The organism is Xanthomonas sontii, from assembly GCF_040529055.1.
Taxonomy (GTDB): domain Bacteria; phylum Pseudomonadota; class Gammaproteobacteria; order Xanthomonadales; family Xanthomonadaceae; genus Xanthomonas_A; species Xanthomonas_A sontii.
The window spans coordinates 3,251,891-3,307,507 of sequence record NZ_CP132342.1 but is presented as its reverse complement, the minus strand read 5'-3'; the positions used below and the strand labels follow the sequence as shown (position 1 = coordinate 3,307,507).

At 69.6% G+C, this 55,617-nt stretch carries 54 protein-coding genes and 1 riboswitch (2 of these 55 only partly in view); of the genes, 24 read left to right on the top strand and 30 right to left on the bottom strand.

From position 1 onward, the window contains the following. Both RAB70_RS13895 and RAB70_RS13890 read left to right on the top strand, forming a co-directional pair. Positions 1–276, top strand: the 3' portion of a protein-coding gene (locus tag RAB70_RS13895; protein WP_026143350.1) for a flagella protein. It extends 63 nt beyond the left edge of the window; the window shows 276 of its 339 coding nt (coding positions 64–339); its start codon lies beyond the left edge, outside the window; its stop codon occupies positions 274–276. A 124-nt stretch (positions 277–400) separates the two neighbouring features. Further along, the gene (locus tag RAB70_RS13890; RefSeq protein ID WP_153752804.1) at positions 401–1,585 is read left to right on the top strand and encodes an ATP-binding protein; all 1,185 of its coding nucleotides are present in this window, start codon (positions 401–403) and stop codon (positions 1,583–1,585) included. 161 nt (positions 1,586–1,746) lie between these two features. Here the strand turns inward: RAB70_RS13890 and RAB70_RS13885 are convergent, their stop codons facing one another. Together RAB70_RS13885 and RAB70_RS13880 are read right to left on the bottom strand one after the other, a co-directional pair. Further along, a complete protein-coding gene (locus tag RAB70_RS13885; protein WP_010341742.1) occupies positions 1,747–3,471 on the bottom strand; it encodes an EAL domain-containing protein in 1,725 nt (574 codons plus the stop codon). A 4-nt stretch (positions 3,472–3,475) separates the two neighbouring features. Continuing rightward, complete coding sequence (locus RAB70_RS13880) at positions 3,476–5,578, bottom strand: PAS domain S-box protein (protein WP_225851616.1); 2,103 nt, start codon at positions 5,576–5,578, stop codon at positions 3,476–3,478. A 163-nt stretch (positions 5,579–5,741) separates the two neighbouring features. Here RAB70_RS13880 and RAB70_RS13875 point away from each other — a divergent pair, with 163 nt between their 5' ends. From RAB70_RS13875 to RAB70_RS13865, 3 genes are all read left to right on the top strand, one after another. Then, positions 5,742–8,531 carry a bifunctional diguanylate cyclase/phosphodiesterase gene (locus tag RAB70_RS13875; protein WP_043090834.1) on the top strand — a complete coding sequence of 930 codons (2,790 nt, stop codon included), beginning with the start codon at positions 5,742–5,744 and terminating at the stop codon, positions 8,529–8,531. 522 nt (positions 8,532–9,053) lie between these two features. Further along, entirely contained in the window at positions 9,054–10,811 is a 1,758-nt protein-coding gene (locus tag RAB70_RS13870) for an ABC transporter permease subunit (protein WP_148828689.1), read from the top strand. Positions 10,812–10,827: 16 nt separating this feature from the next. Then, positions 10,828–12,147, top strand: coding sequence for an AAA-associated domain-containing protein (locus tag RAB70_RS13865; protein WP_010341738.1), 1,320 nt, complete (start codon positions 10,828–10,830; stop codon positions 12,145–12,147). A 635-nt stretch (positions 12,148–12,782) separates the two neighbouring features. On the opposite strand, the gene RAB70_RS13860 is transcribed toward RAB70_RS13865, so the two are convergent. The 6 genes from RAB70_RS13860 to RAB70_RS13835 form a co-directional block, all read right to left on the bottom strand. Next, positions 12,783–13,082 carry a hypothetical protein gene (locus RAB70_RS13860; protein WP_148828690.1) on the bottom strand — a complete coding sequence of 100 codons (300 nt, stop codon included), beginning with the start codon at positions 13,080–13,082 and terminating at the stop codon, positions 12,783–12,785. Positions 13,083–13,212: 130 nt separating this feature from the next. After that, the gene (locus RAB70_RS13855; protein WP_017908265.1) at positions 13,213–14,403 is read right to left on the bottom strand and encodes a methyl-accepting chemotaxis protein; all 1,191 of its coding nucleotides are present in this window, start codon (positions 14,401–14,403) and stop codon (positions 13,213–13,215) included. Between the two features lie 161 nt (positions 14,404–14,564). Beyond that, the gene (gene hflD, locus RAB70_RS13850) at positions 14,565–15,179 is read right to left on the bottom strand and encodes a high frequency lysogenization protein HflD (RefSeq protein WP_148828691.1); all 615 of its coding nucleotides are present in this window, start codon (positions 15,177–15,179) and stop codon (positions 14,565–14,567) included. Further along, on the bottom strand, positions 15,176–16,321 hold the full coding sequence (mnmA, locus tag RAB70_RS13845; RefSeq protein WP_148828692.1) for a tRNA 2-thiouridine(34) synthase MnmA: 1,146 nt from the start codon (positions 16,319–16,321) through the stop codon (positions 15,176–15,178). The genes hflD and mnmA overlap by 4 nt, the downstream gene beginning before the upstream one ends. Beyond that, positions 16,318–16,776, bottom strand: a complete 459-nt coding sequence (locus RAB70_RS13840) for an NUDIX hydrolase (RefSeq protein WP_017913926.1) — start codon at positions 16,774–16,776, stop codon at positions 16,318–16,320. The genes mnmA and RAB70_RS13840 overlap by 4 nt, the downstream gene beginning before the upstream one ends. Further along, on the bottom strand, positions 16,776–17,279 hold the full coding sequence (locus RAB70_RS13835) for a hypothetical protein (protein ID WP_017908261.1): 504 nt from the start codon (positions 17,277–17,279) through the stop codon (positions 16,776–16,778). Before RAB70_RS13835 ends, RAB70_RS13840 begins: the two co-directional genes overlap by 1 nt. Before the next feature lie 76 nt (positions 17,280–17,355). Between RAB70_RS13835 and clpS the strand changes: the two genes are divergently transcribed. Then, a complete protein-coding gene (gene clpS, locus RAB70_RS13830; RefSeq protein WP_010341728.1) occupies positions 17,356–17,676 on the top strand; it encodes an ATP-dependent Clp protease adapter ClpS in 321 nt (106 codons plus the stop codon). 123 nt (positions 17,677–17,799) lie between these two features. Then, complete coding sequence (gene clpA / locus RAB70_RS13825; RefSeq protein WP_017908259.1) at positions 17,800–20,082, top strand: ATP-dependent Clp protease ATP-binding subunit ClpA; 2,283 nt, start codon at positions 17,800–17,802, stop codon at positions 20,080–20,082. A gap of 134 nt (positions 20,083–20,216) precedes the next feature. Here clpA and infA read toward each other — a convergent pair whose 3' ends face one another. The 4 genes from infA to trxB all read right to left on the bottom strand — a co-directional run bounded on the left by infA (position 20,217) and on the right by trxB (position 23,495). Next, entirely contained in the window at positions 20,217–20,435 is a 219-nt protein-coding gene (infA, locus tag RAB70_RS13820) for a translation initiation factor IF-1 (RefSeq protein ID WP_004425677.1), read from the bottom strand. Positions 20,436–20,527: 92 nt separating this feature from the next. After that, complete coding sequence (gene aat, locus RAB70_RS13815) at positions 20,528–21,265, bottom strand: leucyl/phenylalanyl-tRNA--protein transferase (RefSeq protein ID WP_148828693.1); 738 nt, start codon at positions 21,263–21,265, stop codon at positions 20,528–20,530. A 22-nt stretch (positions 21,266–21,287) separates the two neighbouring features. Next, positions 21,288–22,412, bottom strand: coding sequence for a GNAT family N-acetyltransferase (locus RAB70_RS13810; RefSeq protein WP_148828694.1), 1,125 nt, complete (start codon positions 22,410–22,412; stop codon positions 21,288–21,290). A gap of 114 nt (positions 22,413–22,526) precedes the next feature. Beyond that, positions 22,527–23,495: a thioredoxin-disulfide reductase gene (gene trxB / locus RAB70_RS13805; RefSeq protein WP_010341722.1), complete on the bottom strand. Its 969-nt coding sequence runs from the start codon at positions 23,493–23,495 to the stop codon at positions 22,527–22,529. Positions 23,496–23,782: 287 nt separating this feature from the next. Here trxB and RAB70_RS13800 point away from each other — a divergent pair, with 287 nt between their 5' ends. The 3 genes from RAB70_RS13800 to lolA all read left to right on the top strand — a co-directional run bounded on the left by RAB70_RS13800 (position 23,783) and on the right by lolA (position 28,851). Continuing rightward, positions 23,783–26,140 (top strand): DNA translocase FtsK, encoded by a 2,358-nt coding sequence (locus RAB70_RS13800; RefSeq protein ID WP_017913921.1) that lies wholly within the window; start codon positions 23,783–23,785, stop codon positions 26,138–26,140. Between the two features lie 53 nt (positions 26,141–26,193). After that, complete coding sequence (locus RAB70_RS13795) at positions 26,194–28,140, top strand: DUF3857 and transglutaminase domain-containing protein (protein WP_192578929.1); 1,947 nt, start codon at positions 26,194–26,196, stop codon at positions 28,138–28,140. A gap of 84 nt (positions 28,141–28,224) precedes the next feature. Next, a complete protein-coding gene (gene lolA, locus RAB70_RS13790; RefSeq protein ID WP_148828695.1) occupies positions 28,225–28,851 on the top strand; it encodes an outer membrane lipoprotein chaperone LolA in 627 nt (208 codons plus the stop codon). A 51-nt stretch (positions 28,852–28,902) separates the two neighbouring features. Here lolA and dmeF read toward each other — a convergent pair whose 3' ends face one another. Beyond that, positions 28,903–30,000: a CDF family Co(II)/Ni(II) efflux transporter DmeF gene (gene dmeF / locus RAB70_RS13785; protein WP_148828696.1), complete on the bottom strand. Its 1,098-nt coding sequence runs from the start codon at positions 29,998–30,000 to the stop codon at positions 28,903–28,905. A gap of 356 nt (positions 30,001–30,356) precedes the next feature. Between dmeF and RAB70_RS13780 the strand changes: the two genes are divergently transcribed. From RAB70_RS13780 to RAB70_RS13755, 6 genes are all read left to right on the top strand, one after another. Next, positions 30,357–31,493, top strand: coding sequence for a hypothetical protein (locus RAB70_RS13780; protein ID WP_148828697.1), 1,137 nt, complete (start codon positions 30,357–30,359; stop codon positions 31,491–31,493). 351 nt (positions 31,494–31,844) lie between these two features. Continuing rightward, a complete protein-coding gene (locus RAB70_RS13775; RefSeq protein WP_148828698.1) occupies positions 31,845–33,215 on the top strand; it encodes a replication-associated recombination protein A in 1,371 nt (456 codons plus the stop codon). Positions 33,216–33,273: 58 nt separating this feature from the next. Continuing rightward, positions 33,274–33,344: riboswitch (Fluoride riboswitch) on the top strand. An 80-nt stretch (positions 33,345–33,424) separates the two neighbouring features. Further along, positions 33,425–34,765, top strand: coding sequence for a voltage-gated chloride channel family protein (locus RAB70_RS13770; protein ID WP_148828699.1), 1,341 nt, complete (start codon positions 33,425–33,427; stop codon positions 34,763–34,765). Next, positions 34,762–35,169, top strand: coding sequence for a hypothetical protein (locus RAB70_RS13765; protein WP_225851617.1), 408 nt, complete (start codon positions 34,762–34,764; stop codon positions 35,167–35,169). Before RAB70_RS13770 ends, RAB70_RS13765 begins: the two co-directional genes overlap by 4 nt. Further along, entirely contained in the window at positions 35,166–35,555 is a 390-nt protein-coding gene (crcB, locus tag RAB70_RS13760; RefSeq protein WP_019801484.1) for a fluoride efflux transporter CrcB, read from the top strand. The genes RAB70_RS13765 and crcB overlap by 4 nt, the downstream gene beginning before the upstream one ends. Then, positions 35,552–35,893: a DUF190 domain-containing protein gene (locus RAB70_RS13755; RefSeq protein WP_225851618.1), complete on the top strand. Its 342-nt coding sequence runs from the start codon at positions 35,552–35,554 to the stop codon at positions 35,891–35,893. Before crcB ends, RAB70_RS13755 begins: the two co-directional genes overlap by 4 nt. 41 nt (positions 35,894–35,934) lie before the next feature. On the opposite strand, the gene RAB70_RS13750 is transcribed toward RAB70_RS13755, so the two are convergent. From RAB70_RS13750 to RAB70_RS13740, 3 genes are read right to left on the bottom strand one after another with little or no spacing between them, the layout of a single operon-like run. Continuing rightward, positions 35,935–36,267, bottom strand: a complete 333-nt coding sequence (locus RAB70_RS13750; RefSeq protein ID WP_148828700.1) for a DUF3325 domain-containing protein — start codon at positions 36,265–36,267, stop codon at positions 35,935–35,937. Further along, positions 36,264–37,880, bottom strand: a complete 1,617-nt coding sequence (locus RAB70_RS13745) for a PepSY domain-containing protein (RefSeq protein ID WP_148828701.1) — start codon at positions 37,878–37,880, stop codon at positions 36,264–36,266. Before RAB70_RS13745 ends, RAB70_RS13750 begins: the two co-directional genes overlap by 4 nt. After that, a complete protein-coding gene (locus tag RAB70_RS13740; protein WP_148828702.1) occupies positions 37,877–38,215 on the bottom strand; it encodes a DUF3649 domain-containing protein in 339 nt (112 codons plus the stop codon). The genes RAB70_RS13745 and RAB70_RS13740 overlap by 4 nt, the downstream gene beginning before the upstream one ends. A 229-nt stretch (positions 38,216–38,444) precedes the next feature. Between RAB70_RS13740 and RAB70_RS13735 the strand changes: the two genes are divergently transcribed. Continuing rightward, positions 38,445–38,804, top strand: coding sequence for a response regulator (locus tag RAB70_RS13735; protein ID WP_148828703.1), 360 nt, complete (start codon positions 38,445–38,447; stop codon positions 38,802–38,804). Between the two features lie 37 nt (positions 38,805–38,841). Here the strand turns inward: RAB70_RS13735 and RAB70_RS13730 are convergent, their stop codons facing one another. The 14 genes from RAB70_RS13730 to RAB70_RS13665 form a co-directional block, all read right to left on the bottom strand. Continuing rightward, on the bottom strand, positions 38,842–39,492 hold the full coding sequence (locus tag RAB70_RS13730) for a tetratricopeptide repeat protein (protein WP_148828704.1): 651 nt from the start codon (positions 39,490–39,492) through the stop codon (positions 38,842–38,844). Continuing rightward, positions 39,489–39,959: a cytochrome c-type biogenesis protein gene (locus tag RAB70_RS13725; RefSeq protein WP_148828705.1), complete on the bottom strand. Its 471-nt coding sequence runs from the start codon at positions 39,957–39,959 to the stop codon at positions 39,489–39,491. The genes RAB70_RS13730 and RAB70_RS13725 overlap by 4 nt, the downstream gene beginning before the upstream one ends. Next, a complete protein-coding gene (locus tag RAB70_RS13720; RefSeq protein ID WP_148828706.1) occupies positions 39,956–40,498 on the bottom strand; it encodes a DsbE family thiol:disulfide interchange protein in 543 nt (180 codons plus the stop codon). Before RAB70_RS13720 ends, RAB70_RS13725 begins: the two co-directional genes overlap by 4 nt. Continuing rightward, positions 40,495–42,465, bottom strand: a complete 1,971-nt coding sequence (locus RAB70_RS13715) for a heme lyase CcmF/NrfE family subunit (protein ID WP_148828707.1) — start codon at positions 42,463–42,465, stop codon at positions 40,495–40,497. The genes RAB70_RS13720 and RAB70_RS13715 overlap by 4 nt, the downstream gene beginning before the upstream one ends. 37 nt (positions 42,466–42,502) lie before the next feature. After that, positions 42,503–42,982 (bottom strand): cytochrome c maturation protein CcmE, encoded by a 480-nt coding sequence (gene ccmE, locus RAB70_RS13710; protein ID WP_148828708.1) that lies wholly within the window; start codon positions 42,980–42,982, stop codon positions 42,503–42,505. Beyond that, positions 42,966–43,178, bottom strand: coding sequence for a heme exporter protein CcmD (ccmD, locus tag RAB70_RS13705; RefSeq protein ID WP_148828709.1), 213 nt, complete (start codon positions 43,176–43,178; stop codon positions 42,966–42,968). Before ccmD ends, ccmE begins: the two co-directional genes overlap by 17 nt. Then, complete coding sequence (locus RAB70_RS13700; protein ID WP_148828710.1) at positions 43,175–43,981, bottom strand: heme ABC transporter permease; 807 nt, start codon at positions 43,979–43,981, stop codon at positions 43,175–43,177. Before RAB70_RS13700 ends, ccmD begins: the two co-directional genes overlap by 4 nt. Before the next feature lie 10 nt (positions 43,982–43,991). Beyond that, a complete protein-coding gene (locus RAB70_RS13695; RefSeq protein ID WP_148828711.1) occupies positions 43,992–45,320 on the bottom strand; it encodes a S8 family serine peptidase in 1,329 nt (442 codons plus the stop codon). Then, on the bottom strand, positions 45,317–45,958 hold the full coding sequence (locus RAB70_RS13690; RefSeq protein WP_148828712.1) for a zf-HC2 domain-containing protein: 642 nt from the start codon (positions 45,956–45,958) through the stop codon (positions 45,317–45,319). The genes RAB70_RS13695 and RAB70_RS13690 overlap by 4 nt, the downstream gene beginning before the upstream one ends. Further along, on the bottom strand, positions 45,958–46,539 hold the full coding sequence (locus RAB70_RS13685) for an RNA polymerase sigma factor (RefSeq protein WP_148828713.1): 582 nt from the start codon (positions 46,537–46,539) through the stop codon (positions 45,958–45,960). Before RAB70_RS13685 ends, RAB70_RS13690 begins: the two co-directional genes overlap by 1 nt. Positions 46,540–46,602: 63 nt before the next feature. Further along, positions 46,603–47,394 carry a hypothetical protein gene (locus RAB70_RS13680; RefSeq protein ID WP_249042268.1) on the bottom strand — a complete coding sequence of 264 codons (792 nt, stop codon included), beginning with the start codon at positions 47,392–47,394 and terminating at the stop codon, positions 46,603–46,605. A gap of 94 nt (positions 47,395–47,488) precedes the next feature. Next, complete coding sequence (locus RAB70_RS13675) at positions 47,489–47,884, bottom strand: cytochrome c family protein (RefSeq protein ID WP_017913783.1); 396 nt, start codon at positions 47,882–47,884, stop codon at positions 47,489–47,491. A gap of 23 nt (positions 47,885–47,907) precedes the next feature. Then, positions 47,908–49,272, bottom strand: coding sequence for a cytochrome C (locus RAB70_RS13670; protein WP_148828714.1), 1,365 nt, complete (start codon positions 49,270–49,272; stop codon positions 47,908–47,910). A gap of 65 nt (positions 49,273–49,337) precedes the next feature. Continuing rightward, positions 49,338–49,850, bottom strand: a complete 513-nt coding sequence (locus RAB70_RS13665) for a cytochrome b (RefSeq protein WP_043092009.1) — start codon at positions 49,848–49,850, stop codon at positions 49,338–49,340. 276 nt (positions 49,851–50,126) lie between these two features. Here RAB70_RS13665 and RAB70_RS13660 point away from each other — a divergent pair, with 276 nt between their 5' ends. The 7 genes in view from RAB70_RS13660 to RAB70_RS13630 are tightly spaced (at most 5 nt apart) and all read left to right on the top strand, a layout consistent with a single transcriptional unit that may run on beyond the window. After that, the gene (locus tag RAB70_RS13660; protein WP_017909879.1) at positions 50,127–50,543 is read left to right on the top strand and encodes an FdtA/QdtA family cupin domain-containing protein; all 417 of its coding nucleotides are present in this window, start codon (positions 50,127–50,129) and stop codon (positions 50,541–50,543) included. A 4-nt stretch (positions 50,544–50,547) separates the two neighbouring features. Next, entirely contained in the window at positions 50,548–51,213 is a 666-nt protein-coding gene (locus RAB70_RS13655) for an acetyltransferase (protein WP_148828715.1), read from the top strand. A gap of 5 nt (positions 51,214–51,218) precedes the next feature. Next, on the top strand, positions 51,219–52,178 hold the full coding sequence (locus RAB70_RS13650) for a hypothetical protein (RefSeq protein WP_148828716.1): 960 nt from the start codon (positions 51,219–51,221) through the stop codon (positions 52,176–52,178). Then, the gene (locus RAB70_RS13645; protein ID WP_148828717.1) at positions 52,165–53,100 is read left to right on the top strand and encodes a GNAT family N-acetyltransferase; all 936 of its coding nucleotides are present in this window, start codon (positions 52,165–52,167) and stop codon (positions 53,098–53,100) included. The genes RAB70_RS13650 and RAB70_RS13645 overlap by 14 nt, the downstream gene beginning before the upstream one ends. Next, the gene (locus RAB70_RS13640) at positions 53,097–54,227 is read left to right on the top strand and encodes a DegT/DnrJ/EryC1/StrS aminotransferase family protein (protein WP_148828718.1); all 1,131 of its coding nucleotides are present in this window, start codon (positions 53,097–53,099) and stop codon (positions 54,225–54,227) included. Before RAB70_RS13645 ends, RAB70_RS13640 begins: the two co-directional genes overlap by 4 nt. Next, complete coding sequence (locus RAB70_RS13635) at positions 54,224–55,477, top strand: O-antigen translocase (RefSeq protein WP_148828719.1); 1,254 nt, start codon at positions 54,224–54,226, stop codon at positions 55,475–55,477. The genes RAB70_RS13640 and RAB70_RS13635 overlap by 4 nt, the downstream gene beginning before the upstream one ends. Continuing rightward, a protein-coding gene (locus RAB70_RS13630) for a glycosyltransferase (RefSeq protein WP_148828720.1) crosses the window boundary here: on the top strand, positions 55,477–55,617 show its 5' end (the start). The gene runs 801 nt beyond the window's last position; the window shows 141 of its 942 coding nt (coding positions 1–141); its start codon is at positions 55,477–55,479; its stop codon lies beyond the right edge, outside the window. The genes RAB70_RS13635 and RAB70_RS13630 overlap by 1 nt, the downstream gene beginning before the upstream one ends.

Sequence of the window (55,617 nt, the reverse complement as noted above, 5' to 3'; positions counted from 1 at the left end):
TTGGATCACAACGTGGAAGGCCTCATGCAGGCGACCAGCGCCAAGCTGGCGGCACTGCGCGCACTCGAGGCCGACGTGCCCGCCGGCGCCGAGGCCGAACTGCGGCTGCGTGAGCTGGCCGACGCCAATCGCGCCAACGGCGCGCTGCTGTCGCGGCGCCGACGCGAGGTCAACTGGGCGCTGCGCCACCTCGGCCGCAGCGAGAGCGCGTCGTCCTACGACGCCAACGGCGAGTCCAGCACGCCGCTCTCCCAGCGTCCGCTGGCGGTCGCCTAAGCCGCGGCGCAGTCCCACTGCGGGACGCGCATCCGCCGGCGGCAACGGCGTATATTGGGCATCCATCGATCGCCCGCCGCCTGTCGTGAATTTCGCCGAAATCAATCCCAACGCACCGCTCGTCCTGCCCGCACGCGAGAACCTGCTCGCCCTGAGCGAACTGCTGTACGAAGGCGTGGTGCTGTTCCGCGCCGACGGCCAGTTGCTGCTCGCCAACAGCGCCGCGCGCCGCCATCTCTCCTCCAGCGCCGACACCGGCGCATTGGCCTCGCATCTGGCGCAGTGGCTGCCGGGCGACGCGCTGTCGCAGGCGCGCAGCAGTGGCCGCTGGAGCGGCAGCCTGCCGACCGAACAGCACGTGGTGCTGGCGCACCTGTACTTCCACGCTGACGCGGACGGCGGCCATTACCTGATGCTGATCCAGGGCATCGAAGGCCAGCAGGACTACGAACAGGAACTGCAGCAACGCCACGCCGAACTGCGCCAGGCCTACCTGCGCCTCAACGGCGCACAGGAAAAGCTGCTGCAGTCGGAAAAGATGGCCTCGATCGGCCAGCTTGCCGCGGGCGTCGCCCACGAAATCAACAATCCCATCGGCTACGTCCATTCCAACCTGGGCAGCCTGCAGGAATACCTGCGCAGCCTGTTCACCCTGATCGAGGCCTACGAGCGCGCCCTGCGCGCACCGGATCCGAAGGCGCTGATCCCGGAAATCGACGACATCCGCAACCGCTTCGACATCGACTTCATCAGCCGCGACCTGCCGCAACTGATGGCCGAATCGCGCGAAGGCATCGAGCGGGTCACCCGCATCGTCCGCGACCTGAAGGACTTCTCCTATTCCGGCCGCGAGGAGTCGTGGAAGCTGGTGGACCTGCATTCGGGCCTGGAATCGACGATCAACATCATCTGGAACGAGCTCAAGTACAAGGTCACCCTGGAGCGCCACTACGGCAACCTGCCGCTGGTGGAGTGCCTGCCGTCCGAGCTCAACCAGGTGTACATGAACCTGCTGCTCAACGCCGGCCAGGCGATCGGCGAGCGCGGCACCATCGTGGTCAGCACCGGCCAGGACGGCGAGGAGGTGTGGATCGAGTTCAAGGACTCCGGCGCCGGCATTGCGGCGGACCTGCTGCAGCGCATCTTCGACCCGTTCTTCACCACCAAACCGGTCGGCAGCGGCACCGGCCTGGGCCTGTCGATCTCCTACGGCATCGTCAACAAGCACCACGGCCGCATCGATGTCAGCAGCGTCGTCGGCGAGGGCTCGACGTTCCGGATCGTGATTCCGGTTAGGCAGCCCAAGTAGCTGGGAATGGGGAATCGGGAATGGGGAGTAGGAAAAGCGGGAGCGCTGACGCTGTTCGCTTTCCGTGTCGCCGATGTCGCCATATTGACCTGACCTGAAAAAAGAAAAGCCGCAATGCGGCTTTTCCCATTCCCGATTCCCCGTTCCCGATTCCCGGCTTCTCAGGGCCCCGCATCCCGCCGCTGTTCGTCGTGCGTGCGGAAGGCCTGGCGGATGTGTTCGCGCAGTTCGTCGTCGTTCCACGGCTTGGTCAGGAAGCGGTAGATCGCGCCGCGGTTGATCGCGTCGGTGACGGTGGCCAGGTCGGTGTAGCCGGACAGGACCAGGCGGATGGTGTCGGGGTAGAGCATCTTCACCCGGCCCAGGAACTCGGTGCCGCTCATGTCGGACATGCGCTGGTCGGACAGGATCACCTGCACGTCGTTGGTGGCGAGCAGGTCGAAGGCGTCGCGGACGTTGCCGGCGGCGAGAATGCGGTAGCCGTCGCGGCGGAACAGGCGCACCAGCGAGCGCAGCACGTTCTCTTCGTCGTCGAGCAGCAGCAGGGTGCGGTCCGGGCGGGTCTCGGTGAACGATTCCGGGCGCAGGTAGCGCCGGCGCAGGGCCATGCCCGCCGCTTCGGCCGACATCGGTTCGCCGAACAGGTAGCCCTGGAAGATGTCGCAGTCGTTGCGGCGCAGGAAGCCCAGCTGCGCCTGCGATTCGACGCCGTTGGCGATCACCACCATGCCCAGCTGGTGGCCCATGGCGATGATCGCGCGGGCGATCGCCGCCTCGCGGTTGCCGGCCGGTGCGCTCTTGATGAAGCTGCGGTCGATCTTCAGCTTGTCCACCGGGTAGCGCACCAGCGCGCTGAGGCTGGAGTCGCCGGTGCCGAAGTTGTCCAGGCTCAGGCTGATGCCTTCGCGGCACAGGTTGGCCAGGGTCTCGTGGACGAAGTTGACGTTGTTGGTCAGTGCGCTTTCGTTGATCTCCAGCACCACCATCTGCGGCGGTACCCCGGCCGCCTGCAGCGCCGACATCACCTCGTTGAAGAAGGTCGGGCGCAGCAGCTGCAGGGTGGAGACGTTGACCGCGATGGTGAAGTCGTCGAAGCCCTGGTCGCGCCACAGCCGCGCCTGGCGCAGCGCGCCTTCCATCACCCAGGTGCCGATCTGCACGATCACGCCCAGGCGCTCGGCGGTGCGCATGAAGCGCTCCGGCACCAGGATGCCCAGGGTCGGCGACTGCCAGCGCAGCAGCGATTCCATGCCGACCACGCGGCCGTCGCGGGCGCTGACCATCGGCTGGTAGCGCAGGCGCAGCTCGCCGTTGGGAATGGCGTCGACGATCTGCCGCGAGATGATGCTCTCGCTGTGCGCGCTGGGCGGGCCGTCGGCGGCGTACAGGCGCACCAGGTTGCCGCCTTCGCGCGCGGCCTGGTAGACCGCGTCCTCGGCGAAGTCGAGCAGGGTCGACAACCGCGTGGAATGCTCCGGGCACAGGCTCACGCCGATCTTGCCGGTCATGAACAGGGTGTACGGCAGCACCGACAGCGGCAGCTCGATCTGCTGCCGGATCTCCTCGGCGAAGGCTTCAGGCGGCGGCACGTCGGCGGTGCGCGGTACCGCCATCACCAGTTCGTCGCTGCCGTGGCGCCACAGCAGGCCGCGGCCGCGCAGGTGCGCCTGCAGCCGGTGCGCGAGCAGCGCCAGCGCCTGGTCGCCGACCTCCGGGCTCATGTTCTCGTTGATCGAGGCGAAGTGGTCGATGTCGATGTGCAGCAGCATCACCCCCGGCCCGCCGGCGAGCGCCTCGGCGATCATGCCGGTCAGGGCGGGATGGCCCGCACCCAGGCGCGACGGCAGTTCGTCGTCCACGGGTACGGCGCTGGCGGGATTCCACATCGGCTCAGGTTCCAGGCGGGGGCGACGGTGGTGCCGCGGTGGTGTAGGGCAGGCACAGCGTCACCCTGGTGCCGGCGCCGGGCGCGGTGTCGATCTGCAGGGTACCGCCGGCGCTCTGCGCGCGCTCGCGCATCACGATCAGGCCCAGGCCGCGCGGCCCGGCCGGATCGAAACCGTCGCCATCGTCGACCACTTCCAGGCGCAGGCGCTGGCGTTCCTCGTCGCCGAGGGTCATCCGCACCTCGCCGGCGCTGGCATGGCGCAGCACGTTGGTCAGGCTCTCCTGGGCGATGCGGAAGCAGGCCTGTTCGACCTCGCCGCTGGGGCGCTCGGGCAGGGTGGCGATGTCCAGGTGCAGGCGCACCGGCGACGCGCGGAACAGCATGCCGGCCTGCCAGCGCAGCGCCGCTTCCAGGCCCAGCGCGTCCAGCTGCGGCGGCCGCAGCAGCGTGGAGAGGTTGCGCAGCTTGGTGATGCTGCTGTCGGCCAGGCTCACGATCTCGCTGAGATCCTCGCGGCGGCGCTCGGCGTCGGTCTCGTCCAGCGCCGCGTGCGCCGACAGCTTCATCGCGGTGATCGCCTGGCCGATATCGTCGTGCAGGTCGCGAGAGATCGCACGGCGCTCGTCTTCCTGCAACGAGAACAGGCGCCGCGCCATCGCCTGCAGTTCGCGGTTGCTCTGCGCCAGCGCGTCGCGCATGCGTTCCGGTTCGCTGAGGTCGCGCACGATCAGCAGCTTGCAGTCGCGGCCGCTGTAGCGGACGTTGCCGAACGACAGCCCGGCATGGAACAGCGAGCCGTCGCGGCGGCACATGCGTGCGGTGGCGCCGCGTTCGCCCTTGGCCCCGGCCGCGCCCATCCGTTGCCGTACCAACGCCAGGTCGGCGCTGTCGACCAGACCCTGCAGCGGCTCGCCGAGCAGGTTCTCGCCCTCGAAGCCGAACTGCCCGGCGCAGGCGGCGTTGGCGTACAGCACGTGTTCCTGGTGCAGGATCGCCACGCCGTCCGGCAGCACCCGCACCAGTTCGCGGAACTGCTCCTCGCGCTCGTGCAGCAGGCGCCGCGAGCGCTCGTGCTCGGTCACGTCCTGCAGGGTGCCGTGCACGCAGGCGCCGCCTGCGTCGTCGCTGGACGATTCGGCGCGCAGATGCAGCATGCGCGCCTGGCCGTCGGCGGCCAGCACCGGCAGCAGCATGTCCAGTTGCAGCGGCGCGCTGCCGCACAGGTCCTCGATCACCCGCTGGATGCGCGCCTGCGAGGCCACGTCGGGCGGGACCAGCAGCTCTTCCAGGCGGTGCTGGCGCGGCTGGTCCGGCACGCGCCGGCCGAGCATCCGGTAGACCTGCTCGGAGTAACTGCCCAGGCCGCTGGCCCGGTCCAGTTGCCAGGAGCCCAGCCGCGCGATCGACTGCGCCTCCTGCAGATGCTGCAGGGCCTGGTCGCGGCGGCGCTGCGCGTCGTACTCGGCGCTGCGGTCGCTGATCACCACCAGCCGCGCCTGCCGGCCGTGGTAGTCCAGGCTGGTACTGCGGGCCTCGGCCATGCACTGGCTACCGTCGCGCAGGCGCAGCGGCTCGGCCACCACGCAGGTCTTGGACGGGGTCTGCCGGATCGTCTCGATCACCTCGGCCAGGCGGGCGCTGGCGCTGGGCGGCCACAGTCGCGCCAATTCCAGTCCGACGAACTCGTCGTGCGACCAGCCGAAGAAGGCGACCGCGGTGGGGTTCACGTCGAGGATGCGCAGGCTTTCCAGGTCGTAGACCAGCATCGGGCTGGGATTGGCGTGGAACATCTGTCGGTAGCCGGCCTCCGACAGCGCCAGCCGGGTGTGCGCCTGCACGGCGGCCCGCACCAGCGGGCGCAGCAGGTAGTACAGGGCGATTGCGGTCAGGGTCAGGAACAGGGCGTCGTTGACCAGCTGCAGGACGATCAACGTGCGGGGATCGTCTACGAAATGCGCCAAAACCAGGTCGCTGCCGATCGACAGCGCCAGCCCCAGCAGCACGTACAGCAGCACCACTCTCCAGATGCCACGGTCCAGGCGCTGCGCCAGGCGCATGCCGGAGGTCGCCTGATGGGGCAGGGAGCTGTCGCGTTGTGGTTGCATGCCCCGGCAGCCTGCTGCGGTGGTCCGTGTCCGGCGGACATCTTAGCCGCTGACGGCCGCCGCGGCCCATGGTCGGGCGGTGCGGGCGCTCAATTAATGCCGCCGGGTGCCGTTATCACCTTCGACCGCTGGCCTTCAGGGCGGCGAAACGGAGCATCTCGGCGTGGATCAAGGCGTCATCGCAAGCTTGCTGCAGCACCCGCTCACCTCGGCGCTCGTCCTGTTGGACGCCGATGGCAGGCCGCTGGCGGCGAACCGGGCAGCGCAGGCACTGGAGCTGCCGCGCACCGTGGAGGCGTACGCCGAGTTGTTGCGTGCGGCCCGCGAGCGCCTGTTCGGCGGCGAGACCATGCTGGCCTGCGCCTTGCCCGGCACTGCCGGGCGACGCCTGGACGGCTGGCTGCGCGCGGTGCGCGACGACAGCGGCGGCCTGCTGGCCTACACCCTCAGCGTGCCCGAACCGGTCGGCAGCGATGGCGCCACCCGCTGGGAGATCGCCCTGGACAGCGCCGAGCACGGGCTGTGGGACTGGGACATCCCCAGCGACACCATCTTCCGCTCCGAGCGCTGGAAGCGGATGCTCGGCTACGCCGGCGATGCCCCGGCCGACGGCCTGAACGCGTTGCTGCCGCTGGTCCACGGCGACGACCAGGAGCGCCTGCGCCAGGCGATCCGCGCGCATTTCGAGGGCCGCACCGAAACCTATATGTGCGAGTTCCGCCTGCGCCGGCAGGACGGGCAGTGGCACTGGATCCTGGACCGCGGCCGCATCGTCGCACGCACCGCCGACGGCAGCCCGCTGCGCATGATCGGCACGCACACCGACATCCACGAGCAGAAGCTGCTCGAGCAGCGCCTGCGCGACCAGCAGACCCTGCTGCGCGAGGCGCAGCGCATGACCCGCATGGGCAGCTGGTCCTGGGATCCGCTGCGCGACCGGGTGTGGTGCTCGCGCGAATTCCTGCGCGTCACCGGGCTGGACGAACAGCAGGCGCCGAGCAGCCGCGGATGGCTGCGCCTGCTCAGCCGCGATTCGATGGCGCAGCTGATCTCGGTCTGGCGGCGCATGGCCCGCGAGGCCAAGCCGGCCAACTTCGAGGTCGAGCTGGTGTGTGGCAGCGAGTCGCCGCTGCACCTGCGGGTGTGGGCGCAGCCGCAGGTGGAGGCCGACGGCCGCATCCAGCGCGTGCTCGGCCAGGTGCAGAACATCACCGAGCAGCGCCAGACCGACGCCCTGATCCGCTGGCGCACCGAACTGCTCAACCGCGTCTCGGCGCTGGGCAAGATAGGCGGCTGCGAGATCGAGGTCGGCACCCGGCGCATGCAGTGGACCGAGGAGTGCTACCGCATCCATGGCCTGCGCAAGGAGGCCATCGATCTGGATCACGCGCTGGCCTTGTACACCCAGGACTCGCGCGATGCGTTCGAGTCGGCGCTGGTGCGCATCACCGAGGGCGGCCTGCCGGAGCAACTGGACCTGTGCTTCCACCGCCCGTCCGGGCAGCGCATCTGGGTGCAGGTGCTGATCGAGCTGGACGAACGCGACGGCCTGCCGCCGCGCTTCGTGGTGCTGTTCCGCGACATCACCCGCGAACGCGAGGCCAGCGAGCGCATCGAGCTGCTGGCCCATTACGACCTGCTGACCGGCCTGCCGAACCGGCAGCTGCTGCGCGAGCAGGCCGAGAAGGCGATGCACGAGGCGGTGGAGCGCGGCACCACGCTGGCGATGCTGTTCGTCGACCTGGACGGCTTCAAGAGCATCAACGATTCCTTCGGCCACGCCACCGGCGACGCGCTGCTGAAGCTGGCGGCCACCCGCATGCATCAGCAACTGCGCACCAGCGACCTGTTCGGCCGTTTCAGCGGCGACGAGTTCCTGGTGGTGCTGCGCGACCTGGCCGAGCCGGGCGATGCCGGGCACGTGGCGCGCAAGCTGATCGCGGCGCTGGCCGAGCCGCTGCACAGCGGCGAGAACGTGATCAAGATCGGCGCCAGCATCGGCATCGCGCTGATGGAGGAGGGGCGCCAGGACTTCGACGGCCTGCTGCGCGCCGCCGACGCGGCGATGTACGCGGCCAAGGAGTCCGGACGCAACACCTGCCATTACTACAGCCAGGACGTGCTGCTGCGCGCGCAGCGGCGCCTGGAGATCGAGCATGCGCTGCATGGCGCGCTGGATCGCGAGGAGTTCTCGCTGGTGTACCAGCCGCTGGTGCACGCGGCGGGCGAGCGCGCGCCGGCGGTGGAAGCGCTGTTGCGCTGGCACCGCCCCGGCCACGGCCATTGCAACCCGGCCGAGTTCATTCCGATCGCCGAGGAATGCGGCGAGATCGTGCGCCTGGGCGACTGGGTGATCGGCGAAGCCTGCCGCCAGGCCGCGGCCTGGGATGCGGCGGGGCTGAGCTTCGACCGGGTCTCGGTGAACGTCTCGGCGATGCAGTTGCGCGACCGCGGCTTCGCCGAGCGGGTGATCGAGCTGTGCCAGCGCAATGGCTGGTCGCCGAAGCGGCTGGAACTGGAACTGACCGAGTCGGCGCTGATCCGCGACAGCGAATCGCTGCGCCGCTGCTTCGAACTGTTCGAGCAGGAAGGCGTGCTGCTGGCGGTCGACGACTTCGGCACCGGCTTCTCCAACCTGCATTACCTCAATCGCTTCCCGGTGCAGCGCCTGAAGATCGACCGCAGCTTCGTGCAGGACATGCTGCACGACAGCGGCACCGCCAAGGTCACCCAGGCGATCGTGCAGCTCGGTCACGCGCTGGGCATGCAGGTGGTGGCCGAAGGCGTGGAAACGGTGCAGGAAGAGGCCTTGCTGCGCGAGCAGGGCTGCGACGAGATCCAGGGCTATCTGCACTCGCGGCCGTTGCCGCCACGCGAGCTGGCCGCCTGGTTGCGCGCGCGCCAGCAGGTGGCGCCGGCCACACACCCGCGGCTGGTGCTGGCTGCGCAGTGAATGTGCGGCGCCGCGTGCGCCGCACGGACTTGCGGCGACGCAGCAGCTGGCTATACTGCGCGCGCCCATCGTTTTCCGGCCAGAGGCCACCTTCCTTGGACAGTCATCCTAGACCGACGCTGCAGCGACAGAGCTGACAGGACCGCCACGGTCTGGGTCGTCCCAGATGGGTCCCGTCCGCTCAGGACGGGATCGTTCGCCAGCCCCGCGCGGTGCTGGCCTTGATTCCGAGAGTGCGCAAGCCCGATCCGCGAGGACTCCGAGCGTAGCCCCTGGCGTTGCCCATCGTCGGAGCCGCCCATGCGCCTGCCATCGCCATCCTCCCTGAGCCGTCCGTCGCTGCGCGGTTGCGTCGTGTGGCGACGGCGTGCGTGCACCGCATTGTCTGGGGACACCCGCGCGGCCGGCAGCGGCTGACGCACGGCGTACATCTTCCCCGGTCACACTGGGCGGTCCGCTTCGCGACCCGCGCCAGCGTCCTTTTTCCTGCGGCGTTCGCTGCCGCTCCTGCCGGATCTTCCCATGCTGCCATTCGCCCGCGACCGCTCCGCGCCCGGACAGCTCGCCGCACGCCCCGGCGTGCTGCCCAACCTGCACGATCTTGCGGTGTTCGCGCTGCTGCTGGGCCTGGGTGCGTTGCTGCTGCACGGCGCATCCGACATGCGCGCGCCGCTGCCGCCGGCCGGCACCGCCGCGGTGTCGCTGGAGCTGTGGCAGCTCCCCGAATACGGCCTGCGCACCACCTTGCGCATGTTCGCGGCGATGGCCGCCTCGCTGGTGTTCACCTTCGTGGTGGCGACCCTGGCCGCCAAGAGCCGGCGCGCCGAGCGGGTGATCGTGCCGGCGCTGGACATCCTGCAGTCGGTGCCGGTGCTGGGCTTCCTCACCTTCACCGTGACCTTCTTCCTGGGCCTGTTCCCCGGCCGGCAGATCGGCGCCGAATTGGCTTCGATCTTCGCTATCTTCACCAGCCAGGCCTGGAACATGGCGTTCTCGTTCTACCAGTCGCTGCGCAACGTGCCGCGCGACCTGGACGAGGTGTCGCGCGGTTTCGGGCTCAGCGCCTGGCAGCGTTTCTGGCGGCTGGAGGCGCCGTACGCCACGCCCTCGCTGATCTGGAACATGATGATGTCCATGTCCGGCGGCTGGTTCTTCGTGGTCGCTTCCGAGGCGATCAGCGTCGGCGACCACACCCTGGAATTGCCCGGCATCGGCTCGTACCTGGCGCTGGCGATCGCGCAGCGCAACTTCGCCGCGGTCGGCTGGGCGGTGGTGGCGATGGCGGTGCTGATCGCCCTGTACGACCAGTTGCTGTTCCGCCCGATCGTGGCCTGGTCGGACAAGTTCCGCGCCGAACTCACCGCCTCGCAGGACAAGCCGCAGTCGTGGCTGTACGACCTGCTGCGGCGCACGCGCCTGGCCAAGCGCCTGGTCGCGCCGCTGGCCTGGGTCTGGCAGCGCGCCATGCTGGTGCGCTGGACGCCGCGGCGCCAGCCGCAACTGCAGGCCGCGCCGCAGGCACCCGGCCGCAGCGGGGTGTGGGGCGATCGGCTGTGGAGCGCGGCGCTGGCCCTGGCCGGTGCGGCCGCGGCGTGGTTCGCCTACGACTACGGTCGCCGTCACCTGGGCCTGCACGACCTGGCCGAGGCCTTCGGCGGCGGCCTGGCCACGCTGCTGCGGGTGGTGGTGCTGATCGCCCTGGCCAGCGTGGTGTGGGTGCCGATCGGGGTGTGGATCGGGCTGCGCCCGAAGGTGGCGCAGCGGGTGCAGCCGCTGGCGCAGTTCCTGGCCGCGTTCCCGGCCAACGTGCTGTTCCCGTTCGCGGTGCTGGCCATCGTCAGCACCGGCGCCGATCCCAACATCTGGCTGTCGCCGCTGATGATCCTCGGCACCCAGTGGTACATCCTGTTCAACGTGATCGCCGGCGCCAGCGCGTTTCCCACCGATCTGCGCGAGGCCGCCACCATCTACCACCTGCGCTCGTGGACCTGGTGGCGGCGGGTGATCCTGCCCGGCATCTTCCCGTACTACATCACCGGTGCGCTGACCGCCTCCGGCGGTTCCTGGAACGCCAGCATCGTGGCCGAGCTGGCCAGCTGGGGCCACACCCAGGTGCAGGCCTACGGCCTCGGTGCCTACATCGCCCGCGCCACCGCCGCCGGCGACGGCCCGCGGGTGCTGCTCGGGGTGGCGGTGATGTCGCTGTTCGTGACCCTCTTCAACCGTGCGGTCTGGCGACGTCTGTACGTCTTCGCCGAACGCCGCCTGCGTTTCGACTGATTCCTGGAGACCGACCATGAGCTATTCCGCAAGCGTGCCCGAGCGCGCCCCGCTGGTCCGCGTGCAGGGTGTGCGCAAGACCTACGACAAGGGCGGGGCGACGCCGCTGGTGGTGCTGGAGGACGTCGACCTGACCCTGCATTCGGGACAGATCGTGGGCCTGCTCGGCCGTTCCGGCTCGGGCAAGTCGACCCTGCTGCGCGCCATCGCCGGGCTGCTGCAGCCCAGCGCCGGCAGCATCGCCTTCCGCGATGCCGCGCCGGGCCAGGTCGCCGACGACATCGCCATGGTGTTCCAGAGCTTCGCCCTGTTCCCATGGCTGACCGTGCTGCAGAACGTGGAAGTGGGCCTGGAGGCGCGCGGCGTGGCCGCCGACGAGCGCCGCCGGCGCGCCCTGGCGGCGATCGACCTGATCGGCCTGGACGGCTACGAGGGCGCCTACCCGAAGGAACTGTCCGGCGGCATGCGTCAGCGCGTGGGCCTGGCGCGGGCGCTGGTGGTACGGCCGAAGCTGCTGCTGATGGACGAGCCGTTCTCGGCGCTGGACGTGCTGACCGCCGAGACCCTGCGTACCGACCTGCTGGACCTGTGGTCGGAAGGGCGCATGCCGATCGAATCGATCCTGATGGTCACCCACAACATCGAAGAAGCGGTGCTGATGTGCGATCGCATCGTGATCTTCGGCGCCAATCCGGGGCGGGTGATCGGCGAGATCGAAGTGACCCTGCCGCAGCCGCGCAATCGCCTGGCGCCGGCATTCCGCGCCCTGGTCGACGACATCTATGCGCGCATGACCGCCAGCCCGCAGCGGCCGCAGACCCGCGAGGGCGTGTTCCCGGGCAGCGGCATCGCCATGGTCTTGCCGCGCGTCTCGAGCAACCTGCTGGCCGGCCTGATCGAAGCGGTGGCGGCCGAGCCCTACCACGGCCGTGCCGACCTGCCGCCGCTGGCGGCCGGCCTGCAGCTGGAAGTGGACGAACTGTTCCCGATCGCCGAGACCCTGCAACTGCTGCGTTTCGCCGTGTTCGAACAGGGCGACCTGCAACTGACCCCGGCCGGGCAGCGCTTCGCCGAACTCGGGACCGACGCGCGCAAGCAACTGTTCGCCCAGCACCTGGCCACCTACGTGCCGCTGGCCGCGCACATCCGCCGCGTGCTCGACGAACGCCCGGCGCATCACGCACCGGCGCGCCGCTTCCGCGACGAACTGGAAGACCACATGTCCGAGGCCTACGCGGCGGAGACGGTCCAGGCGGTCACCAGCTGGGCGCGCTACGCCGAGTACTTCGCCTACGACAAGCAGGCGGACCTGTTCTCGCTGGAGAATCCGAGCTGATCGGGCGGGGGGTAGGCTGTGCGCAGTTTCGGCTTCAGCCGCGACCCCACGGCCAACATTGCAGGAACGGCGTCAGGCATGGCCTTGCTCGCCGCTCAATGCGCCTTGCAGCAACGATGTCGCAATCTGGTCGGAGTCGTTGTGGGAGGGACTTCAGTCCCGACTGCAGGCGCATCGAAGCGCCGGACGGCATCGCGCGTCGCGACTGAAGTCGCTCCCACAGCGACGCTTTTCCACGGCCGGGCGCTCGCGATTGGGAGAAGGGTTCAGGCGCGCGCCTGGATGCGACGCGGGTCGGTCGATGTGTCGTAGCTCGCCGCCGAATGCGCCTTTGCAGCAACGATGTCGCGATCTGATCGGGGTCGTTGTGGGAGGGACTTCAGTCCCGACTGCAGGCGGCCGGCCAGGCATGTGTCGCTCGCGTTTCGCGACCGAATGGCATCGCGCATCGCTGCCTTTTGGCTTGGTGTAGCGAGATTGGCTGTCTCCTTGCAGGAGCGCGCATGACTGGTTGGGCCTTATGCGTCAGGCGAAATCTACAATAACCAGCTGGGATGAAACGTTTGGCGACGCGCTGGACGCAGGCCTACACCAGGCCCCGCTCGCCGCGCGCGATCGCAACCGCCGCGATCGACTCAATCGCCGTCGTACAGCGGAAAGTGCACCAGCGGCGCCGGCGTGCCGGCAGCGGCGACCGCGCTGCCGTTGAGGCACATGTCCCAGGCCAGGCCGGCCCAGACCGGGTCGGCGATGCGCGCGTCCTGCTGCGCCGGTGCGCGTGCGATCAGCAACTGCCGCAGTTCGGCCTGGGCCAGCGTTTCCAGCCGTCGCAGGGCGTGGCCGGGCTGGCGCGGTGCGGTCACAGGCCGGATGCCGGGTGCGGCCACCGGCTCGGACGCAGGCACGTGCGCGCTGCTGCTGTCATCGCAGGACATGGCCGCAACTCGGGACAGGGACTGGAGATGCATCGACATCGACGGGGCCGGACGGGAAGGGCAGAGACGACAAGCCCCGGCAGGGGCCGGGGACTCGTCGGTTCATGGCGCGGAGCGCGACAAGGCGGACTTAGAACAACTCGACCGTGCCGGCACCCATGCTCTGCTGCGCCACCGGCTTGTGCGGCGGACGCTCCCACTCGGTGCGCATGTCGCGCAGGCGGTTGCCGACCCGCTGCAGGGCGTCGAGCAGTTCGTGGTCGAACACGCCGCCATTGCGGTGCAGCAGTTCCTGCAGCGCCACGGCCTCGCGGTTGATCGCGGTCAGGCGGTCCAGGTGGGTGTGCACGCCGCCCAGGGCCTGGGTGGCGATGTCCTCGAACTGCAGGGCGCGCACCGCTTCGGCGACGCTGCTGTCGATGGCGCGGCCGCACTCGGAGATCTCGCGCATGCCGTCGCCCAGCGAGTGGTTGATCGCGGCCACGTTGTCCAGCATCGCCGCGGCCTCGGCCCGCGCCTCGCGGGAGCGGTCCATGTCGCGGGAGGCCATGTTCGAGACCGTCTCGCGGACCTTGGCGATGGCGTCCTTGGAGCTGTGCGCCAGCTTGCGGATCTGCTCGTTGAAGGTGGTCGAGCGCTCGGACAAGTTGCGCACCTCGTCGGCCACCACCGCGAAGCCGCGGCCCGCCTCGCCGGCGCGCGCCGCTTCGATCGCCGCGTTCAGCGCCAGCAGATTGGTCTGGTCGGCGATCGACTTGACGTCCTCCAGCAGGGCGAAGATGCCGTCCAGGTGCTGGGACATGTCGTCGATGTAGTGCACCGTGGTGCTGCTCTGGCCGCTGACCTGCTCCAGCGCCTCGACCAGCTGCTCCATGCGCTGGCTGGCATGCTGGGCGAAGCGGGCCACGTCCACCCCGGCGCCGCCGTCTTCGCCGGCGCGGTCGACGATGCGGGCCAGCGCCACGCTCTGCTGCCGCGACTTGCGGTTCATCGCCTCGAAGCTGCCACCCAGGCCGCTGACCGCCTGGCGGATCAGTTCGCGGGCACGTTCGATCTCCGAGCGCGAGCCCTCGATCTCGTTGCCGACGAAGCTGCGCAGCTCGGTCAGCAGGTGGTCCTGCTCGCGCATGACCTTGGCCTGCTCCGGCGAGCGCCGGCTCTGGCTGTACGCGGTCCAGCCGGCGAAACCGAGCCAGCTCAGCGTCATGGTGGTGAGGATGGCCCAACGGACCGGGGCCGGCCAATCGAAGCCGGCGGCGATGGGGAACAGCAGCGTCAGGGCGAGCGGGGCGGCCAGACGGATCAGGAGGCGTGAGTACATGGAAGTTCTCGGCAGATTCACGATTGCTGTATCGGCCGCCCCCCCCGGGTCTTTAGCAACGCGGTGCGCGGATCATCGAAACCTGCCGACATTCGTACGATCCGCGTCGCAGAACCACCGCGGGCGGCGCGCTGCCGGCCCGGCGCCGGCACCCCGGGGACTCAGCGCAAGGCGCGGTCCACAGTCTCGCGCATGCGCCGCTTGGCCAGCAGGAAATCCCACAGGCTGCCGCCCATCTGCCGCCACAGCACCGCCGAACGCACCGCCGCCAGCAGCAGCGCGCGGATCTCCGCCACCACCCCGGCCTGACCGAGGTAATGCGGGTTGCCCTGCACCATCACCCGCGGGCGCAGGTGGCTGATGGTGTCGGCGTAGAGCTGGCCCAACGCCGCGATCACCTCGGGGTGGGTGCTGTCGGCATGGCGCTCCAGCAGCGGCGCGATCCGGGCCAGGCCGGCATCGACCTTGGCGTCGGTCTCGGCATCGCCGGCGAAGCGCCGTTCCAGCTGGATCACCGCCAGCGCCAGCCGCGGCAGCACCTCGTCCTGGCCCTGGTTGCGGAAGTAGTTGTGCAGCAGGCGCAGCCCCGGCGCCAGGTCGGCACGGCGGCCATAGACCGCTTCGGGGCTGGATGCGTCGATGCGGAACACGCTGTCGAGCAGGGTGCGCACCAGCGACGCCTCCGACTGGCCGGTCTCGGCAATGCGCCGCACCTGCTGCAGGGCCTGGGCCATGCCCGCCAGCGCCAGCATGCGCGCGTCCATGGAATCGGTCATCGAATCGGGTCCTCGTGTACGGCGGGGGCCTGCTGCGCCAGGCGGCGCTCCAGCGGGGCATCGGTGGTGGCGATCACGGCGCCGCCCAGGCATTCCTCGCCCTGGTACAGCACCAGCGACTGCCCGGGGGTGACGGCGCGCTGCGGGCGCGCGAAGCGGACCGACAGGGTGCCGTCGTCGCCGACCTCGACCGTGCAGGGCTCGTCGGCCTGGCGATAGCGGGTCTGCGCGGTGCACTCGAAGCGCTGCGCCGGCGGCGCACCGGCGATCCAGTGAGCGGCCTCGGACTGCAGCCCGTTGGCCATCAGGTAGGGGCTGTCGCGGTCCTGGTCGACGTACAGCACGTTGCGGGCGACGTCCTTGCCGACCACGTACCACGGCGCCGCGGCGCGGCCGCGCACCCCGCCGATGTTCAGGCCCTCGCGCTGGCCCAGGGTGAAGTAGAACACCCCCGGATGCTCGGCCACGACCTGCTCGTGCGGGTCGCGGATCTCGCCGCGCCGCGCCGGCAGGTAGCGGCCGAGGAATTCGCGGAAATCGCGTTCGCCGATGAAGCAGATGCCGGTGGAATCCTTCTTGGCGTGGGTCGGCAGGCCGGCTTCGCGGGCGATGCGGCGCACCTGTTCCTTGGGCAGTTCGCCGACCGGGAACAGGGTCGCGGCCAGTTGCGCCTGGCCCAGCTGGTGCAGGAAGTAGCTCTGGTCCTTGTTGCGGTCCAGCCCGCGCAGCAGCCGCCAGCGGCCGCCGAGGCTGTCCACCCGCGCGTAGTGGCCGGTGGCGATGCGCTCGGCGCCGAGTTCCCGCGCCGCGTCCAGGAAATGCTTGAACTTGACCTCGCGGTTGCACAGCACGTCCGGGTTGGGCGTGCGCCCGGCGGCATATTCGGCCAGGAAGTGCGCGAACACGCCTTGCCAGTACTCCTGCGAAAAGTCGCGGAAATGGAAGGGGATGCCCAGTCGCCCGCACACCGCCACCGCATCGCGGCGATCGTCGTCGGCACGGCAGTCGCCGCTGCCGTCGTCGGCCCAGTTCTGCATGAACAGGCCGGACACCGCCGCCGCGCCCTGCTGGACCAGCTGCCAGGCCGCCACCGACGAATCCACGCCGCCGGAGACCCCGACCATGACCGCTGCACCGCTCATGCCACCTGCCGCAGCAGATCCAGCGGGTAGCGGCGCCCGGCCAGGTAGTCGGCCACCACCTGCCACACCAGCGGGCTGCGCCAGCGCGGCGCTTCGGCCTCCAGTTCGGCCGGGGTCATCCACAGCGCGCGCACGATGCCGGTGTCCAGCGGCCGCTGCGCATCGTGCGCGACCGGATCGGCGGCGAAGGCGAAGCGCAAGTAGTGGCGGCCGGTGTCGGCCTTCCACTGGTAGGCGCCGATGAACGCGGTCGGCTGCACCTGCCAGCCGGTTTCCTCCAGCGTCTCGCGCACCGCGGCCTCGATCAGGCGCTCGTCCGGCTCCAGGTGGCCGGCCGGCTGGTTCAACACCAGCGCACCGGCGATGGCTTCCTCGACCTGCAGCAGGCGTCCGTCGCGCACCACCACCGTGGCCACGGTCACGTCCGGCTGCCAGGGTTCCGCGGCCGCCGTCATCAGAACAGGTCCTTGCCGCCGTTCAGTTCGGCGTCCATCGCATCGGCGCCACGCGCGGCCGCCTCCAGCGCCTCGCGCAGCGCCGCATCGTCGGCATCGGCGGGGATCTTGACCACGAACACCGCCGTGCCGCCCTGGCGCACCCAGCCGCCGAGGATGTCCGACTGCGCATCCTCCAGCAGCCGATTGGCGACCTTGGCGGGCAGGCTGTCGCCCTGCGCCTGGTAGGCCGGCGACCACACCTCGCGGATGCGGTAGCTGCCGAAGGTCTCCACCGGCGAGCGCACATAGGTCAGCTGCTTGCGCTCCTGCCCGTGGTCGCGCAGGCCGAACAGCACCTGGTAGTCGCCGTCCTCGTCCGCCTGTACGTCGTAGCCCAGCGCCTGCAGGCGCTTGCCCAGCGCCGCATCCGGCGTCTCGGCGGCGGCCGGCAGGGCGGCGGCGAGCAGCGCGGCGAGCAGCGGAAGCTTGGGGAACATCGTCGAATGCATGCGGAGCGCCATCGAAAGGAGGGGAATTGTGCGGGCAGGGCCGGCGATCGTCCAATCCTGGCCGGCGGCCCCCGTATATAATGGGCGGATGCCCCGCAAGAATTCCCCCGAGCACGATCATGGCGTCATGGTGGAGACCGGCAAGCCGGAAGTCGCCCGCCCGCCCATGTATCAGGTGCTGCTGCTGAACGACGACTACACCCCGATGGACTTCGTGGTGACCGTGCTGCAGCAGTTCTTCTCCCTGGACCTGGAGCGCGCCACCCAGGTGATGCTGCACGTGCATACCCGCGGCCGCGGGGTGTGCGGGGTCTATACCCGCGAGGTGGCTGAATCCAAGGTAGCTCAGGTGAACGAGTTCTCGCGGATGAACCAGCATCCCCTGTTGTGCACGATGGAAAAAGCCTGATAGTGGGAGGCGTCGGTCACCGGTTTGCCCGGACTAACGCGGTGTGAACACACTGATCCGATAGGGTTGTGGAAATTCGCAACTCAAGCCACATATTGTCGGCAACAGACGTCGGAGTACACCATGTTCAGCAAAGATCTCGAGCAGACCATCGGCCAGTGCTACAAGCGCGCCCGGGAAGCCCGTCATGAGTTCATGACGGTGGAGCACCTGCTGTTGGCATTGCTCGACAATCCCTCCGCCCAGGCCGTGCTCAAGGCCTGCGGCGCCGACGTCGACCGCCTGCGCGGCGACCTGGAACAGGCCATCGAAGCCTCGGTGGCGCGCCTGGCCGACGACGATGGCCGCGACACCCAGCCCACCCTGGGCTTCCAGCGGGTGCTGCAGCGGGCGGTCTACCACGTGCAGTCCTCGGGCAAGAAGGAAGTCAGCGGCGCCAACGTGCTGGTGGCGATCTTCGGCGAGAAGGATTCGCACGCGGTGTACTTCCTGAACCAGCAGGACATCACCCGCCTGGACATCGTCAACTACCTGTCCCATGGCATCGCCAAGATGGGCGAGGACGGCGAGCACGCCGCGCCGTCCGACGGCGAGCCCAAGGGCGAGGCGGGCGAGGGCGAGCCCAAGGGCGACGCACTGGCCGAGTACGCCACCAATCTGAACGAGCAGGCCCGCAACGGCCGCATCGACCCGCTGGTGGGCCGTGCCGACGAGATCGAGCGCACCATCCAGGTGCTGTGCCGCCGCCGCAAGAACAACCCGCTGTACGTGGGCGAGGCCGGTGTCGGCAAAACCGCCATCGCCGAGGGCCTGGCCAAGCGCATCGTCGAGGGCACGGTGCCTGAGGTGCTGGCCGACGCGGTGATCTTCTCGCTCGACCTGGGCGCGCTGGTCGCTGGCACCAAATACCGCGGCGACTTCGAGAAGCGCCTGAAGGGCGTGCTGACCTCGCTGAAGAAGGTGCCCAACGCGGTGCTGTTCATCGACGAGATCCACACCATCATCGGCGCAGGTTCCGCCTCCGGCGGCACCATGGACGCCTCCAACCTGATCAAGCCGGCGCTGTCTTCGGGCGAGCTGCGCTGCATCGGTTCGACCACGTTCCAGGAATACCGCGGCATCTTCGAGAAGGACCGTGCCCTGGCGCGGCGCTTCCAGAAGATCGACATCGTCGAGCCGACCGTGGGCGAAACCTTCGAGATCCTGCAGGGCCTCAAGCCCAAGTACGAGGCGCACCACGGCGTGACCTACGCCGACGACGCGTTGCAGGCGGCGGTGGACCTGTCGGTCAAGCACATCGGCGACCGGTTGCTGCCGGACAAGGCGATCGACGTGATCGACGAGGCCGGCGCGCGCCAGCGGCTGCTGCCGGAAGGCCAGCGCAAGGAACTGATCGACATCGAGGAGATCGAGACCATCGTCGCCAAGATGGCGCGGATCCCGGCCAAGCAGGTCAGCGCCACCGACAAGGACGTGCTGCAGCACCTAGAGCGCAACCTGAAGATGGTGATCTTCGGCCAGGATCCGGCGATCGAGACGCTGGCCTCGTCGATCAAGCTGGCGCGCTCGGGCCTGGCCAATCCGGAAAAGCCGATCGGCAACTTCCTGTTCGCCGGCCCCACCGGCGTGGGCAAGACCGAGGTCACCAAGCAGCTGGCGCTGCAACTGGGCATCGAGCTGGTGCGCTTCGACATGTCCGAGTACATGGAGCCGCATTCGATCAGCCGCCTGATCGGCGCGCCCCCGGGCTACGTCGGCTTCGACCAGGGCGGCCTGTTGACCGAGAAGATCGTCAAGACCCCGCACTGCGTGCTGCTGCTGGACGAGGTGGAGAAGGCGCATCCGGACATCTTCAACATCCTGTTGCAGGTCATGGACCGCGGCGTGCTCACCGACACCAACGGGCGCGAGGCCAACTTCAAGAACGTGATCCTGGTGATGACCACCAATGCCGGTGCCACCCAGGCCTCGCGGCGCTCGATCGGCTTCACCCAGCAGGACCACTCCACCGATGCGATGGAGATCATCCGCCGCAGCTTCACCCCGGAGTTCCGCAACCGCCTGGACGCGGTGGTGCAGTTCCAGCCGTTGGCCTTCAGCCACATCCTGCGCGTGGTCGACAAGTTCGTGATCGAGCTGGAGATGCTGCTGCAGGAGAAGCACGTGTCGCTGTCAGCGACCCCGACCGCGCGCGACTGGCTGGCCCAGCACGGCTTCGACCCGCTGATGGGCGCGCGGCCCATGGCGCGGGTGATCCAGGACAAGGTCAAGCGCCCGCTGGCCGACGAGCTGCTGTTCGGCAAGCTGGTCAACGGCGGCCGTGTCACCATCGACGTGCGCGACGGCGAGCTGGTGGTCGATACGCAGGCCGAGCCGGAGCGCCTGCTGCCGGCGACGGTGGACTGAGGCCGGACCAGGCGACGGGCACGACGAAAGGCGGCTGCAGAGGCTGCAGCCGCCTGGCGAGGTCACCGTGGTTCCATCGTTGCAGACGTGAAAGGCGGCCAGTGGCCGCCTTCTTCATGTCCGCCCGGGGCGGATTACTTCATGCGGTAGGTGATGCGACCCTTGGTCAGGTCGTACGGGGTCATTTCGACCTTCACCCGGTCGCCGGTCAGGATGCGGATGTAGTTCTTGCGCATGCGGCCGGAGATGTGGGCGATGATTTCGTGCCCGTTTTCCAGCTTGACCCGGAACGTGGTATTGGGCAACGTCTCGCTGACGGTGCCTTCGAATTCGATGGAGTCGTCTTTCGACATGTAATCCTGTGCGATTCGGAACGGCCAAAGGCCTGAAGAGCGAGGATTTTACTCGCCTGGGCCGCGCCATGCAAAGTTTGCGTTAATCCCGCTCAGCCCTGGGCCAGTTCCGCGGCCGCCAGGGTGCCGAAGCGCAGCGTCCACGGCGCGGTCTCGGCAGTCGCCGCCACCAGCGGCGCGATGGTGTCCAGGAACCGCGCACGCGGCCAGCGCTCGGCGCCCAGGCTGAGCAGGTGGTCGTTCTCCACCTGCGCGTCGATTAGCGGCCAGCCCCAGCCGTGCAGGCGCCGCGCCAGTGCCGCCAGCGCGACCTTGGAGCCGCCGCTGCGCGCACTGAACATGCTCTCGCCGAAGAACATGCGCCCGCGCGCCACCCCATAGATGCCGCCGACCAGCTCGTCGCCGTCGAACACTTCCACCGAATGTGCGTGGCCGGCCTGGTGCAGGGCCAGATAGGCGTCGCGCATCGGCGCGGTGATCCAGGTGCCGTCCTGGCCGCGGCGGGGGAGTTGCGCGCAGGCATCGATGACCTGGGCGAAGGCGGTGTCGGCGCGCACGGTCCACGGACAGTGGCGCAGGCTGCGGCGGAAGCGCGAGGACAGGCGCACGCCGTCGCTGCGGAACACGGTGCGCGGGTCCGGACTCCACCACAGGATCGGCTCGCCGTCGGAGTACCAGGGGAAGATGCCCTGGGCGTAGGCCGCGAGCAGGCGCGTCGGCGACAGGTCGCCGCCGACCGCGAGCAGGCCGTCCGGCTCGCGCAGGGCACTGGACGGCGGTGGGAACGGGGCGGCGGGATCGGCCGCGAGCAGGACAGGGAGACGACGCATCGCCGGCAGCGTAGCCGATGCCTCAGGCGTCGTGGCGGAACGGCGAGTGGCGCTGCAGCGCCGCCGCGTGCTGGCGCACCTCGGCGCGCTCCTGCGCGCACCAGTCGGCCAGCGGCACGCGGAAGCCGGGGTCGGCGATCCAGTGGCGGCTGCGCACCAGCCGCGGCAGGAAGCCGCGGGCGATCTTGTGCTGGCCCTGCGCGCCCGGCTCGAAGCGGGTCAGGCCCTCGCGCAGGCAGTACTCGATGCCCTGGTAGTAGCAGGTCTCGAAGTGCAGGCCGGGCAGGGGCTCGCCGCCCCAGTAACGGCCGTACAGGGTGTCGCCGCCGCGCAGGCAGAACGCACCGGCCACTGGCGTGCCGTCATGGATGGCCAGGAAGATCAGCAGGTTGCGCGGCATCGTGCGCGCAAGGTGCGAAAAGAAGTTCAGGGTCAGCGCCGGCGAATTGCCGTAGTCGTCGAAGGTGCGCAGATAGAAGCCGTACATCGCCTGCAGGTCGGCGGCGCTGGCCTCGTCGCCGTGCAGCACGCGGAAGCCGATGCCGGCGCGCTGCACCTTGGCTCGCTCCTGGCGGATGTTCTTGCGGTGTTTGTGGTCCATCGCGCCCAGGTAATCGTCGAACCCGGTCCAGCCGGTATCGTTGTGCCACTGGTACTGCACGTCGTTGCGTTCCAGCCAGTCGGCGTCGAACGCGGCGTCCTCGTCGGCGCGGTGGAAATTGACGTGGGCCGAGGACAGGCCGGTGCGCTCGGTCAGCGCCTGCATGGCCGCGAGCAGTTCCTGCTGCGCCGCCAGATCGCGGGCGAGCAGCCGCGGCCCGGTCACCGGCGAGTAGGGCACCGCGCACAGCCACTTTGGGAAGTAGTCCTGGCCGTAGCGCGCGTAGGCATGCGCCCAGGCATGGTCGAACACGAATTCGCCGTGCGAGTTGCTTTTGACGTAGCCGGGCGCTGCCGCGACCAGCGCCGCGCCGTCCCACACGGTGAGATGCAGCGGACTCCAGCCCCAGTCCGGGCGCAGGCAGCCGTGCTGCTCCAGGCCGGCCAGGAAGGCGTGGGCGACGAAGGGATTGCGACCGTCGTGCAGGGCGTCCCAGTCGGCGGCGGCGACCGCATCGAGCTGGTGCAGCCAGCGGATCCGGCTCATCGCCGGCGCTGCTCGCGGTGGAAGGCGGCGCAGCGGCCGCCGGCGCCACCGGCCGCGCGCGCGGGCGCACGGCCGCTGCCGGCCTGACGCCGGCAGTTCAAGGCGTGCGCGGACTCAGGCACCCTTGTCCAGATAGCGCTCGGCGTCCAGCGCGGCCATGCAGCCGAAGCCGGCCGAGGTGATCGCCTGGCGGTAGTGCTGGTCGGCGACGTCGCCGGCGGCGAACACGCCCGGCACCGAGGTCTCGGTGGCGGCGCCGCCGAGGCCGGAGCGGATCTCCAGGTAGCCGTTGTGCATGGCCAACTGGCCGTCGAACAGCTGGGTGTTCGGGTGATGGCCGATGGCGACGAAGAAGCCGTGCGCCTCCAGGTCGCGGGTGCTGCCGTCCTGCACCGACTTGACCCGCACGCCGGTGACGCCGGCCTCGTTGCCCAGCACCTCGTCCACCTGGTGATGCCAGACGGTCTCGATCTTGCCGGCGGCGACCTTGGCGAACAGCTTGTCCTGCATGATCTTTTCCGCGCGCAGGGTGTCGCGGCGGTGCACCAGATAGACCTTGCGGGCGATGTTGGACAGGTACAGCGCCTCTTCCACGGCGGTGTTGCCGCCGCCGACCACGACCACGTCCTGGTCCTTGTAGAAGAAGCCGTCGCAGGTGGCGCACGCGGACACGCCGCGGCCCTTGAACGCCTCTTCCGAGGGGATGCCCAGGTACTTGGCGGTGGCGCCGGTGGCGATGATCAACGCGTCGCAGGTGTAGTCGCCGCTGTCGCCGCTGAGCCGGAACGGGCGCTGCGACAGGTCGGCGGTGTGGATGTGGTCGAAGATCACCTCGGTCTCGAAGCGCTCGGCATGCGCCTGCATGCGCGCCATCAGGTCCGGGCCCATCAGGCCGTGCGGGTCGCCGGGCCAGTTGTCGACCTCGGTGGTGGTCATCAGCTGGCCGCCCTGCTGCAGGCCGGTGATCACCACCGGCTTGAGGTTGGCGCGCGCGGCGTAGACCGCGGCGGTCCAGCCGGCCGGGCCGGAACCCAGGATCAGCAGGCGGGAATGCTTGGCGGAATTGGCGGCAGAGGGGCTCATGTATACTCGCAAACAGGGTGAAATGGCGGCGGAAACGCGGCATTGCGCGGGTTCCGGCGAAGGCGCATAGAGTGGCGGCCGGCCTGGAACGAATCAAGCCGCGTGGCGGAAACGCTGCGGCCCGCGGCGACAGACTTCGGGTTTCGCGCGTCGTTGCCCGCCTCGATCGGGCGCTGCCAGCATCGGCCTGCGCAAGTCCGGACGATTCAGGTACCGCCTGCTGAAATGCAAGGGCGATTCGTTTATTATCAATCACTAACGATGCATTTCTAAGGTCTGGTCATAGCGTGGCGAAGCAGGTTCCGGAACGCGGCAAAACCCAGGGCGCCAATGCGGCGGCACGCAAGCAGGGCGCCGCGCCCAACCCACGCCGGCAGAAGCTGTGGCGCGATCTGGCGCTGATCGCGATCGCGCCGCTGCTGCTGTACCTGCTGGCCAGCCTGGCCACGTACTCGGCGACCGATCCGGGCTGGTCGCATACCGGCAGCGTGGTCGCGCCGGTGCACAACATGGGCGGCAAGTTCGGCGCCTGGATCGCCGACGTGCTGCTGCAACTGTTCGGCTACGTGGCTTTCCTGCTGCCGGTGGTGATCGGCGCGATCTCCTGGATCGCGCTGTTCGGCATGGACCAGGACGGCGACGGCGAGGCCGACCTCGGCCCGGCGCTGCGCCTGGTCGGCATCGTCGGCTTTTTGATCGCCGCCACCGGACTGCTGCACCTGCGCCTGTTCGCCGGCGACGTGGCCGGGGCCGGCGGCATCCTCGGCAAGCTGGTCGGCAATTCGCTGGGCGCCGGGTTCGGCGCGCTCGGCGCCAACCTGTTCGTGCTGGTGCTGTTGCTGGTGTCGGTGACCCTGGCCACCGGGCTGTCCTGGTTCGCGGTGATGGAGCGCATCGGCAAGGCGGTGATGACCCTGCCGGCGCTGGCCCGGCGCGGCACCCAGCAGGCCAACGAATGGCAGCAGACCCGCGCCATGCGCGAGGAACGCGAGGAAGTGCGCAAGGTCGACGCGGTGCAGCGCGCCAAGCGCGAGCCGGTCAAGATCGAGCCGCCGCCGGCGCCGGTGGTGGAGAAGAGCGAGCGCGCCAAGCGCGAGCAGCAGATCCCGCTGTTCCACGGTACCGGCAGCGACCCGTCCGGGGTGCCGCCGCTGGCCCTGCTGGACGACCCCAAGCCGCAGGCCAAGGGCTATTCCGAGGAGACCCTGGAAACCCTGTCGCGGCAGATCGAGTTCAAGCTCAAGGACTTCCGCATCGAGGCGCAGGTGGTCGGGGCCTATCCGGGCCCGGTCATCACCCGCTTCGAGATCGAGCCGGCGCCGGGCATCAAGGTCAGCCAGATCAGCTCGCTGGACAAGGACATCGCCCGCGGCCTGTCGGTGAAGTCGGTGCGCGTGGTCGATGTGATCCCGGGCAAGTCGGTGATCGGCCTGGAAATCCCCAACGTCAGCCGCGAGATGATCTATCTCAGCGAGCTGCTGCGCTCCAAGGAATACGACAAGTCGGCCAGCCCGCTGACCCTGGCGCTGGGCAAGGACATCGCCGGGCGTCCGACCGTGGCCGACCTGGCGCGCATGCCGCACCTGCTGGTCGCCGGTACTACCGGCTCGGGCAAGTCGGTGGCGGTCAACGCGATGGTGCTGAGCCTGCTGTACAAGGCCTCGGCCAAGGACCTGCGGATGCTGATGATCGACCCGAAGATGCTCGAACTGAGCGTCTACCAGGGCATCCCGCATCTGCTGGCGCCGGTGGTCACCGACATGAAGGAGGCCGCCAACGGCCTGCGCTGGTGCGTGGCGGAGATGGAGCGCCGCTACAAGCTGATGAGCGCGGTCGGCGTGCGCAACCTGGCCGGCTTCAACAAGAAGGTCAAGGATGCGCAGGACGCCGGGCAGCCGCTGATGGACCCGCTGTTCAAGCCCAATCCGGACCTGGCCGAGGCGCCGCGGCCGCTGGACACGCTGCCGTTCATCGTCATCTTCATCGACGAATTCGCCGACATGATGATGATCGTCGGCAAGAAGGTCGAAGAGCTGATCGCGCGCCTGGCGCAGAAGGCCCGTGCCGCCGGCATCCACCTGATCCTGGCCACCCAGCGCCCGTCGGTGGACGTGATCACCGGCCTGATCAAGGCCAATATCCCGACCCGCATCGCCTTCCAGGTCAGCTCCAAGATCGACTCGCGCACCATCCTCGACCAGTCCGGCGCCGAAACCCTGCTGGGCCATGGCGACATGCTGTACCTGCCGCCGGGCACGGCGATGCCGGACCGCGTGCACGGTGCCTTCGTCAGCGACGAGGAAGTGCACCGGGTGGTGGAGCACCTCAAGGCCAGCGGCCCGGCCGACTACATCGAGGGTGTGCTCGACGAGGTGCAGACCATGGGCGACGGCACCGTGATCGGCGCCACCGGCCTGCCCGAGGCCGGCGGCGGGGGCGGCGACGAATCCGACCCGCTGTACGACGAGGCCCTGCGCATCGTCACCGAGACCCGCCGCGCCTCGATCTCCGGCGTGCAGCGGCGGCTGAAGATCGGCTACAACCGCGCCGCGCGGCTGATCGAGGCGATGGAAGCCGCCGGCGTGGTCAGCCCGCCCGAACACAACGGCGACCGCAGCGTGCTGGCGCCGCCGCCGCCGAAGTGAGCCGCACCGCGCCGCCCGCCGGCCATGGCCGGCGTCTGCCTGGCCGGAGGCCTGTGCACACCGCGCGCTGGCTGTTCGGCGCGGCGCTGCTGGCGCTGTCCGGCCTCGCCGGCGCGCAACCGGCGCCGGCCGCGCATCCCGAGGCCGACCAGGCCGCGGGCGCGGCGACTGCCCCCGTGGTCAGCAACAACTACAGCTACGTGCGCTACCGCGCCGACTACGAGGTGCGCGAGGACGCCACCAGCGTCGAGACCGACGAGTACGAGTTGCTGCTCAAGACCAAGGCCGGCGTCGACCAGTTCAGCCAGGTGCGGCTGGGCTACAGCGAGAAGCTGGAGACGCTGGAGGTGCTGGCCGCCTACACGCTGACCCCGGACGGGCTGCGCCACGACGTGCCGGCCGACAAGATCTATACCCAGGAGAGCTATTCCAGCGCGACGGCGGCGATGTACGCCGACCGCAAGGTCAAGGTAGTGGTGTTCCCGAACCTGATGCCCGGCGCGCGCCTGGTGTACCGGGTGCGGCGCACCCAGACCGTGCCGTACTTCCCCGGCTACTTCAGCCTGTGGGAGACCTTCAGCGTGTTCTCCCAGTACGACGACGCCACCGTGACCCTGGTGGCGCCGCGGCGCCTGCAGATGCACCTGTACACCCGCGGCGTGCAGGGCAGCGATACGCCGACGATCGCCGGCGAGCAGGCGCGCTGGGAGTGGCGCTACAGCCGCCGCGAACCGATGAAGAGCCAGAACTGGTCGGCGGCCACCTGGGAATTCAGCCCGACCATCATGGCCAGCAGCTTCCGCCGCTGGTCGCAGATGGCCCAGGCCTACCAGCACAGCAGCGCGGCCGCCGCACAGGTCACGCCCAAGGTGCGCGCCCGCGCCGAGCAGATCACCGCCGGCATCGGCGATCGCCGCGCGCAGGCCGCCGCGCTGTACGAGTGGGTGGCTCGCAACATCCGCTACGTGGCGGTGTACCTGGGCAACGGCGGCCTGCAGCCGAACAGCGCCGACAGCATCCTCGACAACCACTACGGCGACTGCAAGGACCACACCGTGGTGCTGGAAGCGCTGCTGGCGGCCAAGGGCATTGCCAGCACGCCGGTGCTGCTCGGTGCGCAGGGCGGGCCGACCCTGCCCGAGGTGCCGGTGCTGGGTCGGTTCAACCACGCCATCACCTATCTGCCCGAATTCAAGCTGTACGTGGACTCGACCAGCCCGTACGCGCGCTTCGGCCAGTTGCCGGCCGGCGACCTCGGCGTGCCGGTGCTGCACACCGCCGACGGCACCGTGGCGCGCACGCCGCCGGACGACGCCAGGCGCAACCGCTATCTGGTCGAGACCGACTACCGCTTCGCCGCCGACGGCAGCGTGAGCGGGATCACCCGGCTGGACAGCGGCGACGTCGGCGAGGTCGGCCTGCGCACGATGTTCGTGCAGCTCAACGCGCAGAACCGCACCCGCATCGAGGAGTCGATCGTCGCCGCGTCCGGCTTCGACGGCAGCGGCGCGTTGCTGCTGCAGGGCACGCCGCAGGACCTGAGCCGGCCGTTCGGCTACGCCTACCGCTTCCAGGCCCACGACTACGTCGACTTCGGCGTGGTCGGCGGCATGAGCCTGCCGTTGATGCCCGGCGCCGATTCGGTGCGCGGGGTCTACAGCACCGCCTCGGCCGAGCGCAACCTGACTCCGTTCTACTGCAACGACAACGCGCGCAGCGAAACCTACCGGCTCACCTTCCCGGACAGCGTGCCGATCATCGCGATCCCGGCCGACACCCATTTCCGCAACGCCGCCGGCGAGTACGCCGCGACCTGGGTGCGCGACGGGCAGACCGTGACCGCCACGCATACGCTGCACCGGCGCGCGATCCACGGCCCGGCGGCGCTGTGCCAGCCACAGGACTACGCCGCCTTCCGCGAGCTGTACCAGCAGGTGCGGCGCGGCTTCCGCGGCCAGATCCTGTACGGCGACCTCGGCCGGATGCAGACCGGGCCGTAGACCTGGCGCGGCCGGCCATCCTCTGATCGCCTATTCAGGCGCGGCGCGTCACACTTCCCACACTCCATCCGGAAATCCATCCGCATGCTTCGCACACTCCGCTACACCATCCTCGCCACCGCGCTGCTGGCCGGCTCCGCCTTCGCCGGCGCCCGCGAGGACCTCACCGCCTTCACCCGCGGGCTGAAGGGCCTGGACGGCCAGTTCGCGCAGAAGGTCTACGACGGCAAGGGCACGCTGAAGGAAAGCTCCAGCGGCCGCGTCGCGCTGTCGGCGCCGCGCCTGTTCCGCTGGGAGTACCGCAAGCCCTATACCCAGCTGATCGTCGCCGACGGCAGCAAGGTCTGGGTCTACGACCCGGACCTGAAGCAGGCCACGGTGCGCGCGCAGGGCAGCGAGGAACAGAACAGCCCGCTGACCGCGCTGATCGACCCGGGCAAGCTCGACCGCCAGTACGACGTCAGCGAAGAGGCGGTGGCCCGCGACGGGCTGCAATGGCTGACCATGACGCCGAAGGTGGACACCGAGGCCAGCTTCCAGATGGCCAAGCTCGGCTTCGACCGCAACGGCCTGGCGCGCATGGAAGTGGTCGACCCGGTCGGCCAGCGCACCGACATCAGCTTCAGCGACTGGAAGCGCAATCCGGCCTTCGCCGCCGGCACCTTCCGCTACGTCCCGGACAAGGACGTGGACGTGGTCGGCGACCGCTGAGCCGGCCGCCCCGCCGCCGCGCGCCGGGTCGGTGCGCGGCGGCCTTTCCGCTCAGTTGGGGCAGGTCTGCACTTCGATACTGACGTGGCCCAGCGTGGCCACGCCCTGCAGGCGTGCGTGGTAGAACGCCGCCGGCCGCGGCTTGTGCGTCACCAGCGACACGATCGCCGCATGCTGGCCGGGGCCGACCCGCCACACGTGCAGGTCGGCGATGCGCTCGTCGTCCTGCTGCAGGCGGTCGCGGATCTGCGCCTGCAGCGCCGCCGGCGCCGAGGCGTCGAGCAGCACCGCGCCGGTGTCGCGCAGCAGCGCCAGCGACCAGCGGGCGATGACGATGGCGCCGACGATGCCCATCAACGCATCCGTCCAGGTCCAGCCCAGGTACTTGGCCAGCAACAGGGCGACGATCGCCATCACCGAGGTCAGCGCGTCGGCCAGCACGTGCATGTAGGCCGAGCGCAGGTTGTGATCGGCGTGCGCGTGGCGGTCGTGGCTGTGCGCGGGCGCGGCATGGGCGTGCGCGTGACCGTGGTGATCGTGAGGGCGGTGATGGTCGTGACCGTGCGCGTGATGGTGGTCATGCCCATCGTGGTGCGCGTGCGCATGGTCGTCATGCCGATGCGCGGCGTGGGCATGGCCGTGATCGTGGTCGTGATGATCGCCGTGCCCATGCCCATGATCGTGATGGTGGTCGGCGCCCAGCATCCAGGCGCTGAGCAGGTTCACCAGCAGGCCCAGCGCCGCGATCCACAGGGCCTCGTCGTAGGCGATGTGCACCGGCTGCGCCAGGCGCAGTGCCGACTCCACGCCGATGCCCAGGGCGATCAGCGCCAGGATCAGCGCGCTGGAGAAGCCGGCCAGGTCGCCGACCTTGCCGGTGCCGAAGGTGAAGCGCGGGTTGTGCCGGTGCCGGCGCGCGAACCAGTAGGCGAAGCCGGCCAGCGACAGCGCCCCGGCGTGGGTGGCCATGTGCAGGCCGTCGGCCAGCAGCGCCATCGAGCCGGTCCACCAGCCGGCGACGATCTCCACGACCATCATCGCGGCGGTCAGCGCCACCACCGACCAGGTGCGGCGCGCATTGCGCTCGTGGCGCGTGCCGAGGAAGTCGTGCTGGTGGGTAAAGGTGTCCAGGGTGTCGTGGTGGCTCATGGCGGGGTCGGCCAGGCAGGGGGATGCCGCGGATTCTAGCGCCGGCGCCCTACGGCGCGGCGGCGGGCGCGTCGAGATGGCGGCCGCTCCGCATCGCCACCGCCCACTTCGATGCCGGCTCTGCCGTTCCGCACTGGACACGACCGCGGCACGCAGCCTAATAAGGGCTGTTGGAGGATAACTAAGAATATAGCAAAATATCCGCTAAGGCACTGATAATTCGGTAAATTCTGAAATTTTACGCATCTCAAATGGCGTGCTAATCGTGGTGCGAACGGACATCGCTGCTACCTCTAGGTCACAACTGCTCATACTTGTGCCGGATAGGAAGGAGTTCCCCTATTCCGAGGATATCCATGCGTTCAATTTCCAATGCGTTCTTTTACCAGGCCGAAATTACCCAGATAGATCGATGGGAGCACGGTCCACTCGAGCTCGCGTTCCTATCCGAGCCGGCGACAGGTCGCCTGGAATGGACGGCTCACCTACACGATTGGAATGCCACGCAAAGGGCAGGATTTGTGCGGTCGGGAAAAGCCATCGAAGGGTTGAAGCCGTTCGTGCCTTATCTTGAAGAGCGGCGCAACCCGAACATGATCCTGGTGCCGACCTACGGCGGGAACTCCGAGCTCGACGTCATGCTGGCCGGCCTGTTGCCCGATGACATCCTGGCCAAGGCTGGTCTCGAACGCCGACGCTCCATGATGGGCCTGATGTACATGCACAACGACTTGCCGGCGGACTACGGTCCGCGGGCACGAACTGCATTTGCGCACTACATCTGGACGCGTTTGTCTCCGCGAGCGCGTTTGGGTAAAGGCGCCTTCAACGCGCGCTCGCCGCTGCGACTGCTCGCCGGCGACACCCTGTACTGGGCACACCGCCTATATCGCCTAGCACTGGCAAGGCGTGATGAGTTCTTCGCTCCCACTACGCACGAAGACGAGACCTGGAGGCCGCTACCAGAGTTACGCGCCGGTATCTTGGCCGACCTGCCTGAAGAAGAGAGACACCTGTTCGATATCCAGCGGCCACTAATAGGCGGCGACATCTGGGACGAGTTTGATGCCGACGAGCGCGAGGAGGTGCTTCAAAGCGCGATTGACGGCGACGGGGTCCTTGAGTCGCTCGATCCGGTGATTGAGTTGCTGCACCGCCACCGGATGCACGAGGACTTCTCGGGCGCGAACTCCTGGATCAAAGAGGATTTCGAGCGCAGCTTCTATTCCAAGCGGGCCAAATTGAAAGTCGATCTAGTCGAGACCATCGACGATGCCCCGGCTTACGCGCTGGAGCCCAACGAGCCGTACGAGCAGGTTCTATTCCGCGATGTGATCGCAATGCTCGATCAAAAAGAGCGTCGCTTGATGGTAGCTCTGCGGCTTGGCAAGAGTGCTTCCACCATCGCGCGCGAGTCGGGTCTGCGCGGCCACGCGTCGGTTTCGCGGCGCATTGCCGCGCTCAAGGCGAAGGTCGCCCGACTGCTAAAATGAGCTAAAGCGCTAGCGCCGAGATAGCACCGTCGAGGATGCGCGCGGCCGCAGAGCGCGTTCCCCAAGCCGTTTGGCCTGGGGTTCCGCTCCGCGGCTTTGGACACCGGAGAAACCTTGTTTTTCACACACCGGTGTGAATGCAGGCTATCGCGCGATCTATGGAATAAATGCGCCGCGTTGCCAGGGCGTAGTGGTGATGACCAACAGGGACAACGGCACCGGCCTGGAACCGTCGATCCTGCGCGACATCGCACGTCTGTATCACTGGCCGCTCCTTCGCATCCTGGTCGGCTGAACGCCGACTGCCGGCCGCAGCACGGCGTATACGGGCCGCGGCGATAGAATGGGCAGATGGCCAAACGCAGACCCTTCGCTTCCGATACCCCAGACCTGTTGAGCGTCGACCGCGAGGCCATGCGCCCGCTGGCCGAGCGCATGCGACCGCGCACGCTCGACGAGATGGTCGGGCAGAAGCGCCTGCTGGCGCCGACCAGCGCGTTGCGCCGCGCGGTCGCGTCCGGACGCGTGCATTCGATGATCCTGTGGGGGCCGCCCGGCTGCGGCAAGACCACCCTGGCGCTGCTGCTGGCGCAGTACGCCGAAGCCGAGTTCAAGGCGATCTCGGCGGTGCTGTCCGGCCTGCCGGAGGTGCGGGGGGTACTGGCCGAGGCCGCGCAGCGTTTCGCCGATGGCCGCCGCACGGTGCTGTTCGTCGACGAGGTGCACCGCTTCAACAAGGCGCAGCAGGACGCGTTCCTGCCGCACATCGAGCGCGGCACCATCCTGTTCGTCGGCGCCACCACCGAGAATCCCTCGTTCGAGCTGAATTCGGCGCTGCTGTCGCGCTGCCGCGTGCACGTGCTGGAGGCGGTGTCGCCGCAGGACATCGCCGAGGCGCTGCAGCGGGCGCTGCACGATCCAGAGCGTGGGCTCGGTGCCGAGCACCTGCAGGTCTCCGATGCGGCCTTGCTGGAGATCGCCGGCGCCGCCGATGGCGACGTGCGGCGCGCGCTGACATTGCTGGAAATCGCCGCCGAGCTGGCCCAGGACGAGGGCGGGGAGATCACCGCGCAGACCCTGCAGCAGGTGCTGGCCGACCGCACCCGCCGCTTCGACAAGGGCGGCGAGCAGTTCTACGACCAGATCTCGGCGCTGCACAAGTCGGTGCGCAGTTCCAATCCTGATGCGGCGCTGTACTGGCTCACACGCATGCTCGACGGCGGCTGCGACCCGTCCTACCTGGCGCGGCGGCTGACCCGCATGGCGATCGAGGACATTGGCCTGGCCGACCCGCGTGCGCAGTCGATGGCGCTGGAAGCCTGGGACATCTACGAGCGCCTGGGCAGCCCCGAAGGCGAACTGGCCTTCGCGCAACTGGTGCTGTACCTGGCCAGCACCGCCAAGTCCAACGCCGGCTATGCCGCGTTCAACCAGGCCAAGGCCGAGGTGCGCGAGACCGGCACCCAGGAGGTGCCGCTGCATCTGCGCAACGCGCCGACCAAACTGATGAAGACCCTGGGCTACGGTGCGGATTACCAGTACGACCACGACGCCGAAGGCGGCATCGCCCTGGACCAGACCGGCTTCCCCGATGCGATGGGCGAGCGCGTGTACTACCGGCCGGTGGAGCGCGGCCTGGAGATCAAGCTCAAGGACAAGCTCGACCGCCTGCGCGCCGCGCGCGAGCAGGCGCGGGCAGAGAAGGCCGGGACGCGCGGCTGACGGCCACCGAACCGCGGCGCGCGATGCCGCTGGACACCCGCGCGCAACGCCCCGCATACTCGCGGCAGGAGATGGCGTTCCTCCTTTAACCACCACGCGCTCGGCGTGGTTGATGACGCCTACAGTCGCCCGACCAGGTCGGGGCTGTAGGCGCGCGCGTCCGCATCCCTCGCTCCGGTCGGCCCAATCCGTGGCTGAGGAGAGGACCGATGCCCAAGTTGCAACGCCTGGAACAGTTCGAATTGCTGCCCTACCTGGGCAAATGGTTGGTTATTGCCCTGATCGTCGGCACGCTGGCAGGCAGCGCGTCGGCGTTGTTCCTGTTTTCCCTCGACGGCGCCACGGCCTGGCGCGAAGCGCATCGCTGGGCGATCTGGTTGCTGCCCGTCGCCGGATTCGGCGTCGGCCTGGTCTACCACCTGCTGGGCAAGGCGGTCGATGGCGGCAACAACCTCATCATCGACGAGATCCACGATCCGAAGAAGGTCGTGCCGCTGCGGATGGTGCCGCTGGTACTGGGTGGGACGGTGGTGTCGCACCTGTTCGGCGCATCGGTGGGTCGCGAAGGGACCGCGGTGCAGATGGGCGGGGCCTTGGCAGACCAGCTCACGCATGTGCTGCGTCTGCAGCGTCCGGACCGGCGCATGCTGTTGATGGCCGGCATCAGCGCCGGTTTCGCCTCGGTGTTCGGCACGCCGCTGGCGGGCGCGGTGTTCGGCCTGGAAGTGCTGGCGATCGGCCGCATGCGCTACGACGCGCTGTTCCCCTGCGTCGTCGCCGCGATCGTCGCCGACCAGGTGTGCCGCGCCTGGGGCGTCCAGCACACCGCGTATGCGATCGGCCAGGTGGTGCCGGTAAGCGGCGCCAGCGTGATGGCCGTGGTCGCCGCGGGCATCGTGTTCGGCCTGGTCGGCATGCTGTTCGCCACCGCGACGCACCACGTCGGTGGACTGGTCAAGCGCACGGTCGCGTATGCGCCCCTGCGACCGGCCCTTGGTGGCATCGTGATCGCCACGGCAGTGTGGGCGCTGGATGCCTACCACTATGTCGGACTGGGCATTCCCGACATCGTGCGGTCCTTTCGGCAGCCGATGGCGCCGTGGGATTTCCTGGGCAAGTTCGCGTTCACCGTGGCCTCGCTGGGCAGCGGCTTCAAGGGTGGGGAAGTGACGCCCTTGTTCTACATCGGCGCGACCCTGGGCAATGCGCTGGCGCCGCTGCTGCACCTGCCGTTCCCCTTGCTTGCCGGCATCGGCTTCGTGGCGGTCTTCGCGGGAGCGGCCAACACGCCGATCGCCACCACGTTGATGGCGATGGAACTGTTCGGCGCCGATATCGGACCGCTGGCGGCGATCGGCTGCGTCACCGCCTTCCTGTTTTCGGGGCACACCGGCATCTATCACGCGCAACGCGTCGGGCACGGCAAGCATCGTCGCGCCGCAGGTCCGATGCCGGAGGCGCTGCGGATCGCCGACCTGGGGCAGTTGCGGCGCCGGCCGTTGCCTGTGCAGGACACGGCGGTGGACGCCGACGCGGAGCGGTTGCCGTGAACCGGCCGCTTCCAGCGCAGATGGCGGCCTTGCGCCTGTATTTTCCGTTCTCCACCAAGGCCGGGCGGCCCACGCGCTTCTGGCATCGGCTGACCGCGCCGGCGCTCGCCGATCACCTGCTGGCGATGGCGCGCCGCAGCCGTATTGCCCAAGCCATGCTGCATCCGGTCGAGCGTGGCTATCTGCCCGGCGCTGGTCTGTCGCAGCGGCATCCGGAGTTGAGCGGCATGCGCCATCCGCATTGCCTGGAACTGCTGGACACCGAGCAGCGCCTGCGCGATTTTGTGGCCGACCATGCCGAGGAGTTGCGCAAGGTCCACGCCGTGCTCTTCCTCTGCGAGCTGCCGCTTGCGCACAATGGGGGCTCTCACTCCGCCTTCCGCGCCCAGGGTGCCGCTCCATGAACACGCTCCAGACCATTGTCGCGATCGGGATCGGCGCGATGATCGGCGCCTTGGCGCGCTACGCCTTGAGCCTGGCGATGAACGGCGTGGTGCCGCAGATCCCGATGGGAACGCTGGCGTCCAACCTGATCGCGGCCTACATCGTCGGGGCCGGCATCGCCTTCTTCGCGGCGATGCCGACGCTGTCGCCGGCGTGGCGCCTGTTCGTGATCACCGGGCTGGCTGGGGGGTTGTCGACGTTCTCGACGTTCTCGGCCGAGCTGTTATTGCTGTTGCGCGATGGCCGTCTGGGCTGGTCGGCGGCAATGCTGGCGATGCATGTGGGCGGCTCGCTGCTGATGACGTTGCTGGGCATGTTCACCATCTCACTGGTCCGCAACGCATGAGCGAGGCGAGGACGATGCAAGGCTATCAACTGACGTTCTTCACCGAACAGGAGCGGCGGCACCGACATGCGCCGATCGGCGAATGGTTGCTGCAGTTCGCCAAGGCGCATGGCGCCTGCGGCGGCACGGTGATCGGCGGGCTCGAAGGCTTCGATCACGGCGGCCACCTGCACGCCACGCACTTTTTCGAGCTGGCCGAACAGCCACTCGCGGTCACCGTGTCGGTGGACGAGGCCGCCTGCCAGCGGCTGATGCAGGCCTTGGCGGAGGAAGAACTCGATCTGAGCTACGTGAAAGTGCCGGTCGAGTATGGACGCGTGGGCAAGGCGGTCGCCTAGGCGACCTGCGGCGCATCATCGCCGACGGTGCATGGTCGAGGTCAACCCAGCAGGGCGGCGCCGACGCCCAGCGGCGGCGCCAGCAACGCCAGCGGCACGATCAGCCGCGGCCGGTACGGCAGCAGGCCCAGGGTCAGCAGCGCCGCGCTGGCGCTGAGCGAACCCACCCACAGCACCGGGCCGATGCCCCAGCCGCGCGCGGCCACGCAGCAGGCGAACGCCGCGCTCAACAGCAGCCAGCCGGCGGCCTGCAGTTGCCGCAGGCGCGGCGCGGCGGCGCGGCGTGCGCCGTACAGGTCGAGCTGGTGCTTCTCCATGCCCAGGCACAGCGCGACGAAGCCGGAGAAGGCCAGGCACAGGCCGAGGACGGTCATGCGCCCTCCGTGACCAGGACCGGCTTGCCGGATCCGCCGCGGTCGCGGGCGCGGCGTTCGGCCGCCGACAGCGGCGGTTGCCAGCGCTGCATGCGCCGCGCGGCCAGCGCCAGCGCGATACCGAGGAACAGGCAGACCAGGTCGAATCCGGCCAGCGCCCAGTCTCCGGCCAGCAGGCTCACGCCCAGGTGCGCATCGGTGGTGACGGCGTTGAGCAGCGGCAGCAATCCGAACAGTGCCGCGCCCACATACAATTGCCAGGCCCACATCGCGCGCTTCGGCCACACCTGCGCGGCGACCAGGGCCGCGGCCCAGGCCAGGAAGAACACCGCCGCTTCGCTTTCCGGGCGCGATTCCAGGTGCAGCGGCAGCAGCCGGTTGCCCCAGAAATAGGCGGCGAAGGCGATCGGCAGCCCGGCCACGGTGCCGATGTTGAGCGCGTCGACCAGGCGCAGGCCCAGACCGATGCGCCCGGCCTTGGCGTGCTTGGGCCGCTCCTTGACCGCCCACAGGATCGCGCCGCTGGCCACCATCAGGCAGCCGAGCAGGCCGCAGCCGAAGAACAGCCAGCGCAGCCAGGGACCGGCGAAGTGCGCCAGGTGCAGGCCGTACAGGGTGCTGCGGGTTTCCGCGGCGGCGCCGAGTTCGCCGCTGCGGCCCAGGATCTGCCCGCTGGCCGCGTCCAGCAGCAGCGAGGGCGTGGTGTAGCCCAGGCGCTGGCCGTCGCCCTGGCGGATCTGGATGGCGGCGGCAGCGTCGCCGGCGTTGTAGACAGTGAAGCCGGCGATCGGCGCCTGCGCGCCCCATTCGCGGCGCGCCACGTCCAGCAGTTGCGCGATCGGCAGCATGTGGCCGGGCGTGCCGCTGGCTTCGCGCAGGTTCTGCGGCTCCTGGAAGGCCTCGGCGTAGAACGCCTGCTCGGCGTCCGGATAGGCGGTCTGGATGCCCCAGGGCAGGTACATCAGCATCAGCGTGACCAGCCCGGTGTAGGTGATCATCGCGTGGTAGGGCAGGGCGAGCACCGCGCTGGCGTTATGGAAGTCCAGCCACGAGCGCTGGCCCTTGGCCGGGCGGAAGGTGAAGAAGTCCTTGAAGATCTTCTTGTGGGTGATCACGCCGCTGATGATCGCCACCAGCATGAACATCGCGCAGAAGCCGACGATGTAGCGCGCCCACAGCGCCGGCATGTAGTGCAGGTCGAAGTGCAGGCGGTAGAAGAAGTCGCCGCCGCGGGTCTCGCGGGTCTGGCTGGCCTCGCCGCTGACCGGGTCGAGCAGGGCGCTGCCGAACAGTTCCTTGCGACTCGGGCGGGTGCCGTCGGTCGGCGGCGGATTGCGCCAGAACAGGTCGGTGAACGGCGCGCGCGGGTTGGCCAGCGACACGAACCACTGCGGCGACCGTGGCGCCTCGCGCTGCAGCAGCGCCACCGCGCGTGCGGCCACCACGTCGGTGCTCGGCTGCGTACGCGGCAGTTCCGGACGCATCCACTGGCTGATCTCGTTGCGGAAATAGCTGGCGGTGCCGGCCATGAAGATCAGCAGCAGCACCCACGACACCAGCAGGCCGCTCCAGGTGTGCAGCCAGGCCATCGATTGGCGGAATCCCTGCTTCATGGCGCGTGCTGCTGCAGCCAGGCGATGGTCAGCGCCATAGGTGCCAGCAATGCCGCGATGCCCAGCCAGGCGCGCCCGGCACTACGGGCGGCGAACGCCCACAGCGCGGTGCAGGCGCAGACCAGGATGCCCAGCATCATGCCGCTCAACACCGCCTGCGCGCGCGCCGATGGCCACAGCATCGGCAGCAGCACGGAGGTGGCCGCGGCCAGCGCATAGCCGCCGACGATCGCGGCCAGGGTCCGCGCCAGCACGCCCAGCCAGGGCGGCAGCCCGCGCGAGGCGGCGGTGGGCGGCGTGGAGAGGCGCGGCGGCGCTGGCGGAACTGGATGCATGGGGGCCCGTCGGGAGAGGCACCGGCTTGGCGACAGGGCTAGGCGGAGCGGAATGGCAGCGAGAGCTACCGGTTAGTTAATGATACGCATTCCTATTTTCGGCGCAATGTGCAGGTGGATCGGCACTGCGGCGTCTGCAGGGCGAGCCCGGTATGCCCGGCTTGGTCGGTGGCATCGGGGGCAGGACTCCTGCACCATCGGTCCTGCCATCGGACTGCCTGGGGACGTCATGAAGATTCTGGTCGTCGACGACTACCGCACGATGCGGCGCGTCATCCGCATGCTGTTGGGCCAGCTCGGCTATGACGACGTTGTCGAAGCCGCCGACGGCGAGGCGGCGCTGGCCGCGATGCGGGCGGAGAAGATCGGCCTGGTCATTTCCGACTGGAACATGGCGCCGATGACCGGTCTGGAGCTGCTGCGGGCGGTTCGCAGCGACGCACAGCTGAAAGGCACGCCGTTCCTGATGACGGTCACCGAGGGGCGCAGCGACAAGGTGATCGAGATCCGCGAAGCCGGTGTCAGCGGCTACATCGTCAAGCCGTTCAATGCGGACATGCTGAAGGAGAAGATCGCGTCCGCGCTGTGAGTGGACCGCCGAGCGCAGGTGCGATCTGGTGCTCGCATCAGTGTGGCGTGGCGGCCGCTGCGCCTGTTTTTGCGACCATCGCTTCGGCGGCGGCGATCTTCTGCGTCACCGCCTCGCGCAGTGGCGATGCGGCGGGCAGCAGGGTCGACAAGTGGCGCCAGTCGCCGGCCGCATCGGCATAGCGCTGCTGCTGGAAGGCGGCGATGCCGTGCATCCACAGCGCCCGCTGGTTGTCCGGCTGCTGCGCCAGCACCCGGTCGAGCATGGCGCGTGCGGCGCTGCCCACCGTGAGATCGGTGCGTTGCGCCATGTCGGTCTCGGCCCAGCCGAGCAGGGCCTCGACGTTGTCCGGGGCGATCCGCAGCGCCTGCGCATAGGCCTGCTGCGCTTCGTGTGGGTGCTGCGCCTGTTGCGCATCCCAGGCCTGCTGCAGCCAGCCTTGCAGCAGTTGCGCGGTCTGGTCCGGCGCGGGCGGCGGCAGCGGTTGCAGCGGGACGCCGGCCAGGGCAGCGGGTGTGCCGATGCGCCAGTACAGGCCGGCGCCCAGCAACGGCAGCAGCAGCGCAAGCAGCAGCGCGACGCCGCGTTGCCGACCTGCGCCGGAACGCTGGACGAGCAACGGGCGCAACACCGCGAACAGGGCAATGCCCAGCATCGCGGCGGCGGCGAGCAGAAAGCCGGGCGTCACCAGGCGTCCTCCGCTTCCGTCGTGACGGCGCCAAGGGCGCGGCGGCGTTGCCGCAGCGTCGCCAGCACCATCGCGGCACCGCCCAGCAGCAACAGCGCCGGCCCGAACCACAGCAGCCAGGTGCCCGGCGCCAGCGGCGGGTCGTACAGCACGAAGGCCGAGTAGCGATCGACCATGTACTGCTTGATCTGCGTATCGCTGCGCCCGGCCTGCAGTTGCGCGAACACCTGGTGGCGCAGGTCGCGCGCCAGCGTCGCGTCGGAATCGGCCAGGTTCTCGTTCTGGCACACCAGACAGCGCAACTGCGCGGTCAGTTGCTGGAAGCGCTGCTCCTGCGCGCGGTCCTTGAAGGGGAGTGGGTCCACCGCCTGGGCGAAGGCCGGCACTGCACCGCCCAATAGCCACAGCAGCACCAACAGCCGCCACCACGGCGTGCGCCTGCGCGTCCGTGCGACCAGCACGCTCATCGACGTGCTCCCTTGAGCGCGGCAATCGCCGGACGCAGTTCGTCGGCCAGCACCTGCGGCGTCAGTACGCCGACGTGCTTGTAGCGGACCACGCCATCGGCATCGATCAGGAAGGTCTCAGGCGCGCCGTACACACCCAGGTCGATCGCCTGCTGGCCATCGACGTCCACCAGCACCAGCGCATACGGATTGCCGCGCTGCGCCAGCCAGGCGGCGGTGTCGTGCGGATCGTCGCGGTAGGCGTAGCCGACCAGGAGCACACCGAGTTGCCGGGCCTGCGCCATCAGCAGCGGATGCTCCTCGCTGCAGGCCATGCACCAACTGCCGAACACGTTGAGCAGATACGGGCGGCCGCGCAGTTCCTGGCTGCCGCTGCGCAGGTCCGGGCGGTCCAGGCGCGGCAACGCGAATGCCGGCACCGGCTTGCCCAGCAGCGGCGAAGGGACCTCGCGCAGGTCGTGGCTGCGGCTCCACCACAGGCCGAATCCGAATAGCGCGGCCAGCAGCACGAACGTGGCCAGCGGCAGCAGCCGGCTCATGGCGCGGCTCCGGCGAGCGCGGCCGGCGCGGTAGCGCTTGTCGCAGCCGGCTGCGCACGCAAGCGGCGCGCGCCGGCGCTGACGAAGCCGCCGAGCATCATCAGCAGGCCGCCGGCCCAGATCCAGCGGATGAACGGCTTGTCGTACAGGCGCAGGGTCCAGCCGTACTCGATGTGCTGGTCGTCCACCGGTTCGCCCAGGGCGACGTACAGGTCGCGCAGCACGCCGGCGTCGATCGCCGCCTCGGTCTGGATCCGCTCGCTGCTGTACAGGCGCTTCTGCGGATGCAACACCGCCACCACGGCGCCGTCGCGCAGCACGCTCACCGTGCCTTGCTCGGCCTTCCAGTTGGGGCCATCGATCAACTGCACGCCATCGAATCGAAAGCTGTGCGCGCCGATCTGCGCGCTCTGGCCGGGATCCAGGCGCACATCGCGTTCCACCGACAGGCTTTCCGACAGCAGCACGCCGGCCACGAACACCGCAACCCCGGCATGCGCCAGCAGCATGCCGGCCAGTTCGGCGGGGAAGCGGCGGCCACGCGGCGCGCTGCGCCAGCGGGTGAGTGCATACAACGCGGTGCCGACGCCGACCCAGGCCGCGGCGGCGACGCCGGCCACCGCACGCAGCGTGCCCGCGCTCAACAGCCAAGCCAGCAGCGCGCAGCCGAGCGCGGCCAGCCCGGCGCGGGCGGCGACCGCGCGCAGTGCGCCGGGTTCGGTGCGTCCCCAGCGCAGGTAGGGGCCGAACGGCAACAGCAAGACCACCGGCAACATCAGCAGCGGGAACAGCAGGCCGAAGTAGGGCGGCCCCACCGAAATCTTGCCCAGCCGCAGCGCATCGCCGAGCAGCGGGAACAGCGTGCCCAGCAGCACCATCGCCGCGGCCACGCTGAGCATCAGGTTGCCGACCAGGATCGCGGTCTCCCGCGACAGCGCGGCGAACGGCTTGCCCGCGGCCAGACGCGGCGCGCGCAGTGCGTACAGCAGCAGCGAGCCGCCGACCACCAGTACCAGGAAGCCGAGGATGTACAGGCCGCGACGCGGGTCGGCGGCGAAGGCATGCACCGAGGTCAGCACGCCCGAGCGCACCAGGAAGGTGCCCAGCAACGACAGCGAGAACGCCAGGATCGACAGCAGCAGGGTCCAGGCGCCGAGCGCGCCGCGCTTCTCGGTGACCGCCTGGGTGTGGATCAGCGCCGCGCCGACCAGCCACGGCATGAAGCTGGCGTTCTCCACCGGATCCCAGAACCACCAGCCGCCCCAGCCCAACTCGGCATAGGCCCACCAGCTGCCGGCGACGATGCCGGCGCTGAGGAAGCCCCAGGCGACATTGGTCCACGGCCGCGCCCAGCGCACCCAGGCCTGCTGTTGCTCGCCGCCGAGCAGGGCGGCGATGGCGAAGGCGAAGGCCACCGAGAAGCCGACATAGCCGGTGTACAGCACCGGCGGATGCAGCACCATGCCCGGGTCCTGCAGCACCGGGTTGAGTTCGCTGCCGTCGCGTGGCATTGGTGAGAGCCGCACGAACGGATTGGAGGTGAACAGGACGAAGGCCAGGAAGCCGCTGGAGATCAGCCCGAGCACGCCGAGCACGCGCGCGGCGAAGGCCTCGGGCAGATGCCGGCCGCTGCGCGCCAGCGCCACCGTCCACAGGTTGAGGATGGCGATCCACAGCAGCAGCGAGCCTTCGTGCGCGCCCCACACCGCGGCCAGCCGGTAGTACCAGGGTTGCGCCAGGTTGGCGTTGGCAGCGACATAGCGCACCGAGAAATCCAGTTGCAGCAACACGTAGCCGAGCAGGCCGAAGGCCAGCCAGGCGAAGCCGGCCTGGGCGTAGGCGGCCGGCCGCGCCACCGCCATCCAGGCGCGCTGGCCGCGCCAGGCGCCGAGCAGCGGCAATACGGCCTGCACCAATGCCAGCAGCAGGGCCAGGATCAGCGCGCACTGGCCGAGTTCGGCGCTCATCGCGCGGCGCTCCCGGCGCGGTGGGGCGCGATCGGCCTCATGGCCGTGCCGTCGCTGCGGCGGCCGCCGCGGTGTTGCCGACGTGGGCGCGCCCAGCATGCGCCTGCGCCATCGCGTCCTTCAGTTCCTGCGGCATGTAGGTCTCGTCGTGCTTGGCCAGCACCTCGGTGGCGACGAAGCGCGCACCCTGCATTGAGCCGGTGGCGATCACCGCCTGGTTGTCGCGGAACAGGTCGGGCAGGATGCCGGTGTAGGCCACGGCGGTGGCACCGGCCTTGTCGATCACGGTGAACTGCACCTGCAGCGCATCGGCGCTGCGTGTGATCGAGCCGGCCTTGACCATGCCGCCGAGCCGAAACACCCGGTAGTCCCGGGCCGCGCCGGCCTGCACCTGGCTGGGGGTGAACAGGTAGCTGACGTTGTGCTGCAGGGCCAGCACGAACAGGCCGGTGGCCAGCGCCGCGGCGCCGAGCAACAGCAGCACCAGCAGCAGGCGGCGCTTACGGGTGGGATGCATTGCGCGCTCCGTTGGTCGCAACGTTGCCGCGGGCACGGCGTGCCTGTTCGCGCGCCACTTGCGCACGGATGTCGGCGAGCAGGCGGCGCTGGCGGCGGCGCGGCAGCAGGCTGTCCAGAATCAGCACCAGCAAGGCCAGCGCGTACGCGCTCCATACGTAGACGGCGTAGCCGCCCATCGCCCAGAACCCGCTCATGCCGCGTGTTCCGCGGGCAGCGGCACGACATCGGCGGGCGTCGCCGGCACCGGCGCGGCCTGCAGCGCGATCGCACGCACCCAGGCCTTGCCGCGCTCCAGCGCCAGCAGGTCGGTGCGCAGGCGCCCGCACAGGCTGGCGACGTAGTAGCACTTGCTGGCGACCACGCCGATCAGCAGCGGCCACAGCATCGACAGCGGCATCTTCGACGGGCCCAGCACGCGCACCGTGGAGCCCTGGTGCAGGGTGTTCCACCAGACCACCGAGTAATGCACGATCGGCAGGTTGATCAGCCCGACCAGCGCCAGCAGCGCGGCGGCGCGCGCGCCCTGGCGCGGATCGTCGATGGCACGGTGCAGGCCGATCACGCCCAGATACAGGAACAGCAGCACCAGTTCCGAGGTCAGCCGCGCGTCCCAGGTCCACCAGGTGCCCCACATCGGCCGGCCCCACAGCGAGCCGGTGCACAGGGTGACGAAGGTAAAGGCCGCGCCGATCGGCGCCGAGGCCATGCAGGCGATTTCCGCCAGTTTCACCCGCCACACCAGCGCGACCAGGCCGGCCAGGCCCATCGCGGCGTAGACGAACAGGCTCATCCACGCGCACGGCACGTGCACGAACATGATGCGGTAGGCGTCATGCTGCTGGTAATCCGGCGGCGCCAGCACCAGCCCGCCGTAGGCGGCCACGGCACCGAGCAGCATGGCCGCGGTCAGGCTCCACGGGCGCACCGCGCCGGCGACGCGATAGGCTGTCGGCGGCGCGCCGAGCCGGTGCAACCAGAGCGGGATCCAGGAACGCATGGCGATGACCTCAGCGGGCGAGGGGCGCGCTGCGCGGCAACGCCTGTACCGCGGCGGCGGCGTCGACCTGCAGCAGGCCGTCGCGCGTGCGGCTGGTGCGCAGCAGCAGCTCGTGCACGCTGCGCGCGTCCAGTTGCGGGGCCAGCGCCAGCAGCAGCGCGACCACGCCGCTGACGTGGGCAGTGGCCATCGACGAGCCGGAAGTGAAGTCGTAGCCGCCGTTGGGCTGGGTGGTGAGGATGTCCTCGCCCGGCGCGCTGAGCACGCCCGCCGGCGCCGGGGCGGCGGCACTGCTGCGCACCACGATCACTCCGGGAATGCCGTCGGGAAACCCGTCCAGGCGGCCGTTGGGCGGCATTGCCGCGACCACGATGCGGCCATCGCGCAGCAGCTGTTCCAGCAGCTTGCGCAGCAGCGGGTCGGCCGGGCCGCCGAGGCTGAGATTGATGATGCGGGTGCGGGTGTCGCCGATCGCCGCCAGCGCCTTGGCCAGGGTGAAGGAGTTGCAGCCGGCGCCGGCGCCGGGGCGCTGCGGATACCAGCAGGCCTTGTACACGTCGAGCATCGCCTTCGGCGCGATGCCGACGATGCCCAGGTGGTTGTTGCTGCCGGCGGCGATGATGCCGGCGACCTCGGTGCCGTGGTGGTCGCGATTGAACGCCCCCGGGTCGGCGGCGACCAGATCGCGGGTGTTGCGCAGGCGCCCGCGCAGGTCCGGGTGCGCGGTGTCCACACCGGTGTCGACGATCGCCACGTCCACGCCCTGGCCCTGGCTCAGCGCCTGCGCGGTGGCCGCGTTGGTCGCGGCGAAGCCGCGCTGCATGTCCACGTAGGGATCGTTGTAGCGCAGCGGCTGCGCCGGTGCGGCCGCAGCCTGGCTGTCGGTCGAATAGGTGCCGAAGTCCTGCAGCGGCTGCGACAGCGCCACCCGGTCGTCCTTGGCCAGTTGCGCCAGCAGCGCGGCGCGGTCGCTGCCCGGCGCCGGCTCCAGCACCACGCAGTACAGCCCCAGCGCCTTGATCGGCCAGCCGGCGACCTGGCGCAGGCCGTAGCGCTTGTTCAGCGCGTCCAGGGTGGCGACCGCCTGGGTGCCGGCGCCGTAGTAGCGGGCGGAGGCGTAGCCGAGCAGGTTGGAGCCGGCGTGGCGGCTCGGCGCGGCCATTGGGTTGGCCACGGCGAGGACGATCTGGCGTTGGCTGTCCAGCGCCGGCGACGGATCCAGGCTCGGCGCCTTGGCGTCCGTGGCGGGCGCCGGATCGGCGACGGCCGCCGGCGCGGCCTGGGCGCAGGCGCCCAGGCCCAGGCAGGCGAGGAGCAGGCTGGCGAGACGCAGCTTCATGGCGCGGCGATCGGCTCCGCCAGGCGGATGCCGGCGGTGGCGCGCAACTGCTGCACGCTGCGCTGCGGCTGCGCCGGCGACCCGGCCTGGATCGGCACCACGGTGTAGGCGCCGGCCGCGTTGGGGCCGCCGATCACCCGCAACTGCAGCTTGCGCAACAGCGCGTCCCAGTCGGCCAGGGTCATGCGCGCGTCCGGCACCACCCGGATCGCGTCGGCCGCCAGCGGCTGCGCGGCATCGCTGAGGGTGCGGTAGGCGGTGCTGCGCTCGTGCTCGGCGGACAGGCGCATGCCCAGCACGCCCAGGCCCACCGCCTGCAGCAGCGCGGCGGCGACCAGCGCCCGCGTGGTCCAGCTGGCGCGGCTGCGCTGCGGCGGCGCCTGCGGAACCGGCGCGTCCAGGCGCTGCAGCAGGCGCTGCAGCCCGGCCTCGGCGTCCACCGGCACGTCGCTGGGCAGGGTCATGGCCATGCGCAGACGGCTCTGCTGGGCGAACTCGGCGCTGCAGTGCCGGCATTTGGCCAGGTGCGCGACCAGCCACTCGTTTTCGGCTTCCGTGGCGCTGTCCTGCAGCACCCACGGCATCAGGTCCCAGGCATGCGCGCACTCGTTGCCCGGCTCGTTGAAGCCCGTTTTCATCACGCGCTCTCCGTCAGCGTGGACGCATCGCCGGCCAATCCCGGCAACACGTTGCGAAGTTTGACCCGGGCATGGAACAACCGGGCTTTGATGGTGCCCACCGGGCACTGCATGATCGCGGCGACCTCTTCCAGCTTGTGGCCGAGGCCGTAGACCAGTTCCACCACCAGGCGCTGGTCGGCCGACAGGCGTTCCAGGCCCTTGCCCAGCCAGTCGCGCAGCTCGCGGTCCTCGTCCGGGTCGGCCGCCGCGGCGTGTTCCTCGGCGGCCACGCCGTCGTCGATGGCGTCGTCGCTGTGGTGGCGGATCGCCTTGAGCCCGCAGCGGTAGGCGATGCCCATGATCCAGGTCGAGACCTGCGAATCGCCGCGGAAGTCGCCGGCCTTCTGCCAGACGATCCAGAAGCAGTCGTTGATCGCTTCCTCGATGATGTCCGGGCGCCGGGTCAGCCGCGACAGGAACCGGCACAGGCGCCCGTGGTAGGCGCGGTACAGGCGGGTCAGCGCCTCGCGGTCGCTGGCGGCCATGCGCCGGAGCAGCATGCGGTCGGTGGCATCGCCGAGCAGGTCGGTGTCGTTCATGGGGGCAGGTGTGGCAACGGGCGCCGGTATGTGCCGGGGCGGCACGGAAAGGTTGCGCTCGCCTCAGAAGCTGCGGGAGACGCTGGCCACCCACGGCCACAGGCCGCGGTCGGCATAGCCGGTGCGGGCGTTGCTGAACACACGGTCCACCTCCAGGCTCCAGCGCCCGGCGTTCCAGATCAGCCCGGCGTGGCCGTAGCGATAGTGCGCCGTGTACTCCAGTCCGTACAGGGTCGGCGGCGCCTGGCTGACGCCGGCGCCCACCGACAGCGACAGTGGGCCGGTCAGCGGCTGGTGCGCGGTCAGGTCCAGCGCCCCGTACCAGCGCTGCTGCAGGCCGCTGTCGGGCATGCGGAAGGCGGCCAGCGACAGGCTCAGGCGGTCGCGGTAGCTCCAGCCCAGGCTGACCTCGTCGCGGTTGAACAGGCGGTTGGCGCGCGCGCCGGGGTAGCGGTACAGCAGCACCTCGGCCTGCAGTAGCCAGCTGTCGGACACGGTCCAGCTGCGCGACAGGCCGAGGCTGCTCATCAGCACCGTGCCCGGCGCGTCCAGCGCCACGCTGGCCGAGCCGCTCAGCGACCAGCCCGGCGCCGGCAGCCAGAACAGCGCGCCCTGCAAGGTCGGGGTCGCGCGGGTCACGGCGATGCCGCGGTCGACCAGTTGCGAGCTGATCCCGGCGGCGCCGCCGATGTCGCCGGCCGTCGCCGCCGGGGCGTGCAGGGCGGCCAGCGCCAGGGCCAGCGCCGCGCCGGCGCACGGATGCGCTGACCGCCGGGCCGCGGTGCCCGTCCTGCAACGCTGGGCGACGGCGGGTGGCCGGGACGAGGCACCGCGGACGGCAGGCAAAAAACGCACGGTGACTCGATGCTCGCAGGTCAGGAATCGGGCACGGGCGCGGCACGCTGGCCGGCCCGTCGGGCGCCGAATATGACCGGATCGGGCAGCGAGTTCAATGCAGGCTGTGCAGGTAGGCGATCAGGTCCTGCAACTGCTTGGCATCGTCCAGGCCGTCGTACTTCATCTTGCCGCCGGGCAGCGCCTTGGACGCCGGTTGCGAGAGGTAGCTGCGCAGCTTGTCGTCGCTCCAGGTCCACTGGCTCTGCTTCATCGCGTCGGAATAGGCGTAGTCCGGCACGCTGCCGGCGCGACGCCCGGCCACGCCGAACAGGGTCGGGCCCTTCTTGTTCTTGGCCGGCGCGGCGCTGTGGCATTCGGCACATTCGCTGGCGAACACGCCGGCGCCGGGCATGCCGCCGGCGGCCCGTGCGGACGGCGCCACCACGGCGGCCAGCGGCAGCAGGCCGGCCAGCAGGGTGCACAGGGAGAGGGCATGGGTGCGTTTCATGGGGGAAGCTCCGTGCGGGGGAATCAGAAAGCGAGGCTCAGGCTCAGCGCGAACTGGTTGAGGTCGCGCGGGCGGGTGACCGGGGTGGCCCCGAACACGTTGCCCGTGCTGCCGTTGAACTTGCTGAAACGGAACCAGGTCGCGGACAGGCGCAGGTTGGAGATCGACGAGTAACTGTCGTCCTTGCCGAACGGTGCCCACGAGGCGCTGATCAGGTTGCTGGTGGTGTCCGGCGCGCCGTACGGGCGGTAGCGGAACGGATCGTCCGAGCCGGTGTTGATGAAGTGCGCCAGCAGCAGGCTGTAGCTCTGCTTGTAGGTGTAGTTGAGGCTGATCGACTGGTCGCGCACGCTGGCCCGGCGCGGGCCGGCCAGGGCCGGGTTGGTCGGGTCGATCAGTGCGCTGCCGTAGCGGCGGCGCTCGTAGATGTTGAGGTAGCCGAGCTTGAGGATGTGCTCGCGGGTGCCCAGGAACTGGTAGTTGAGGTCGTAGCCGAGATCGGTGAAGTCGTCGCGCGGGCCGGTGCTGCGCGGCAGCTGCCGGCGCGTGGTCAGCGCGACCACGCCGGCGGAGAAGAACTGCCGCTTGAGGTCCTTCATGTAGCTCAGGCGCAGGTAGCCGGTGTCGCTGAGCTTGCCCGGATCGCCGCCGATGGCGTAGCCGAGATCGTCCTGGGTCGACACAGGCAGGGCGGTGTAGGTGCCGAGTTCGCCGTACCAGTTGCGGTCGTACAGGCCGTAGACGCTGGTGCCGATCACCCGGTTGGACAGCGACGACTGGTTGAGCAGGGTGGTCGAACTGGCATAGGCCGAGGCCGGACCCAGGCCGGAGGCGTTGGGCAGCATGCCGATCGGATCCTGGCTGCCGGGATTGTTGTTGACGCTGACGCCGAGCAGGGTGTCCTTGCCGCCGAGCTGGAAGCTCTTGACCACCGCGCGCAGGTCCACGTTGTCCAGGCGCGTGGTGTAGTCGTTCTTGCCGTTGTTGGTCCTGGCGACCTTGACGTAGCCGCCGACGTTGTCGGTGATGCGTCCGGCCAGGTACAGGTCGGCTTCGCTGAAGCGGGTGCGGCTCTCGCCGCGCGCCGGCACGCTGCGGGTGGCGGTGAGCTGGGCGGAGACCGGGATCTTGGTGCCGTTGCCGTCGCTGTCGGTGTAGCCGCCGAGCTTGAAGCGCATGCCGTACGGGGTCAGCGCTGGGCCGTAGGCGCCGATGTGGCAGTCGGCGCAGGACGAGCCGGTCTGCCGCGCGAATGCCGGCACCGCGGCCGCGCGCGGGCTCAGCACCAGCAGCAGCGAACCGAGCGCCGACCACAGCAGCGCCTGCTCGGCGCCGCGCGTCCTATCGCTGCGGGAGAAGGTGGAGGGGGACGACGGGGCCTGGTGCATGCGGAAAGTCCTTTGGCGGGCGGGTGGGGGCGGCGACGGACGCAAACGGGGAAGGGAGACGTGGCTCAGCGGCGGCGCAGGAACGGCAGCATCCGTTGCAGCACCGCGTCGCGGCGGACGAGGTGGTGCCACAGCGCCGCGCCGATGTGCAGCAGGATCAGGCCGAGCAGCAGCCAGGCCGCGTCCACGTGCCAGGCGCCCAGGGTGTCGGCGAGATCGGGATCGGGCGCGACCAGCTCCGGCAGCGTCGCGCCGAACAGATGCACCGGTTTGCCCATCGATTGGCTCAGCGCCCAGCCCAGCACCGGCAGGGTCAGCAGCAGCGCGTACATCACCACGTGGGTGGCGCCGGCCAGCAGGCGCATCAGCGCCGAACCTGCCTCCGGGTCGTGGCGCTTGCCCAGGCGCATCCGCAGCACGACGCGCAGGCAGAACAGGCCGAGCACGAACAGACCGAAGTGGCGGTGGCCTTCCAGCAGCCACTGCCGCCACATGCGGCCTTCGACCTCTTCGCGCAGCAGGATCAGCCCCGCCGCCAGCACCAGGCACAGCACGGTGAGCCAGTGCAGCCACACCATCGGCCGCGGCAACGCGGCCGATGCGGCAGCGGGGGACACAGGTGGTTTCGGAGCGGCCGGCGTGGGCGAGGTCATGGCGGTACGCGGTGTCCTTGGGGCAACGAAGTGGGGCGCAGCCCGACGCCGGCGGGGCATCGCGGCAGCGGTGGTCGTCGATGGGTGCCGGCGCTGCGGCGAAAGGTTGCGTCGCGCGGCGCGTCGGCTTCGCGCAACCTTTCCGCAGACCCGCGGCACTCAGCCTGGACACTCCGATGTGGAGCCCGGTCGGGCACTCTGATGGCAATCGAACGAATCCAGTTGCGGACGCACGGCGATGCGCGCGGACAGCTCGTGGCGCTGGAACAACAGCGCGACGTGCCTTTCGACATCCGCCGCGTGTACTACCTGTTCGCCACCCGCAACGGCGTGCACCGCGGCCAGCACGCGCACCGCCATCTCAACCAGTTGGCGGTGGCGCTGCACGGTTCGGTGTCGTTCCTGCTCGACGATGGCAGTGGACCGATGCAGGTGGTGCTGGACGATCCGCGGCAGGGCCTGCTGCTCGGCAGCATGGTCTGGCGCGATCTCTACGACTTCAGCGAAGACTGCGTGCTGATGGTGCTCGCCGACCAGGCCTACGATCCCACCGACTACATCTTCGACTACGACGAGTTCCTGCGCGAAGCCGCGGGCCTGCGCCGGCAGGAGGCCTGAAGCCATGGCACGTCCCCTGGTCATCGTCGGCGCCGGCGAACTGGCGCAGATCGCCTGCGAATACTTCACCCACGACAGCGACTACGCCGTGCTGGCCTTCAGCGTGGAGCGCGACTACCTGTCCACGCCCACCCTGGCCGGCCTGCCGGTGGTGGCCTACGAGGAACTCGAGCAACGCTATCCGCCGTCGCAGGTGGAGGTGTTCGTGGCGATTCCCGCCAGCGGCCTCAACCGGTTGCGCACGCGCTTCTACCTGGACGCCAAGCGCCGCGGCTACCGCATGGCCAGCTACGTCAGTTCGCACGCCTTCGTCTGGCGCAACGTGGAACTGGGCGAGCACTGCTTCGTGTTCGAGCACAACGTGCTGCAGCCGTTCACCCGCATCGGCTCCAACTGCATCCTGTGGAGCGGCAACCACGTCGGCCACCGCACGGTGATCCACGACCACGTGTTCGTGGCCTCGCACGCGGTGATTTCCGGCTACTGCGAGATCGGCGCGGGCAGCTTCGTCGGGGTCAACGCCACGCTGAGCGACCGGGTCAAGGTGGCCGCCGACAACGTGATCGGCGCCGGCGCGCTGCTGACCCGCGACACCGAGCCGGGACGCGTCTACGTCGGTGCGCCGGCGCGGGCGGTGGCCGGCAAATCCAGCTTCGACGTGGACCTGTGAGGCACATGTTCGCCTGGCACAAACGTGGTCTTGTCTTCGATACCGCACGCGATGGCGTCGGCGGCTGGATGCGGCATTCGGCGCTGACGCCGACGCCGCTGCGGCTGGATGCCGAGCGTCTGCGCATCTACGCCGGCTTCCGTGACGACGCGGGGGTCAGCCGCATCGGCTACGTCGACGTGCGCGCCGACGATCCGACCCGGGTGCTGGGCGTCAGCGCAGCACCCGTACTGGACATCGGCCGCGCCGGCTGTTTCGACGACAACGGCATGATCCTCGGCGACGTGGTGCAGGGGCCGGACGGTCTCTACATGTTCTACGTCGGCTTCCAGCAGGTGGCGAAGGCCAAGTTCCTGGCCTTCACCGGCCTGGCGGTGTCCACCGACGACGGCGACACCTTCCAGCGCCGCCAGGACACGCCGCTGCTGGACCGCGCGCCGGGCCGCAGCACCATCGCCGCGGTGCATTCGGCGCGCTATCGCGCTGGCCGCTGGCAGCTCTGGTACGCGGTGGGCGACGACTGGGAATGGCTCGGCGGCACGCCGTATCCGCGCTACCACATCCGCTGCGTGGAGACCGACGACCTGCAGGCGGTCCCGCGGCAGGACACCGTCTGCCTGCAACCGCAAGGCGACGAATACCGTATCGGCCGCCCGCGGGTGTACCGGCACGGTGGCCGCTATCTGATGTGTTTCACCCACGGCAGCCGCGATGGTGCCTATCTGCCAGGCATGGCCGTCAGCGACGACGGCCGCCACTGGCAGCGCTGCGACACGGCGCTGGGCCTGCCGCTGTCGGCCGAGGGCTGGGATGCGCGCACGCTGTGCTACCCGGCGCTGCTCCGCCACGACGAGCGGCTGTTGCTGTTCTACAACGGCAACGACATGGGCCGCGACGGCTTCGGCGTGGCCGAGGCGGTGCTGCCCGCTGGCACCGTCTGGGAGGATGACGATGCTGTCGGTTAGGGCCTACACCGCGGCCGACGCACCGCTGTGGGATGCCGTGGTGGAGGCCTCACGCAACGGCAATCTGCTGCACCGGCGCGGCTACATGGACTATCACGCGGCGCGCTTCGTCGATGCCTCCTTGCTGGTCGAGGACGCCGGCACGCCGGTGGCGGTGTTCCCGGCCAACCGCGACGGCGACGTGGTGACCAGCCATGCCGGACTCAGCTATGCCGGTCTGGTGTCGACCCACGCGCTGCGCGCGACGGCCACGCTGGAAGTGTTCGAGCGCATCGCGGCGCATTACCGCGACGCCGGCGTGCGCATACTGCTGTACAAGGCGGTGCCGCATCTGTTCCACCGCAGTCCGGCGGAGGAGGATCTGTACGCGCTGCATCGGTTGGATGCGCGCCTCTACCGTCGCGACCTGTCCTCGGCGGTGCCGCTGCGCGTGCCGCCGCGCTTCGCTGCCGCACGCAAGCGCTCGGTGGCCAAGGCGCGCCGCGCCGGGCTGCGCGTGCAGCGTGTGGACGACCCGGCGCCGCTGCATGCGCTGCTGGGCGAGGTCCTGCAACGCCACGACGCGCGTCCGACCCACAGCCTGGACGAACTGCGCCTGCTGTGCGCGCGCTTCCCGGCGCAGATCGTGCCGTATGAAGTCCGCGACGGCGTGGACCTGCTGGCCGGCACGCTGGTGTACGACTTCGGCCACGTCGTCCACACCCAATACCTGGCCTGCTCGGAGCAGGGCCGCCGCGCCGATGCGCTGAGCCTGCTGCTGGCCGAGCTGATCGAGCAGGTCTACGCGCAGCGCGACTTCCTCAGCCTGGGCATTTCCACCGAGCAGCAGGGCCAGGTGCTCAATGCCGGCCTGGTCGAGCAGAAGGAGCGCTTCGGCGCGCGCGCGGTGGTTCACGATTTCTACCGTTGGGAGTTGCAATGAGCCTGCCGCCGGCCAGCGTGCCGTTCCTGGATCTGCGGGCAAGCAATGCACGCTATGCCGATGAGCTCAAGGCCGCAGCGGCACGGGTGATCGATTCGGGCTGGTATGTGCTCGGCGAGGAGCTGGAGGCGTTCGAGCGCGAGTTCGCCGCCTACTGCGGCACCGCTCACGCCATCGGCGTCGGCAACGGCATGGACGCGCTGACCCTGATCCTGCGCGGCTACCGCGCGCTGGGCCGGCTGCACGAAGGCGACGAGGTGCTGGTGCCGGGCAACACCTTCATCGCCAGCTTCCTGGCGATCAGCGAGAACCGGCTGCGGCCGGTACCGCTGGAGCCGGAGGCGGCCAGCTTCAATCTGGATCCGGCGCAGGTGGAGCGGGCGATCGGCCCGCGCACCAGGGCGATCCTGGCGGTGCACCTGTATGGACAGCTGGCCGACATGACCGCACTGCGTGCCATCGCCGAACGCCATGGGGTGCTGCTGCTCGAGGACGCCGCGCAGGCGCATGGCGCGCGCCGCAACGGCCGCCATGCGGGCAGCTTCGGCCACGCCGCCGGCTTCAGCTTCTTCCCTGGCAAGAACCTGGGCGCGTTGGGCGACGCCGGCGCCGTGACCACCGACGACGCCGAACTTGCGGCGCAACTCCGCGTGCTGCGCAACTACGGCTCGGACATCAAGTACCGGCATCTGGTGCAGGGCGTGAACTCGCGCCTGGACGAGCTGCAGGCGGCGCTGTTGCGGGTCAAGCTGCGTCACCTGGATGCCGATATCGCCGCGCGCCGCGCGATCGCCCATTGCTATCTCGACGGCATCGCGCATCCGCAGATCGCCGTGCCGCAGGTGGCCGACCCGGCGGCGCATGCGTGGCACCTGTTCGTGGTGCGCTGCGCGCAACGCGACGCGCTGCAACGGCATCTGCAGGCTCAGGGCGTGCACTGCCTGGTGCATTATCCGACGCCGCCGCATCGGCAGCCGGCCTATCCGGAACTGGCCACCCTGCAGTTGCCGCTGTGCGAGCGCTTGGGCGCCGAGGTGTTGAGCCTGCCGATCGGCCCGACGCTGGACGCTGCGGCAGTGGCGCAGGTGATCGATGCCTGCCAGCGTTTCGGGGGTGTGGCGGCATGAACGTGCTGCGCAGCGGCGTGTACAGCGGCGTGGCCACCGCGGCCAAGCTGCTGTCCGCATTGCTGGTGCTGAAGCTGGTGGCGGTGTACGCCGGCCCGGCCGGGGTCGCCCGGCTCGGCCAGTTCACCAGCCTGATGTCGCTGCTGGCGGTGGTGGCCGGCGGCGGCATCGGCGCAGGCGTGGTCAAGTACGTGGCCGAGTACCGCGATGATACGGCTGCGCTGAACCGATTGCTCGGCAGCGCACTGGGCTACGCCTGCGCCGCCGCGATCGCGATGGGCGTGGCCGCGCTGCTGTGCAGCCGCCTGATCGCCGAGCGCCTGCTCGGCGACGCGCAGTACCAGCCGCTGATCTGCGTGCTGGCGGTGGCGCAGCTCGGCATCGCGCTGGCCAACTACATCCTGGCGGTGGTCAACGGTTTCATGGACGTGCGTCGGCTGGCCTTCGTCCAGGTCAGCGGCGCGGTGCTGAGCGTGCTGCTGGTGGCCGCACTGGCGCACGGCATGGGCCTGTCCGGGGCGCTGCTGGGCCTGGTGCTGGGGCAGGTGGCCTGGCTGTGCGCCGGCGTGCCGGCGCTGCGACGCAGCCCGTATTTCCGCCGCGAGATGCTGCGCATCCGTTTCGATCCGGCGATGGTGCGGCGACTGGCCGGCTTCTCGGTCATGACCCTGGCCTCCGCGCTGCTGCCGCTGCTGGTCAACATCGGCGTGCGCGATCATCTGGCCGGCCAGTTCGGCTGGCAGCAGGTCGGTTACTGGCAGGCGGTGAGCCGCGTGTCCGATGCCTATCTGCTGTTCTTCACCACCGCCATCAACGTCTACTACCTGCCCAAGTTGGCGGCGTTGCATACGCGGCAGGCGCTGTGGCAGGAACTGCGCGGTGCCTATCGCTACGTGCTGCCGGCGGTGCTCCTCGCCGCAGCGGCGGTGTACCTGTGCCGCGACTGGATCACCCGGCTGCTGTTCTCGGCCGATTTCGCCGCTGCATTGCCGCTGTACGCGCCGCAACTGCTCGGCGACGTGCTCAAGATCGCCTCCTTCGTGCTGTCCTACCTGATGCTGGCCAAGGCGATGACGCGGCTGTTCGTGCTCTCCGAATGCCTGTTCGCCGCCAGCTACCTCGGCCTGGTGGTGCTGTTCACCGCGCGCATGGGCCTGATCGGCGCGGTCTACGCGTTCGCCTGCAACTACGCGCTGTACCTGGCATTCAACATGCTGGTGGTGCGCCGCTACCTGCGAGGACTGGGCTGATGGACGCAATGTATACCCTGACGACGCTGCCGCTGGTGTCGGTGCTGATTCCGGCCTACAACCACGCGCGCTTCGTGCAGCGCTGCCTGGACAGCGTGCTGGAAGACCCGTACCCGAACAAGGAGCTGGTGATCGTCGAC

Coding starts and splice junctions, on each gene's coding strand:
- RAB70_RS13700 (WP_148828710.1), bottom strand. CDS start 43,981: ATGCGTTCCTGGATCCCGCTCTGGTTGCACCGGCTCGGCGCGCCGCCG.
- RAB70_RS13720 (WP_148828706.1), bottom strand. CDS start 40,498: ATGAGCCGGCTGCTGCCGCTGGCCACGTTCGTGCTGCTGGCCGCGCTA.
- RAB70_RS13775 (WP_148828698.1), top strand. CDS start 31,845: ATGGCCAAACGCAGACCCTTCGCTTCCGATACCCCAGACCTGTTGAGC.
- clpA (WP_017908259.1), top strand. CDS start 17,800: ATGTTCAGCAAAGATCTCGAGCAGACCATCGGCCAGTGCTACAAGCGC.
- clpS (WP_010341728.1), top strand. CDS start 17,356: ATGCCCCGCAAGAATTCCCCCGAGCACGATCATGGCGTCATGGTGGAG.
- RAB70_RS13715 (WP_148828707.1), bottom strand. CDS start 42,465: ATGAGCGCCGAACTCGGCCAGTGCGCGCTGATCCTGGCCCTGCTGCTG.
- mnmA (WP_148828692.1), bottom strand. CDS start 16,321: ATGAGCGGTGCAGCGGTCATGGTCGGGGTCTCCGGCGGCGTGGATTCG.
- RAB70_RS13770 (WP_148828699.1), top strand. CDS start 33,425: ATGCCCAAGTTGCAACGCCTGGAACAGTTCGAATTGCTGCCCTACCTG.
- RAB70_RS13655 (WP_148828715.1), top strand. CDS start 50,548: ATGGCACGTCCCCTGGTCATCGTCGGCGCCGGCGAACTGGCGCAGATC.
- RAB70_RS13855 (WP_017908265.1), bottom strand. CDS start 14,403: ATGTACTCACGCCTCCTGATCCGTCTGGCCGCCCCGCTCGCCCTGACG.
- infA (WP_004425677.1), bottom strand. CDS start 20,435: ATGTCGAAAGACGACTCCATCGAATTCGAAGGCACCGTCAGCGAGACG.
- RAB70_RS13810 (WP_148828694.1), bottom strand. CDS start 22,412: ATGAGCCGGATCCGCTGGCTGCACCAGCTCGATGCGGTCGCCGCCGCC.
- RAB70_RS13835 (WP_017908261.1), bottom strand. CDS start 17,279: ATGGCGCTCCGCATGCATTCGACGATGTTCCCCAAGCTTCCGCTGCTC.
- RAB70_RS13665 (WP_043092009.1), bottom strand. CDS start 49,850: ATGGTGTGGCTGCACTGGCTCACCGTGCTGTGCCTGGTGCTGGCGGCG.
- trxB (WP_010341722.1), bottom strand. CDS start 23,495: ATGAGCCCCTCTGCCGCCAATTCCGCCAAGCATTCCCGCCTGCTGATC.
- RAB70_RS13885 (WP_010341742.1), bottom strand. CDS start 3,471: ATGTGGAATCCCGCCAGCGCCGTACCCGTGGACGACGAACTGCCGTCG.
- RAB70_RS13640 (WP_148828718.1), top strand. CDS start 53,097: ATGAGCCTGCCGCCGGCCAGCGTGCCGTTCCTGGATCTGCGGGCAAGC.
- RAB70_RS13675 (WP_017913783.1), bottom strand. CDS start 47,884: ATGAAACGCACCCATGCCCTCTCCCTGTGCACCCTGCTGGCCGGCCTG.
- RAB70_RS13750 (WP_148828700.1), bottom strand. CDS start 36,267: ATGACCGTCCTCGGCCTGTGCCTGGCCTTCTCCGGCTTCGTCGCGCTG.
- RAB70_RS13865 (WP_010341738.1), top strand. CDS start 10,828: ATGAGCTATTCCGCAAGCGTGCCCGAGCGCGCCCCGCTGGTCCGCGTG.
- RAB70_RS13840 (WP_017913926.1), bottom strand. CDS start 16,776: ATGACGGCGGCCGCGGAACCCTGGCAGCCGGACGTGACCGTGGCCACG.
- lolA (WP_148828695.1), top strand. CDS start 28,225: ATGCTTCGCACACTCCGCTACACCATCCTCGCCACCGCGCTGCTGGCC.
- RAB70_RS13880 (WP_225851616.1), bottom strand. CDS start 5,578: ATGCAACCACAACGCGACAGCTCCCTGCCCCATCAGGCGACCTCCGGC.
- RAB70_RS13690 (WP_148828712.1), bottom strand. CDS start 45,958: ATGAAAACGGGCTTCAACGAGCCGGGCAACGAGTGCGCGCATGCCTGG.
- ccmD (WP_148828709.1), bottom strand. CDS start 43,178: ATGAGCGGGTTCTGGGCGATGGGCGGCTACGCCGTCTACGTATGGAGC.
- RAB70_RS13685 (WP_148828713.1), bottom strand. CDS start 46,539: ATGAACGACACCGACCTGCTCGGCGATGCCACCGACCGCATGCTGCTC.
- RAB70_RS13735 (WP_148828703.1), top strand. CDS start 38,445: ATGAAGATTCTGGTCGTCGACGACTACCGCACGATGCGGCGCGTCATC.
- RAB70_RS13660 (WP_017909879.1), top strand. CDS start 50,127: ATGGCAATCGAACGAATCCAGTTGCGGACGCACGGCGATGCGCGCGGA.
- RAB70_RS13870 (WP_148828689.1), top strand. CDS start 9,054: ATGCTGCCATTCGCCCGCGACCGCTCCGCGCCCGGACAGCTCGCCGCA.
- RAB70_RS13780 (WP_148828697.1), top strand. CDS start 30,357: ATGCGTTCAATTTCCAATGCGTTCTTTTACCAGGCCGAAATTACCCAG.
- dmeF (WP_148828696.1), bottom strand. CDS start 30,000: ATGAGCCACCACGACACCCTGGACACCTTTACCCACCAGCACGACTTC.
- hflD (WP_148828691.1), bottom strand. CDS start 15,179: ATGACCGATTCCATGGACGCGCGCATGCTGGCGCTGGCGGGCATGGCC.
- RAB70_RS13860 (WP_148828690.1), bottom strand. CDS start 13,082: ATGTCCTGCGATGACAGCAGCAGCGCGCACGTGCCTGCGTCCGAGCCG.
- RAB70_RS13740 (WP_148828702.1), bottom strand. CDS start 38,215: ATGCATCCAGTTCCGCCAGCGCCGCCGCGCCTCTCCACGCCGCCCACC.
- RAB70_RS13645 (WP_148828717.1), top strand. CDS start 52,165: ATGCTGTCGGTTAGGGCCTACACCGCGGCCGACGCACCGCTGTGGGAT.
- aat (WP_148828693.1), bottom strand. CDS start 21,265: ATGCGTCGTCTCCCTGTCCTGCTCGCGGCCGATCCCGCCGCCCCGTTC.
- RAB70_RS13725 (WP_148828705.1), bottom strand. CDS start 39,959: ATGAGCGTGCTGGTCGCACGGACGCGCAGGCGCACGCCGTGGTGGCGG.
- ccmE (WP_148828708.1), bottom strand. CDS start 42,982: ATGCATCCCACCCGTAAGCGCCGCCTGCTGCTGGTGCTGCTGTTGCTC.
- RAB70_RS13670 (WP_148828714.1), bottom strand. CDS start 49,272: ATGCACCAGGCCCCGTCGTCCCCCTCCACCTTCTCCCGCAGCGATAGG.
- RAB70_RS13650 (WP_148828716.1), top strand. CDS start 51,219: ATGTTCGCCTGGCACAAACGTGGTCTTGTCTTCGATACCGCACGCGAT.
- RAB70_RS13635 (WP_148828719.1), top strand. CDS start 54,224: ATGAACGTGCTGCGCAGCGGCGTGTACAGCGGCGTGGCCACCGCGGCC.
- RAB70_RS13755 (WP_225851618.1), top strand. CDS start 35,552: ATGAGCGAGGCGAGGACGATGCAAGGCTATCAACTGACGTTCTTCACC.
- crcB (WP_019801484.1), top strand. CDS start 35,166: ATGAACACGCTCCAGACCATTGTCGCGATCGGGATCGGCGCGATGATC.
- RAB70_RS13695 (WP_148828711.1), bottom strand. CDS start 45,320: ATGAAGCTGCGTCTCGCCAGCCTGCTCCTCGCCTGCCTGGGCCTGGGC.
- RAB70_RS13745 (WP_148828701.1), bottom strand. CDS start 37,880: ATGAAGCAGGGATTCCGCCAATCGATGGCCTGGCTGCACACCTGGAGC.